At 56.7% G+C, this 57,671-nt stretch carries 48 protein-coding genes and 3 pseudogenes (2 of these 51 only partly in view); 21 read left to right on the forward strand and 30 right to left on the reverse strand.

The genetic code is table 11. From position 1 onward, the window contains the following. The 5 genes in view from ACQUTD_RS12320 to hemW are tightly spaced (at most 8 nt apart) and all read left to right on the forward strand, a layout consistent with a single transcriptional unit that may run on beyond the window. Window positions 1-18, forward strand: the 3' portion of a protein-coding gene (locus ACQUTD_RS12320; RefSeq protein ID WP_473276306.1) for a YggS family pyridoxal phosphate-dependent enzyme. The gene continues 696 nt to the left of window position 1, outside the view; 18 of the gene's 714 nt are visible here — the last part of the coding sequence; its start codon lies beyond the left edge, outside the window; its stop codon occupies window positions 16-18. A gap of 8 nt (window positions 19-26) precedes the next feature. Beyond that, window positions 27-593, forward strand: coding sequence for a YggT family protein (locus tag ACQUTD_RS12325; protein WP_072570523.1), 567 nt, complete (start codon window positions 27-29; stop codon window positions 591-593). Then, a complete protein-coding gene (yggU, locus tag ACQUTD_RS12330) occupies window positions 590-880 on the forward strand; it encodes a DUF167 family protein YggU (protein ID WP_072570521.1) in 291 nt (96 codons plus the stop codon). The genes ACQUTD_RS12325 and yggU overlap by 4 nt, the downstream gene beginning before the upstream one ends. A gap of 8 nt (window positions 881-888) precedes the next feature. Further along, on the forward strand, window positions 889-1,482 hold the full coding sequence (locus ACQUTD_RS12335; protein ID WP_072570519.1) for an XTP/dITP diphosphatase: 594 nt from the start codon (window positions 889-891) through the stop codon (window positions 1,480-1,482). Further along, window positions 1,475-2,611 carry a radical SAM family heme chaperone HemW gene (hemW, locus tag ACQUTD_RS12340; RefSeq protein WP_473276309.1) on the forward strand — a complete coding sequence of 379 codons (1,137 nt, stop codon included), beginning with the start codon at window positions 1,475-1,477 and terminating at the stop codon, window positions 2,609-2,611. The genes ACQUTD_RS12335 and hemW overlap by 8 nt, the downstream gene beginning before the upstream one ends. Window positions 2,612-2,652: 41 nt before the next feature. Here hemW and djlA read toward each other — a convergent pair whose 3' ends face one another. Next, a complete protein-coding gene (djlA, locus tag ACQUTD_RS12345; RefSeq protein ID WP_072570516.1) occupies window positions 2,653-3,465 on the reverse strand; it encodes a co-chaperone DjlA in 813 nt (270 codons plus the stop codon). Between the two features lie 197 nt (window positions 3,466-3,662). Here djlA and lptD point away from each other — a divergent pair, with 197 nt between their 5' ends. Genes lptD through apaH form a run of 6 tightly spaced genes read left to right on the forward strand, consistent with a single transcriptional unit; the run spans window position 3,663 to window position 10,389 of the window. After that, a complete protein-coding gene (gene lptD / locus ACQUTD_RS12350; RefSeq protein WP_473276312.1) occupies window positions 3,663-6,011 on the forward strand; it encodes an LPS assembly protein LptD in 2,349 nt (782 codons plus the stop codon). A gap of 53 nt (window positions 6,012-6,064) precedes the next feature. Then, window positions 6,065-7,351: a peptidylprolyl isomerase SurA gene (gene surA / locus ACQUTD_RS12355; protein ID WP_473276315.1), complete on the forward strand. Its 1,287-nt coding sequence runs from the start codon at window positions 6,065-6,067 to the stop codon at window positions 7,349-7,351. Next, a complete protein-coding gene (gene pdxA, locus ACQUTD_RS12360) occupies window positions 7,351-8,337 on the forward strand; it encodes a 4-hydroxythreonine-4-phosphate dehydrogenase PdxA (protein WP_473276318.1) in 987 nt (328 codons plus the stop codon). Before surA ends, pdxA begins: the two co-directional genes overlap by 1 nt. Then, window positions 8,334-9,155, forward strand: coding sequence for a 16S rRNA (adenine(1518)-N(6)/adenine(1519)-N(6))-dimethyltransferase RsmA (gene rsmA, locus ACQUTD_RS12365; protein ID WP_072570510.1), 822 nt, complete (start codon window positions 8,334-8,336; stop codon window positions 9,153-9,155). The genes pdxA and rsmA overlap by 4 nt, the downstream gene beginning before the upstream one ends. 3 nt (window positions 9,156-9,158) lie before the next feature. Further along, window positions 9,159-9,536: a Co2+/Mg2+ efflux protein ApaG gene (apaG, locus tag ACQUTD_RS12370; protein ID WP_072570508.1), complete on the forward strand. Its 378-nt coding sequence runs from the start codon at window positions 9,159-9,161 to the stop codon at window positions 9,534-9,536. A gap of 4 nt (window positions 9,537-9,540) precedes the next feature. Then, on the forward strand, window positions 9,541-10,389 hold the full coding sequence (gene apaH / locus ACQUTD_RS12375; RefSeq protein WP_473276321.1) for a bis(5'-nucleosyl)-tetraphosphatase (symmetrical) ApaH: 849 nt from the start codon (window positions 9,541-9,543) through the stop codon (window positions 10,387-10,389). A 43-nt stretch (window positions 10,390-10,432) separates the two neighbouring features. Here apaH and folA read toward each other — a convergent pair whose 3' ends face one another. From folA to ACQUTD_RS12395, 4 genes are all read right to left on the reverse strand, one after another. After that, on the reverse strand, window positions 10,433-10,912 hold the full coding sequence (folA, locus tag ACQUTD_RS12380; protein WP_072570504.1) for a type 3 dihydrofolate reductase: 480 nt from the start codon (window positions 10,910-10,912) through the stop codon (window positions 10,433-10,435). Window positions 10,913-11,003: 91 nt separating this feature from the next. Beyond that, window positions 11,004-12,869, reverse strand: coding sequence for a glutathione-regulated potassium-efflux system protein KefC (kefC, locus tag ACQUTD_RS12385; RefSeq protein ID WP_318363831.1), 1,866 nt, complete (start codon window positions 12,867-12,869; stop codon window positions 11,004-11,006). Further along, the gene (kefF, locus tag ACQUTD_RS12390) at window positions 12,862-13,392 is read right to left on the reverse strand and encodes a glutathione-regulated potassium-efflux system oxidoreductase KefF (protein WP_473276323.1); all 531 of its coding nucleotides are present in this window, start codon (window positions 13,390-13,392) and stop codon (window positions 12,862-12,864) included. The genes kefC and kefF overlap by 8 nt, the downstream gene beginning before the upstream one ends. Before the next feature lie 144 nt (window positions 13,393-13,536). Beyond that, a complete protein-coding gene (locus tag ACQUTD_RS12395) occupies window positions 13,537-13,770 on the reverse strand; it encodes a YgdI/YgdR family lipoprotein (RefSeq protein WP_072570501.1) in 234 nt (77 codons plus the stop codon). A gap of 445 nt (window positions 13,771-14,215) precedes the next feature. Here ACQUTD_RS12395 and symE point away from each other — a divergent pair, with 445 nt between their 5' ends. After that, the gene (gene symE, locus ACQUTD_RS12400) at window positions 14,216-14,602 is read left to right on the forward strand and encodes an endoribonuclease SymE (protein WP_473276325.1); all 387 of its coding nucleotides are present in this window, start codon (window positions 14,216-14,218) and stop codon (window positions 14,600-14,602) included. A 49-nt stretch (window positions 14,603-14,651) separates the two neighbouring features. On the opposite strand, the gene ACQUTD_RS12405 is transcribed toward symE, so the two are convergent. The 11 genes and pseudogenes from ACQUTD_RS12405 to ACQUTD_RS12455 form a co-directional block, all read right to left on the reverse strand. Further along, the gene (locus ACQUTD_RS12405) at window positions 14,652-14,903 is read right to left on the reverse strand and encodes a hypothetical protein (protein WP_473276327.1); all 252 of its coding nucleotides are present in this window, start codon (window positions 14,901-14,903) and stop codon (window positions 14,652-14,654) included. Continuing rightward, window positions 14,900-15,424, reverse strand: coding sequence for an adhesin (locus ACQUTD_RS12410; RefSeq protein WP_473276330.1), 525 nt, complete (start codon window positions 15,422-15,424; stop codon window positions 14,900-14,902). Before ACQUTD_RS12410 ends, ACQUTD_RS12405 begins: the two co-directional genes overlap by 4 nt. Before the next feature lie 31 nt (window positions 15,425-15,455). Further along, window positions 15,456-15,652, reverse strand: a pseudogene (locus ACQUTD_RS12415) (VENN motif pre-toxin domain-containing protein); the annotation flags it as partial. A gap of 8 nt (window positions 15,653-15,660) precedes the next feature. Continuing rightward, complete coding sequence (locus ACQUTD_RS12420) at window positions 15,661-15,906, reverse strand: hypothetical protein (RefSeq protein ID WP_473276332.1); 246 nt, start codon at window positions 15,904-15,906, stop codon at window positions 15,661-15,663. Window positions 15,907-16,393: 487 nt separating this feature from the next. Then, entirely contained in the window at window positions 16,394-16,594 is a 201-nt protein-coding gene (locus ACQUTD_RS12425; protein ID WP_473276335.1) for a hypothetical protein, read from the reverse strand. A 1-nt stretch (window position 16,595) separates the two neighbouring features. After that, window positions 16,596-25,160, reverse strand: a complete 8,565-nt coding sequence (locus tag ACQUTD_RS12430) for a hemagglutinin repeat-containing protein (RefSeq protein WP_473276524.1) — start codon at window positions 25,158-25,160, stop codon at window positions 16,596-16,598. Between the two features lie 12 nt (window positions 25,161-25,172). Further along, window positions 25,173-26,831 (reverse strand): annotated as a pseudogene (locus tag ACQUTD_RS12435) (ShlB/FhaC/HecB family hemolysin secretion/activation protein). A gap of 225 nt (window positions 26,832-27,056) precedes the next feature. Then, the gene (carB, locus tag ACQUTD_RS12440) at window positions 27,057-30,281 is read right to left on the reverse strand and encodes a carbamoyl-phosphate synthase large subunit (RefSeq protein WP_473276337.1); all 3,225 of its coding nucleotides are present in this window, start codon (window positions 30,279-30,281) and stop codon (window positions 27,057-27,059) included. An 18-nt stretch (window positions 30,282-30,299) separates the two neighbouring features. Continuing rightward, complete coding sequence (carA, locus tag ACQUTD_RS12445; RefSeq protein ID WP_072570498.1) at window positions 30,300-31,448, reverse strand: glutamine-hydrolyzing carbamoyl-phosphate synthase small subunit; 1,149 nt, start codon at window positions 31,446-31,448, stop codon at window positions 30,300-30,302. A gap of 454 nt (window positions 31,449-31,902) precedes the next feature. Next, window positions 31,903-32,724, reverse strand: a complete 822-nt coding sequence (dapB, locus tag ACQUTD_RS12450) for a 4-hydroxy-tetrahydrodipicolinate reductase (protein WP_473276339.1) — start codon at window positions 32,722-32,724, stop codon at window positions 31,903-31,905. A 136-nt stretch (window positions 32,725-32,860) separates the two neighbouring features. Then, window positions 32,861-33,868: a Mal regulon transcriptional regulator MalI gene (locus ACQUTD_RS12455; RefSeq protein ID WP_473276341.1), complete on the reverse strand. Its 1,008-nt coding sequence runs from the start codon at window positions 33,866-33,868 to the stop codon at window positions 32,861-32,863. 213 nt (window positions 33,869-34,081) lie between these two features. On the opposite strand from ACQUTD_RS12455, the gene ACQUTD_RS12460 reads away from it, so the two are divergent. From ACQUTD_RS12460 to ACQUTD_RS12490, 7 genes are read left to right on the forward strand one after another with little or no spacing between them, the layout of a single operon-like run. Beyond that, window positions 34,082-36,046, forward strand: a complete 1,965-nt coding sequence (locus ACQUTD_RS12460; RefSeq protein ID WP_473276343.1) for a fructose-specific PTS transporter subunit EIIC — start codon at window positions 34,082-34,084, stop codon at window positions 36,044-36,046. A 4-nt stretch (window positions 36,047-36,050) separates the two neighbouring features. Further along, entirely contained in the window at window positions 36,051-38,702 is a 2,652-nt protein-coding gene (locus ACQUTD_RS12465; protein WP_473276345.1) for a glycoside hydrolase family 38 N-terminal domain-containing protein, read from the forward strand. Further along, complete coding sequence (locus tag ACQUTD_RS12470; protein ID WP_473276347.1) at window positions 38,699-40,441, forward strand: class I mannose-6-phosphate isomerase; 1,743 nt, start codon at window positions 38,699-38,701, stop codon at window positions 40,439-40,441. The genes ACQUTD_RS12465 and ACQUTD_RS12470 overlap by 4 nt, the downstream gene beginning before the upstream one ends. 2 nt (window positions 40,442-40,443) lie before the next feature. Then, entirely contained in the window at window positions 40,444-40,872 is a 429-nt protein-coding gene (locus tag ACQUTD_RS12475) for a PTS sugar transporter subunit IIA domain-containing protein (protein ID WP_473276349.1), read from the forward strand. An 11-nt stretch (window positions 40,873-40,883) separates the two neighbouring features. Further along, the gene (locus tag ACQUTD_RS12480) at window positions 40,884-41,378 is read left to right on the forward strand and encodes a PTS sugar transporter subunit IIB (RefSeq protein WP_318364108.1); all 495 of its coding nucleotides are present in this window, start codon (window positions 40,884-40,886) and stop codon (window positions 41,376-41,378) included. A 9-nt stretch (window positions 41,379-41,387) separates the two neighbouring features. Beyond that, window positions 41,388-42,182: a PTS mannose/fructose/sorbose/N-acetylgalactosamine transporter subunit IIC gene (locus ACQUTD_RS12485; protein WP_318364107.1), complete on the forward strand. Its 795-nt coding sequence runs from the start codon at window positions 41,388-41,390 to the stop codon at window positions 42,180-42,182. Next, entirely contained in the window at window positions 42,182-43,000 is an 819-nt protein-coding gene (locus ACQUTD_RS12490; RefSeq protein ID WP_473276352.1) for a PTS system mannose/fructose/sorbose family transporter subunit IID, read from the forward strand. The genes ACQUTD_RS12485 and ACQUTD_RS12490 overlap by 1 nt, the downstream gene beginning before the upstream one ends. Window positions 43,001-43,021: 21 nt before the next feature. Here ACQUTD_RS12490 and ACQUTD_RS12495 read toward each other — a convergent pair whose 3' ends face one another. From ACQUTD_RS12495 to ACQUTD_RS12540, 10 genes and pseudogenes are all read right to left on the reverse strand, one after another. Next, the gene (locus ACQUTD_RS12495; protein ID WP_318364105.1) at window positions 43,022-43,492 is read right to left on the reverse strand and encodes a type II toxin-antitoxin system YhaV family toxin; all 471 of its coding nucleotides are present in this window, start codon (window positions 43,490-43,492) and stop codon (window positions 43,022-43,024) included. 5 nt (window positions 43,493-43,497) lie between these two features. Continuing rightward, window positions 43,498-43,836, reverse strand: coding sequence for a type II toxin-antitoxin system PrlF family antitoxin (locus tag ACQUTD_RS12500; RefSeq protein WP_318364104.1), 339 nt, complete (start codon window positions 43,834-43,836; stop codon window positions 43,498-43,500). A 97-nt stretch (window positions 43,837-43,933) separates the two neighbouring features. Beyond that, window positions 43,934-44,716, reverse strand: a complete 783-nt coding sequence (locus ACQUTD_RS12505; protein ID WP_473276355.1) for a glucose-6-phosphate isomerase family protein — start codon at window positions 44,714-44,716, stop codon at window positions 43,934-43,936. Next, on the reverse strand, window positions 44,697-45,254 hold the full coding sequence (locus ACQUTD_RS12510; protein WP_473276357.1) for a glucose-6-phosphate isomerase family protein: 558 nt from the start codon (window positions 45,252-45,254) through the stop codon (window positions 44,697-44,699). The genes ACQUTD_RS12505 and ACQUTD_RS12510 overlap by 20 nt, the downstream gene beginning before the upstream one ends. A 164-nt stretch (window positions 45,255-45,418) precedes the next feature. After that, a complete protein-coding gene (ispH, locus tag ACQUTD_RS12515) occupies window positions 45,419-46,369 on the reverse strand; it encodes a 4-hydroxy-3-methylbut-2-enyl diphosphate reductase (RefSeq protein ID WP_072570482.1) in 951 nt (316 codons plus the stop codon). Between the two features lies 1 nt (window position 46,370). Beyond that, window positions 46,371-46,820, reverse strand: a complete 450-nt coding sequence (gene fkpB, locus ACQUTD_RS12520; RefSeq protein WP_088220739.1) for an FKBP-type peptidyl-prolyl cis-trans isomerase — start codon at window positions 46,818-46,820, stop codon at window positions 46,371-46,373. A 100-nt stretch (window positions 46,821-46,920) separates the two neighbouring features. Then, the gene (lspA, locus tag ACQUTD_RS12525; protein ID WP_072570480.1) at window positions 46,921-47,418 is read right to left on the reverse strand and encodes a signal peptidase II; all 498 of its coding nucleotides are present in this window, start codon (window positions 47,416-47,418) and stop codon (window positions 46,921-46,923) included. Then, window positions 47,418-50,234 (reverse strand): isoleucine--tRNA ligase, encoded by a 2,817-nt coding sequence (ileS, locus tag ACQUTD_RS12530; protein WP_473276360.1) that lies wholly within the window; start codon window positions 50,232-50,234, stop codon window positions 47,418-47,420. Before ileS ends, lspA begins: the two co-directional genes overlap by 1 nt. A gap of 37 nt (window positions 50,235-50,271) precedes the next feature. After that, a complete protein-coding gene (ribF, locus tag ACQUTD_RS12535) occupies window positions 50,272-51,210 on the reverse strand; it encodes a bifunctional riboflavin kinase/FAD synthetase (RefSeq protein ID WP_072570478.1) in 939 nt (312 codons plus the stop codon). A 7-nt stretch (window positions 51,211-51,217) separates the two neighbouring features. After that, window positions 51,218-51,430: pseudogene (locus ACQUTD_RS12540) on the reverse strand (DUF2575 domain-containing protein); the annotation flags it as partial. 107 nt (window positions 51,431-51,537) lie between these two features. Here ACQUTD_RS12540 and rpsT point away from each other — a divergent pair. Next, window positions 51,538-51,801 (forward strand): 30S ribosomal protein S20, encoded by a 264-nt coding sequence (gene rpsT / locus ACQUTD_RS12545; protein ID WP_002887965.1) that lies wholly within the window; start codon window positions 51,538-51,540, stop codon window positions 51,799-51,801. 49 nt (window positions 51,802-51,850) lie between these two features. Here the strand turns inward: rpsT and nhaR are convergent, their stop codons facing one another. From nhaR to dnaK, 4 genes are all read right to left on the reverse strand, one after another. Continuing rightward, the gene (gene nhaR / locus ACQUTD_RS12550) at window positions 51,851-52,750 is read right to left on the reverse strand and encodes a transcriptional activator NhaR (RefSeq protein ID WP_473276366.1); all 900 of its coding nucleotides are present in this window, start codon (window positions 52,748-52,750) and stop codon (window positions 51,851-51,853) included. A 55-nt stretch (window positions 52,751-52,805) separates the two neighbouring features. After that, window positions 52,806-53,969: a Na+/H+ antiporter NhaA gene (nhaA, locus tag ACQUTD_RS12555; RefSeq protein ID WP_473276369.1), complete on the reverse strand. Its 1,164-nt coding sequence runs from the start codon at window positions 53,967-53,969 to the stop codon at window positions 52,806-52,808. Between the two features lie 174 nt (window positions 53,970-54,143). Continuing rightward, complete coding sequence (gene dnaJ, locus ACQUTD_RS12560; protein WP_072570475.1) at window positions 54,144-55,280, reverse strand: molecular chaperone DnaJ; 1,137 nt, start codon at window positions 55,278-55,280, stop codon at window positions 54,144-54,146. 84 nt (window positions 55,281-55,364) lie between these two features. Next, the gene (gene dnaK / locus ACQUTD_RS12565; RefSeq protein WP_072570474.1) at window positions 55,365-57,281 is read right to left on the reverse strand and encodes a molecular chaperone DnaK; all 1,917 of its coding nucleotides are present in this window, start codon (window positions 57,279-57,281) and stop codon (window positions 55,365-55,367) included. A 299-nt stretch (window positions 57,282-57,580) separates the two neighbouring features. Between dnaK and satP the strand changes: the two genes are divergently transcribed. Beyond that, window positions 57,581-57,671 carry the 5' portion of an acetate uptake transporter gene (gene satP, locus ACQUTD_RS12570; protein ID WP_072570473.1) on the forward strand. 476 nt of this gene lie beyond the right edge of the window, so 91 of the gene's 567 nt are visible here — the first part of the coding sequence; its start codon is at window positions 57,581-57,583; its stop codon lies beyond the right edge, outside the window.

The raw sequence follows: 57,671 nt of genomic DNA on the forward strand, positions 1-57,671 counted from the left end.
AAAAATAAGGAAAACTGAGGAACGCCATGAAGACGTTGACTTTCCTGCTCTCGACGGTCATTGAACTCTATACGATGATCCTGTTGCTGCGCATCTGGATGCAGTGTGCCCGCGTGGATTTTTACAATCCACTGTCGCAGTTTATCGTTAAAGTGACCCAGCCGGTGGTGGGGCCGCTGCGTCGGGTGATCCCGGCGATGGGGCCGATTGACAGCGCCTCGCTGCTGGTTGCGTTTCTGCTGTGCGTGCTGAAAGCCATCGTGCTGTTTATGGTGGTGACCTTCCAGCCGATTATCTGGATCGCCGCCGTACTGATCCTGCTTAAAACCATTGGCCTGCTGATTTTCTGGGTGCTGCTGGCGATGGCGATCATGAGCTGGGTAAGCCAGGGCCGCAGCCCGGTGGAGTTCGTGCTGATGCAGCTGACCGATCCGCTGTTACGGCCAATCCGCCGCCTGCTGCCGTCAATGGGCGGTATTGATTTCTCGCCGATGATCCTCGTGCTGCTGCTGTACGTGCTCAATATGGGTATCGCAGAGCTGTTGCAGTCGACCGGCGATATGCTGCTGCCAGGGCTGTGGATGGCGCTGTGAGTGCAGTCTGCGCCTGTGAAGACGGGCTGGTTTTACGGCTGTATATTCAGCCGAAAGCCAGCCGGGATGCGATTGTCGGGCTGCATGGCGACGAAGTGAAAGTCGCCATCACCGCCCCGCCGGTGGACGGCCAGGCCAATGCGCATTTGGTAAAATATCTCGCCAAACAGTTCCGCGTCGCCAAAAGCCAGGTGGTGATTGAAAAAGGCGAACTTGGCCGCCATAAGCAGGTTAAAATTATTCATCCGCAAACTATCCCGACTGACGTCGCGGCATTACTCAATTAGGATCCGCTATGCAAAAAGTTGTCCTCGCTACCGGTAACGCCGGTAAAGTGCGCGAGCTTGCCTCGCTGTTGAATGATTTCGGCCTCGACGTGGTGGCGCAAACAGAACTGGGCGTCGATTCCGTGGAAGAGACCGGCCTGACCTTTATCGAAAATGCGATCATCAAAGCGCGTCATGCGGCGAAAGTGACGGGTTTACCGGCGCTGGCCGACGACTCCGGCCTGGCGGTCGACGTGCTGGGCGGCGCGCCGGGGATCTACTCCGCGCGTTTCTCCGGCGTTGATGCTACCGATCAGCAAAATCTCGAAAAACTGCTCGAAGAATTACAGGACGTGCCGGACGATAAACGTCAGGCGCAGTTCCACTGTGTGCTGGTGTATATGCGCCACGCTGACGATCCGACGCCGCTGGTATGCCATGGCAGCTGGCAGGGGGTTATCACCCGCGAGCAGGCCGGAAACGGCGGCTTTGGCTACGATCCGATTTTCTTTGTCCCTTCGCTGGGCAAAACCGCTGCGGAACTGACCCGCGAAGAAAAGAGCGCTATTTCCCATCGTGGACAGGCGCTGAAACTGTTACTGGAAGCAATGCGTAATGGCTAATTTGCCACCCCTGAGTCTTTATATTCATATTCCCTGGTGCGTGCAGAAATGCCCGTACTGCGATTTCAACTCCCATGCGTTGAAGGGCGAAGTGCCCCATGACGACTATGTGGCGCATCTGCTGAGCGATCTGGACGCCGATGCCGCATATGCCCAGGGACGTGAAGTAAAGACTATTTTTATCGGTGGCGGTACGCCGAGCCTGCTTTCCGGCCCGGCGATGCAAACCCTGCTCGACGGCGTGCGGGCGCGTCTTAACCTCGCCGCTGACGCTGAAATTACCATGGAAGCCAACCCCGGCACGGTGGAAGCGGATCGCTTCGTTGAGTATCAGCGGGCAGGCGTTAACCGTATCTCTATTGGCGTGCAAAGCTTCAGCGATAAGAAGCTGCGCCGTCTGGGGCGTATTCACGGGCCGGACGAAGCAAAACGGGCGGCGCATCTCGCTGCCGGTCTGGGGCTGCGCAGTTTTAACCTCGATCTGATGCACGGTCTGCCGGATCAGTCTCTGGACGAAGCGCTGGATGATTTGCGCCAGGCGATTGCCCTGAACCCGCCGCATCTTTCCTGGTATCAGCTGACCATTGAGCCGGGCACGCTGTTTGGCTCGCGTCCGCCGGTGCTGCCGGATGATGATTCGCTGTGGGATATTTTTGAGCAGGGCGACAAGCTGCTGACCGCCGCAGGCTATGTGCAGTATGAAACTTCAGCCTATGCGAAGCCAGGCTATCAGTGCCAGCATAACCTTAACTACTGGCGCTTCGGCGATTATCTGGGCATTGGCTGCGGCGCGCACGGCAAAGTCACCTTCCCGGACGGGCGGATTTTGCGTACCGCCAAAACGCGCCATCCGCGCGGCTATATGCAGGGGACATACCTTGATAAGCAGCATGATGTCGCGGCAGAGGACAAACCTTTCGAGTTCTTTATGAACCGCTTCCGCCTGCTGGAAGCGGCGCCGCGCGCGGAGTTTACGCGCTACACCGGGCTTGATGAAGCGGTGATCCGCCCGCAAATCGATAAGGCCATTGCCCTTGGCTATCTTACCGAGTCGGCAACCTGCTGGCAGATCACCGAACAGGGTAAGCTGTTCCTCAATTCGCTGCTGGAGCTGTTTCTGGCTGAATAGCCCCTCTCCCCCGGGAGAGGGAGAAGGGAAAGACTGCCTGCTTATTTAAATCCTTTTGCTTCTTTAATCAGCTCGTAGGCTTTCTGGATCTCCTGCGCTTTTTGCTTCGCCATCTCCATCATTTCCGGCGGCAGCCCTTTGGCGACCAGCTTGTCCGGATGGTGCTCGCTCATCAGCTTACGGTAAGCGCGCTTGACGGTGGTGGCGTCGGCGTCAGGTTTCACCCCCAGCACATTGCAGGCGTCTTCCAGCGTCGGTCCGCGCTGCGCCTGTTGCCATTCGCCGCCGGACTGCTGCTGATAGCCATCGCCGAAGTGCGCCCCGCCCTGCATCATGCGTAAGAACTGGTCGAACTGCATACGGGAGATGCCCAGCTCTTCGGCGATCACATACAGCACTTCACGCTCGTTGGGATGCAGCGAGCCGTCGGCAAAAGCGGCCTGGATCTGAATTTCCAGAAACATCCGTATCAGATCGAAGCGTCCAAAACAGATGCTGCGGAACTGACGCATTTTTTCGCGCAGCGGATAGTTATCCGCCTTGCCGACGCGAAACGCCTGCTGCGCGGCGGCACGCGAGTCGCCATGCAGATTCATACGATCCATAAACAGGGTTGCCACCTGAATATCGGCCTGCGTCACATGGCCTTTGGATTTGGTTAAATGGCCCATCACCTCAAAGGTGGTGGCGAAAAAGAGCGACTGACGTTCACGCTGATTAGCAAACCACGCCATTTTACGGCTGCGCGCTTTGTCAAACATATGCCCGATCAATAGCCCGAGGAGCACGCCCCAGAAGCCCCCGCCCATCATTAAGGCGATGGCGACACCAATCACTTTTCCCCAATACTGCATATACTCCCCAAATCGTCATGCCGTCGGCTAAAATTTGCATTATCATACCCGTCATTCTATGCCGTGCACAGGCACAGCCTTCTTTAGCAGGCTCGATCACGGGCAGGATTAACACTAGCGCTGCGAAGGTGAGTAAGTTAGTCTCTGACTGTTTGCAAGCCGTAAAGCCACTGATGACGGAACAACAAATACAACGTATGAATAAACGTATTCCCACCCTTCTGGCCACCATGATTGCCTCTGCTCTGTACAGCCAGTACGGACAGGCGGCCGATCTTGCCTCGCAGTGTATGCTGGGCGTACCAAGCTATAACCGCCCTCTGGTGACAGGGGATACTAACAATCTGCCCGTCACCATTAACGCGGACCATGCGAAAGGCAATTACCCGGACGATGCCGTGTTTACCGGCAAGGTTGATGTCCAGCAGGGTAACAGCCGTTTGCAGGCCGACGAGATGCAGCTGCATCAGCAGGTGGCGGAAGGCCAGGCCGATCCAGTGCGCACCGTCGACGCACTGGGTAACGTACATTACGACGATAACCAGGTCATTCTGAAAGGTCCGAAAGCCTGGGCGAATCTGAATACCAAAGATACTAACGTCTGGGAAGGCGATTATCAGATGGTGGGACGTCAGGGTCGTGGTACTGCCGACCTGATGAAACAGCGCGGTGAAAACCGCTATACCATTCTGGATAACGGTACCTTCACCTCCTGTCTGCCGGGTTCAAATACCTGGAGCGTAGTGGGTTCGGAAGTGATCCATGATCGCGAAGAGCAGGTAGCGGAAATCTGGAACGCGCGCTTTAAGCTCGGCCCGGTGCCGGTGTTCTACAGCCCCTATTTGCAGTTGCCGATTGGCGACAAACGCCGCTCAGGTTTCCTGATCCCGAACGCCAAATACAGCACCACGAACTATTTTGAGTTCTACCTGCCGTACTACTGGAACATCGCGCCGAACTTCGATGCCACCATTACCCCGCACTATATTCACAAGCGCGGCAATATTCAGTGGGAAAATGAGTTCCGTTATCTGACCCAGGCGGGTACCGGGTTGATAGAGTTTGATTACCTGCCGTCTGATAAAGTCTATCAGGATGAAAACCCAACCGAGAGCGATCGTCATCGCTGGCTGTTCTACTGGCAGCATGCTGGCGTGCTGGATCAGGTGTGGCGTTTTAACGCCGACTATACCAAAGTCAGCGATCCGACCTATTTTAACGACTTTGATTCTAAATACGGTTCCAGCACCGACGGCTACGCGACGCAAAAATTCAGCGTCGGCTATGGCGTCGAGAACTTCAACGCCACGCTGTCGACCAAGCAGTTCCAGGTCTTTGATACTCAGACCCGTAGCTCTTATTCTGCCGAACCACAGCTGGATGTGAACTACTATCAGAACGACGTCGGGCCCTTCGATACCCGCGTTTACGCTCAGGCAGTACATTTTGTAAACACCACGGATTACATGCCCGAAGCGACGCGTGTGCACCTTGAGCCAACGATTAATCTGCCATTGTCGAACGAATGGGGAAGCCTGAATACCGAAGCAAAGGTCATGGCGACCCATTACCAGCAAAGTAATATTGATACCTTTAACAACGCGCGGAATGCTCATCTCGAAAGCTCGGTAAGCCGTGTGCTGCCGCAATTTAAAGTTGATGGCAAAATGGTCTTCGAGCGCGATATGAACTGGGCGGAAAACTTTACCCAGACGCTGGAGCCGCGCGCGCAGTATCTTTATGTGCCGTATCGCGATCAGAGCAATATCAACAACTACGACTCGTCATTGCTGCAATCTGACTACAGTGGTCTGTTCCGGGATCGCACTTACGGCGGTCTTGACCGTATTGCTTCCGCCAACCAGATCACCACAGGCGTGACGTCGCGCATTTATGATGACGAATCAGTTGAACGTTTTAACGTTTCTGTTGGTCAAATCTACTATTTCTCAGAGTCCCGTACCGGGGATGACAATATTAACTGGGAGAAAGATAACAATACCGGTTCTCTGGTCTGGGCGAGCGATACTTACTGGCGCATGTCTGACCGCTGGGGTCTGCGCGGCGGGGTGCAGTACGATACGCGCCTTGATAACGTAGCCACCGGCAGTGCGACAGTGGAATACCGTCGTGACGAGGATCGTCTAGTACAGCTGAGCTACCGCTATGCAAGCCCGGAGTATATCCAGGCAACGCTGCCAAACTTTGCGACGTCTGAACAATATAATGAGGGCATTTCGCAGGTAGGCGGTGCGGCAAGCTGGCCGATCGTCGACCGCTGGTCGGTTGTCGGCGCGTACTATTTTGATACCAACACCAGCAAACCGGCGGATCAGATGGTCGGTCTGCAATATAACTCCTGCTGCTACGCTATCCGCGTTGGGTATGAACGTAAGCTGAACGGCTGGGATCCACAAAGTAACCAGAGTAAGTACGATAAAGTTATCGGCTTTAACATCGAACTGCGCGGCCTGAGTTCTAACTACGGTCTGGGTACCCAGCAGATGCTGCGTTCGAACATTCTGCCTTATCGTTCTACTTTGTAATGTCGTTGATTTGCAACGTAATCCGCATTGCGGTTAATGGAAATGGAAAAAGTATGAAGAACTGGAAAACGCTGCTGCTTGGTCTCGCTATGGTTGCGAACACCGGTTTCGCTGCGCCGCAGGTTGTCGATAAAGTCGCTGCCGTCGTCAATAATGGCGTGGTGTTAGAAAGTGACGTTGATGGTTTGATGCAGTCCGTGAAACTCAACGCCGGTCAGGCGGGCCAGCAATTGCCGGATGACAACACGCTGCGTCACCAAATTCTTGAGCGGCTGATCATGGATCAGATCATCCTGCAGATGGGCACTAAAATGGGTGTCAAGGTCACTGACGAGCAGCTCGATCAGGCGATCGCCAACATCGCCAAACAGAACAACATGACGCTGGATCAGATGCGCAGCCGTCTGGCTTACGATGGCGTTAATTACAGCACCTACCGTAACCAGATCCGTAAAGAGATGCTGATCTCCGAAGTGCGCAACGGCGAAGTGCGCCGCCGCGTCACTATTCTGCCGCAAGAGGTGGAATCTCTGGCACAGCAGGTGGGCAATCAGAACGATGCCAGCACTGAGCTTAACCTGAGCCACATCCTCATTCCTCTGCCGGAAAACCCAACTTCCGATCAGGTGAACGAAGCGGAAAGCCAGGCGCGCTCTATTGTTGAGCAGGCGCGTGCCGGTGATGACTTCGGTAAGCTGGCGATCACTTACTCTGCCGACCAGCAGGCGCTGAAAGGCGGCGAAATGGGCTGGGGCCGTATTCAGGAGCTGCCGTCTATCTTTGCCCAGGCGCTGAGCACGGCGAAAAAAGGCGACGTGATCGGTCCGGTACGTTCCGGCGTGGGCTTCCATATTCTGAAAGTGAACGATCTGCGTGGTCAGAGCCAGAGCATTTCCGTGACCGAAGTACACGCACGTCACATCCTGCTTAAGCCGTCGCCGATCATGACCGACGACCAGGCCCGTGTGAAGATCGAGCAGATCGCAGCCGACATTAAGAGTGGCAAAACCACCTTTGCTAATGCGGCGAAAGAGTTCTCTCAGGATCCGGGCTCCGCGAACCAGGGCGGCGATCTGGGCTGGGCTGCGCCAGACATTTTCGATCCGGCGTTCCGCGATGCGCTGACTAAGCTCAACAAAGGCCAGATGAGCGGACCGGTTCACTCCTCATTCGGCTGGCACCTGATTGAACTGCTGGACACCCGTAACGTCGACAAGACCGATGCGGCGCAGAAAGATCGCGCGTACCGCATGCTGATGAACCGTAAAATGTCAGAAGAAGGCGCAGCCTGGATGCAGGAACAACGCGCCAGCGCTTACGTGAAAATCCTGAGCAACTAATGAACGTTCAGCGTGTCGTTATCACTCCCGGCGAACCCGCCGGGATTGGCCCCGACCTCGTCGTCCAGCTCGCCCAGCGCGACTGGCCGATGGAACTGGTGGTCTGCGCCGACGCAGCACTTCTCACAGACCGGGCCGCCCAGCTCGGTCTGTCGCTTTCGCTGCTTCCCTGGCAACCTGAAACTCCCCCGCAGGCGCAACGCGCCGGTACCTTAACGCTGTTGCCCGTGGCGCTGCGCGAACCCGTAGTACCAGGACAGCTGTCGGTGGCGAACGGCGCCTATGTGGTGGAAACCCTGGCGCGCGCCTGCGACGGCTGCCTGAACGGTGAATTTGCCGCGCTGGTGACCGGGCCGGTACACAAGGGCGTGATTAACGACGCCGGCGTGCCGTTCACCGGCCATACCGAATTCTTTGAAGAACGCGCGCAGGCCAGCAAAGTGGTGATGATGCTGGCGACGGAAGAATTACGCGTGGCGCTGGCGACAACGCATCTGCCTATTAAAGCCGTGGCAGACGCGATTACCCCGGCCCTGCTGCGCGATGTGATCACCATCCTGCATCACGATCTGCGTACTAAATTTGGCATCAGTGAACCGCACGTGCTGGTCTGTGGCCTGAACCCGCACGCCGGTGAAGGCGGACATATGGGAACGGAAGAGATCGACACCATTATTCCGATGCTTAATGAACTGCGCGCGCAGGGGATGAATCTCAGCGGTCCGTTACCCGCCGACACGCTGTTCCAGCCTAAATATCTCGATCACGCCGATGCGGTGCTGGCGATGTACCACGATCAGGGCCTGCCTGTGCTAAAATACCAGGGCTTTGGCCGCGGGGTAAATATTACGCTCGGCCTGCCCTTTATTCGCACCTCGGTTGACCACGGTACTGCCCTTGAACTGGCGGGCCACGGGAAAGCCGATGTCGGCAGTTTTATTACGGCGCTTAATCTCGCCATCAAAATGATTATTAATACTCAATGAATACGAGAGTCCATCAGGGCCATCTTGCCCGCAAACGCTTCGGGCAAAACTTCCTCAACGATCAGTTTGTGATCGACAGTATCGTTTCGGCGATCAACCCTAAACCCGGTCAGGCGATGGTCGAAATCGGCCCGGGCCTTGGCGCGCTGACCGAGCCGGTTGGCGAGCGCATGGATAAAATGACCGTGATCGAGCTGGATCGCGATCTGGCGGCCCGCCTGCAAACGCATCCGTTTTTGGCCCCTAAGCTGACGATTTATCAGCAGGATGCCATGACAATGAATTTCGAAGAGCTGTCCACGACCCTCGGCCAGCCTTTGCGCGTGTTTGGCAACCTGCCGTATAACATCTCCACGCCGTTAATGTTCCACCTGTTTAGCTATACTGGTGCCATTGCCGACATGCATTTTATGCTGCAAAAAGAGGTGGTGAATCGCCTGGTTGCAGGACCAAACAGTAAAGCGTATGGTCGTTTAAGCGTGATGGCGCAATATTATTGCCAGGTGATCCCTGTGCTTGAAGTGCCGCCGACGGCCTTTACGCCAGCGCCAAAAGTGGATTCCGCGGTCGTCAGACTGGTACCGCACGCCACGCCGCCGTATCCGGTAAAAGAGGTTCGCGTACTGAGTCGTATCACGACCGAAGCATTCAACCAGCGTCGTAAAACGATTCGTAACAGCCTCGGTAATTTGTTCAGCGTCGAGGTTCTCGCCTCGCTGGGTATTGATCCTGGCGCCCGCGCAGAGAACATCTCTGTGGCGCAATACTGCCAGCTGGCGAATTACCTTATTGATAATACGCCGCCGAAGGAGAGTTAAGTCATGAGCAATTCGCCCCGCGTATGTGTTCAGGTACAGAGCGTTTATATTGAGTCTCAGTCAGCACCGGAGCTTGAACGTTACGTCTTTGCTTACACCGTAACCATACGAAATCTGGGGCGGACGCCTGTGCAGGTGCTCGGGCGCTACTGGCTTATCACCAACGGCAACGGCCGTGAAACCGAAGTTCAGGGCGAAGGTATCGTCGGCGTGCAGCCGCATATCGACGCCGGCGACGAATATCAGTATACCAGCGGCGCAGTGCTTGAAACGCCGCTGGGCACCATGCAGGGTCATTATGAAATGATCGATGCCCAGGGGAATGCTTTCCGCATTGCCATTCCGGTTTTCCGACTCGCCGTCCCTACACTTATCCATTAATCACATGTCTACATATCTGATTGGCGACGTTCATGGTTGCTACGATGAACTGATCGCATTATTAAAGCAGGTGCAGTTTGATCCGCAGACGGACACGCTGTGGCTGACGGGCGACCTGGTGGCGCGCGGTCCGGCATCGCTGGAGGTGCTGCGCTTTGTGAAATCGCTGGGCGACAGCGTGCGCATGGTGCTGGGCAATCACGATCTGCATCTGCTGGGCGTGTATGCGGGCATCAGCCGTAACAAGCCGAAAGATCGTATTACGCCGCTGCTGGAAGCGCCGGACGCCGACGAGCTGATCAACTGGCTGCGCCGTCAGCCGCTGTTGCAGGTGGATGAAGAGAAAAAGCTGGTGATGGCCCACGCAGGTATTACGCCGCAGTGGGATCTGGAAACCGCCATCGCCTGCGCCAGAGACGTCGAATCCGTGCTGGCCAGCGACACTTACCCGTTATTCCTCGACGCCATGTATGGCGATATGCCAAACAACTGGTCGCCGGAGCTGGCCGGGCTGGCGCGTTTACGCTTTATCAGCAACGCCTTTACCCGCATGCGCTTCTGCTTCCCGAACGGGCAGCTGGATATGTACTGTAAAGACGTGCCGGAGAATGCCCCTGCCCCGCTGAAGCCGTGGTTTGCGATTCCGGGGCCGGTGGCGGAAGAGTACAGCATCGCCTTTGGTCACTGGGCGTCGCTGGAAGGAAAAGGCACGCCGGAAGGCATTTATGCGCTGGATACCGGCTGCTGCTGGGGCGGCGTGCTGACCTGTCTGCGCTGGGAAGATAAAACCTGGTTTGCGCAGCATTCGAATCGCCAGCTGGATCTGGGCGAAAACGAAGCGGCGTCATTCTGAGGGATGTCCGCCCACACCGGACAGGCGTGGGCGGAACAGAGCATTACCGGCGGTCTAAAATCTCAAAACAGTAGCTGTGCGAATTCTGCGCGTCGGCGTCGTGAAACTCGCTGAACACCGACTCCCAGTCATCCGGCTCGTAGTCCGGGAAATGGGTATCCCCTTCCACTTCTGCATCAATATGGGTCAGATACAGGCGCTGCGCTTTCGGCAGGAACTGCTCGTAAACCCGACCGCCGCCGATCACCATGATTTCTTCCGCGTCGCCGCAGGCGGCAATCGCCTCATCCACAGAAGAGACCCACTGCACGCGATCGTCAGTCCCCGGATTGCTGCTGATGACGATATTTTTACGTCCCGGCAGCGGACGTCCGATGGACTCCCAGGTCAGGCGGCCCATCACCACAGGTTTATTTAAGGTATTGCGTTTAAACCAGGCGAGATCGGCAGGCAAGTTCCACGGCATGGCGTTTTCCATGCCGATAACGCGATCTACCGCTAACGCCGCAATCAGACTGATCATTGAATGTATCCCGGTGCAAAAAATTGTCGCCACTATACGTAAAGCGCATTCTCACGTCGACTGGCGACAGGGTAAAGAATGATAAAATTTTTCATTCTGCTGACGGCTTCACTGCCGGTTCATCCCGCGGATCGCCGGTGTGTTTGCCCTCTTCCGTGCCCTGCCAGCCGTGGCGCTGAATAAGCGACAGGTGCGCGCGATCTTCGCTGATGATCTCGCTCAGCATCGCGCTGGTACGTTTGTACACCGCCGCACGGGACTGGGTGTCATTATCCACCTGCGCCATTTCTTCCACCATCTGCGCATTATAACGACGGAACAGATCGGCACGCTCACGCGCCTCGTACTGACCCAGCCCCAGCCCTTCCAGCGCCATACGTCCAAGTCTGAGCGCTCCTTCGAAGGTTTCACGCTCAGGCCTTTCGACACCAGCCTGGCGAAGACGAATAAAGTGATCAACGTCGCGGGCGCGGGCGATAATTGTCAGGTGTGGGAAATGCTCTTTCACCAGCTCCGTCAGTTGCAGGTTGGTTTTCGGATCGTCGATGGCGTTGATAAAGACTTCCGCCTTCGCCGCGCCAGCGGACTCCAGCAGATCCACCCGCGTGGCATCGCCGTAAAATACCTTCATGCCAAACTTGCGCAGCGTTTCGATATGGTCGGGATCGTGATCCAGTACCACCATTTTTACGCCGCTGGAAAGCAACAGACGACCGGCGATCTGCCCGAAGCGTCCAAAACCGGCGACGATCACCCGCGGCTGTTCTTCATCAATTTCATCCGCCTCGCGCGGCTGGCCGACAGCGGCATTTTCCAGACGCGTCAGCAGCACCAGCAGGATCGGCGTGGCGGCCATCGACAGCGCCACCGCCAGGGTCAGCGCCTTCGCCCACTCGGGATCCAGCACGTTCGCCGTCTGCGCCGCGCCAAAGATCACAAAGGCAAATTCACTCCCCTGCCCCAGCAGCACGGCGAACCAGCGGCGCTGTTTTCCCGGCACCTTCAGCGGGCGGGCAATCAGCCACAACACCAGGGTTTTAATCACCAGGAAACCCAGCAGCAGCACGGCGATGCGCAGCGGATGCGTCACCAGCGTACCAAAATCGATGGACATGCCGACGCCGATGAAAAACAGCCCTAACAGCAGTCCCTTGAAAGGTTCGATGTCGCTTTCCAGCGCATGACGATACTCGGAGCTTGCCAGCAATACCCCGGCTAAAAACGCGCCCATCGCCATCGACAAACCGGCTTCTTCCAGCAGCAGACCAAAGCCAAATACCAGGAACAGCGCCACGGCGCTGAACACTTCCCGCAGGCCGGATCGCGCCACAAAACGCAGCGCCGGTCGCGCCACATAACGGCCAATCAATACCACCAGCGCCAGCGCGCCCACCACTTTCAGCGCCGAGAGTGAAAAGGTGCTGAGCGTCATGGCTTCACCGCTGGCGGCCATCAGCGGGATCATCGCCACCAGCGGAATGGCGGCAATATCCTGGAACAGCAGTACGGCAAAGGCGCTGCGGCCCATTTGCGAGACCATCAGGTTGCGCTCATTCATTGCCTGCATGGCAATGGCAGTGGAAGACAGCCCCAGCGTCAGGCCGATCAGCACCGCCACCTGCCAGCGCAGGCCCAGCGCCATACAAAACGCGCCGAGCAGCAGTCCGCAGGCCAGCATTTGCAGCGCGCCGCCGCCAAATACCGAAGCGCGCAGCTTCCACAGCCGCTGCGGATCCAGCTCAAGGCCGATGACGAACAGCATCAGCACCACGCCGATTTCGGCGAAATGTAAAATCGACTGCGCATCCGTCACCAGCCGTAATCCCCACGGGCCGATGATGCAGCCCGCAATCAGATAACCCAGCACGGATCCGAGGCCGAGACGCACGGCAACCGGCACGATAAGCGCGGCGGATCCCAGATAGATCAGCGCCTGAATGAGCGTATGGCTATCCATGATGTGTCTCCTGCCAGTCAGTCAGACGTTGTTTATAGTGGCGCGCCTGCGCCTGAAGAGTTTCGTCATCTTCAACGAAGGTATTGTGCATGGCAAAAGGCGGCAGCCATTGCAGGCCACAATAGATCGCCGTGGACTGCAACGGCTGCGAGAGCACATCGAAGCCCGGATGGGCACCGAGTTCGAAATGGTGTTTGCCGCCGCCGGTGGTCACTGCCCACAGCAGCTGTTTACCGTGCAGCGCGTGACCGCCCTCGCCGTAGGCCCAGCCGTGGGAGAGCACTTTGTCCATCCACAGTTTCAGCAGCGGCGGTACGCTGTACCACTGCATCGGATGCTGCCAGACGATGAGATCGGCGCGTTCCACCGCCGCCTGTTCGGCAGAGATATCGATATTAAAGTCGGGGTAAAGTTCGTATAAAGAGCGGATTTCCACGCCGTCGAGCGTTTCTGCCTGCTCGATCATCCGTTTATTCGCATGGGAATGCCGCGGATAAGGATGAGCATAAATAATAAGGATCATGAGTAACCTGTCTGCACCGTGCTTATATTTGCCCTGAGTGTAGACAGTTAATCGTTGCGCTTACAGCGAAAACTTACAAGTCGTTTACAAAACAACGCCCCGTTACCGGCAGGTAACAGGGCGTCTTTATCAGGCTGGTGCAGATTAGTTATCCAGCTCGCTCATGCCTTTCAGCTGGTCACGGTTAATCTGCTCGGTCTGACCGGTTTTGGCGTTTTTATAGGAGACCATGCCGGTGTCATTATCGACTTCCGGTTTACCGTCGGTGACGATGGTGCTGCCGTCGGTGGTTTTTACTTCCTGATTTGATGAGCAACCGGCAACGGTCATCATGGTCGTCGCTGCAAAAAGTGAAGCCAGTAAAAGTTTATGTCGCATGGTGTTCTCCCCGCGTTTTCAGTGAATTTTTGTTCCAGATGATTTAACTGTAGATGAAACAACTGCGGGCGGGAGAAAACACAGAACACTCTGAATGGGATGCCAAAATCGTGCCCGGCAATGAAGCCGGCTACGGTAAGCGAAACGCCACCCGGCAATAAATCCTTCATTTCCCTTTTTATCTTCCCTGAATTCATTGATGGCATTTATTCAAAATGAAGCGTTACATGATGTTGTATTATTTTTTCCGAGCCGCCTCGCATTTATTCACTTTGCAAAAAACCGGCATACTGTGTTTTTTTCAGGGTGGTATAATAGCCTTATTAAAATCCAGTGATGCGGGTTTTACGATTGATGTCTTACCGAGTGTAAATGAATAGCGCGGTATAAAGGTGTTGACGCACCGATATACCGCTAACCACAAGCAACTAAAGAGGTAGTTACTATGGCTGAGCAGGATTCTAAGTCAGAAGTTGTCACAACAGAAGTCCCCGAGTTAAAAAATCGCCGTTATACCGTGGGTTATATCCGGGACTGGCAGACCCATAAGCCTGCACCTGCCATTACCCTGAAGGGTTACTGGCTCGCAGACGCCGGTTTTGCCACCGGCACGCCGCTGAAGGTTCGGGCGATGCCCGGTTGTCTGGTGCTGACCGCGCAGGAGCCACCGCCGGAAGAGCCGGAAATTATGCAGGCGCTGAAGAAGGTCTGTAAGCTTTCCAGTCGCAAGCAGCAACAGATTGTGGAGTTTATTACGCTGATTGCCACACCGAAGAAACGGCCACTACCGCCGGGCACCGTGGTGTGGGAGGATCTGCCGTTAAGAAGATAGCGTGCTGGTTATAAAGTAAAATCCCGGCGCTATGGCCGGAATTTCTGCACTATCTATTTCTGTTTTTTCTGTAATTTTTGTAATAAATCCACCAACAGCCGATCGCTACCGTTATCCCAGCAAATGTTGCAGCCTTGCTATATTTAATTAAATCATCCACGGGAATTTCAAATGGCACATCAAACATAACCCAGAAAAATAATCTTATACCGCAGAGTAATGACACAACAAAAACATTCAGTCCCAAAGTACATGATGCAATAAGGTAAACAAAGACTAATAGCCATTTTTTGAAGGTCATTGTCCATTCCCCTTCAATTTGTTGATATCTACTTTACCAGCTTGAGCATTTATGACTTCAGTAGCTAAGCTAGCGCCTCCAGTACCTAATGCGCCGGGCAACGGGTTTAACGGCATCGGTTTTGATATACCCATACCAATATCAACCCACTCCCAGTTCTTCCATTTCGGATTCAGAACGTTATCCAACGGCCCCCGGATCAGCTTGCCAGCCCCATAGCCAAATCCCGATGCCGCACCATTGATTGCGCCACCTTTTAAGAGATCATCGCCTTTCAGCCAGCTCGAAGTCGCACCGCCTGCCGCGTTCCAGCCCATAGTTCCCCACAAACCTGTATTTGCTGTAAACGCACCGACATAGCTTGCGATGAGCACATCTGTTGAGTTAACCACTCCGTTAATAGCATACTGGATACCTGCATTCGCGCTCCCGCCTATCCCGGCAGTTATTTGCATCCCGCCCGGCAAATAAATCAGTCCTGCCGACGCCATTGCAAAACCCACCGCATCCCTTTCATTCATTGCCTTCTGACAACTTGCAGACGCCGGGGAGATTATTCTCAACCGCATTCCTGCCGCCCTGCGCCCCGCAGCTGCTGACGCTCCGCTGTCTCCCGCCAGACCGCCTGCCATCCCTGCTGACACCGTCGCCAGCATGCTGACCGTCTGTTTCTGTGTTTCGCTCAGTGCTGACAGGTCCGTCACGTCCGAGTACAGCAGCCCGGCGATGGCTCTGCCAGCCAGTGCGCCAATTCGTGTCATTTCTTTTGGAGATTGTAGTGTCGATAGTAGATAAACCAGCTTCCAGAACCACATATAGGGCCTGCAAATATACTGATACGCCCAGCTCTTTTTATATCCTCAAATGAGAAAAGAAAATCGCCTCCGATAGAAAAGCAAACAAATATTCGAAGCGTAAGGAAAACAATTACAGCCATAAAGAAAATCATTACAATCCATATAATATTGAACATAATAAAAGATAGGGCATTCTTTAAAGCCATTATTTGTCCTCCTGAAGGTTTTTTATTTGATCATTAATGATGGCACCCATTCCTTCTGTCGTAATAGCCGCTCCCATATTACCACTTGTGCCAGGGATAGCGCTTGATGGTAGCGGTTTCGAGATCCCCATCTCCATAGAAACCCACTCGTAATTTTTCCATGTGGGATTAAATATGTCATCCAGGTGTCCCTGCGCATACTTACCTATTCCATAACCCAGACCTGAAACTGCACCACTTATTACTCCGCCTTTAAACGGATCACTTCCACTCAGATAGCTTGAAGTCGCGCCACCGGTCGCATTCCCGTCACTTGTACCAATATTTCAGGTACATGCTGTTAAACTACCAACGTAAGCGGCTACCAGCACATTCGTGGGGTTCACTTTAATCAGGTTCTGAGTTGGCATAAGGTCTGATTAAAAGCTCCCGGTCCGGTGGCCGGGAGCTTCAGTTTACTTCCGGTGATGTAATTTAAAGCGATATATTAGCCAAACACCAAAACCAGCAATAACCCCCCCCCTGCACCAGCCCGAATGAATAAGAAAATATTATCTAAATCAATATTTAACATTCCTGTATAAAAATACACACAACCAATAAAAAGCCCTTGTAACATTAGTGCGCACAGAGCCATCCCGAGTGTGTGGAGACCTATAATTAAGGTAAACATTTTTAACTCATTCATCTTATCTTTTCTCCAAAATATCAATAACCTTCGGCCCTAACTGACCTCCAGTCTCGGTGCCCAACGCAGCCCCAGTGTTACCAGATATTTTAGGTATTAGGCTTGGTGGTAATGGCCTACTTATCCCCATACCTATATCAACCCATTCATAGTTCTTCCAGAATGGATTCAGTATTTTATTCATTGGAACTTCAATAAGATATTTACCTAACCCATAACCAAATGCCGAACCCGCAGCGCTCCAGCCTGCCCCCGCCAGCGCATCATCCCCTTTCAGGTAATTCGAGGTCGCGCCGCCAGCAGCATTCCAGCCTACAGTTCCAATAATTCCGGCATTTGCTGTTAACCCACCAACGTAAGCTGCAATCAGCACATCCGTCGGATTCACTTCACTATTAATCAGGTACTGAATACCTGCATTCGCGCTCCCGCCTATCCCGGCAGTTATTTGCATCCCTCCCGGCAAATAAATCAGCCCCGCCGACGCCATTGCAAAACCCACCGCATCCCTTTCATTCATTGCCTTCTGACAGCCCGCAGACGCCGGGGCTGTTTCACAACTCGCCATATCCAGTCCATGCTGACGGATAAATTCAGCCTGACCTTCCTCTGTCCCGCCGCCGAGAAGATTATTCTCCACCGCATTCCTGCCACTCTGCGCCCCTGCGGCTGCCGATGCCGTGCTGCCTCCCGCAAGTCCCCCTGCCATCCCTGCTGACACCGTCGCCAGCATGCTGACCGTCTGCTTCTCCGTCTCACTCAGGTCACTGACTGCTTTTCCCGGATACAGCGCGGTCATTATCGCTTTCGCCGCCAGTTCACCCGATACCGCACCCGCAGCACCCGCCGCCGCGCTGTTGCCCTGCAGGGCCGCCGCCGCGCCGCCGAGAATCGCATGTGCCACCAGGGACGCATCCTCACTCAGCCCCGACTGATGTCCGATGATATTTGCCAGCTCAGGAGCCGAAGCGCTCGCCAGCGCGCCCGTGATATCACCCCCTGCCAGTCCCTGCAGTGCCGCCGTCGCCGCCTGAATTCCACGCTGCAGGTCGCTGCCGGTGCCGTATTTCTGCATTTCGGCCTGATAAACATCGGTCTGGCGCAGCTCGTCAGCCGTCATGTCCGGATGGGCTTTTTTCGCCTCAGTCAGCCCGTTAATATCCCCCTGGGTGCGCGCGATATCTGCCGCCTGACTGCCGATATCCCCGATAAGCCCCACTTCCTGAAGCCGCTTCTGCTCCTTCTCTTTGTCGAATATCGGGCTGATGCTGTCGTTTGCCTGCGCTGTGTCGCGGCTTAAGGTCGCCACCTCCTGCAGCTGGCCCGCCGTGTCACGGACGGTAATACTTCCCTCCGCCACCGCCGCCTGCGTGGTGCCTTGCGCATGTCCGCTGCTGCCCCCGGCTGTTATCATGCCGCCCGGCATACTGCCGCTGAAATCGCCTCCGGGCGTGCTGCCGCCGCTCAGGCTGATACCGCTGTGGCGGGTCTGATAATCCGCCTCGTTGTTAATATCCCTGAAGCCCAGCGTTCCCGTATCCAGACGGTTTTTATCCACCGTTGCCTGCGAGGCAATGACCGCCCCGTCCAACTGCGTGTGACGACCCACCGTCACATCAAAACCACCCTCACCGGCGTACAGTCCTGTCTGCTCCTGCACCGAGTCATAAGCGCTGTTGATGTTGTCCTGTGACGCGCTGATATAACCCGAGCCGGTCATGCTGCCGAAGGTGAAGCTGCCCCCTGCCGCCACACTGTTCTGCTTCGCGTGGTAATCATTACTGTCCTGCTGGCTGCTTATCCACAGGTCACGTCCGATGTCCGCCACGATGCGGTCGCCGCTGACCTGCGCTCCGCTGAGGGTGGTGTCACGCCCTGCACTCATCGTCACCGTGCCGCCACTGTCCAGCGTCGTCTCCGTCCACGCCGTGCCGTTGCCCTTCTCGTTGCCGTTTGCGGCATTCACGTTCGCAAACACGCTGATGCCGTAACCGTTGGTGCCGCCTCCGACGCTGACGCCCACGCCACCGCCGCTGCTGCTGTTTTTCCCGCTCATCTGCTGCGTGTTTGCCGCCCCGCCCAGCGCAATATCGTTCGCCGCCGCCAGCACCGTGTCGCCCCCGGCTTTCATCTGGCTGCCGCTGATACGGATGTCGCCGCTGCTCTCGCCCCCGCCGTTGCCGGTGGCGATGATAGCGAGGTTATCTCCCGCGTTCAGCGTGCTGCCCGCCACCGTGTCGCTCTGCATATGCTGTTCAGATTTTGCTTTCTGTGACGAGAGCGAAACACTGATGCCGATACCATTATCTGGCTCGCCGCTGACCTGTGCCAGGGCCAGAGCCTGTCCGACCTGCACTCCAGAGAGCGCCGCTTTCGCCGTCTGCAGCGCGGCCAGACGGCTGTCACTTTCGCTCTGCGCCGCCTGTGTTGTCTCCACGGCGTTGTTGATGGCGCTGCCTGCCGCGCCTGATAATGCCAGCGTCAGTCCACTGCTGCGCTGTTCAAACGTCTCATCGCGGGTGCGTCTGTCGTGGCCCGGTTCGATCATCACGCTGTCGCCACTGAGGGTCAGATTTTTCTGCGCGATAATATCTGCGCCGCTGATATGCGTCTGTTGACCCGCCTGGATAATGACGTTGCCGCCCGTGGATCCCACCGTGCTGAAGCTGCCGCTCTGCGTCGTACCCTTCTCACGCATATCGTGCGTTGTTTTGCTGCTGCCGATGGTGAAGCCGATGCCGCCAGTGCCCATCAGACCGGACTTTTTCTCTTCCTTAAAGCGCCAGGAGGTATCCGTGTTGGTGGCGGCGATAATATCCACATTATTACCCGCCGCCAGCGCGACATTCCCGTCACCCACCACGAAGGAGCCTTCCACCAGCAGGTTATTGCCTGCCGAGACGGTCACGTTATCACCGCTCAGCAGTGTGCCTTTTTCACGCGTCGCACTGTCTTCCGAGATGGTGTGGGTGGTTTTTTTACTGAGGAAACCGCTGCTGCTCCGGGTTTCCTCACGATAGCGGTAGTCACTTTCCGTGGCTGTGGTCAGGTTGATATCCCGCCCCGCCGCCACACCAATATCGCCCTGTGACGTCACATCCGCCGCTTCTGCGTTCATGTCGCGCCCGGCGATAATCACTGTGTTACCGCCGCTGGCGATTTCCGTTCCCTGCTGACGCACAGACTCATCAATGCTGGTTTTTTTCTTTGATTTGCTGGCAGAGGCGTGTGATGTGGCTTCCGCCAGCAAATTAACGTCACGCCCGGCCTGAATGCCAACATCCCCTTCCGCAGCAATGCCCGCCGCACGGGCAGTAATGTCATTGCCCGCCAGTAACGTGAGATCGTCTCCCGCAGTCAGCATGCTGCTCTGCTGGCTAACCGATGACGTGCTGGTCGTCCCCCTGTCGTGTCCGGTATAACCCTGCGCGATCTCATTAGCGCTGATGTTAATGTCATTCCCTGCCGCCAGCGCCATACTGCCCCCCGCAGCCACGTTTGCACCGGTAACGTTGAGATCTTGTCCGGCCCACATCGCCAGCGCATCCGTAGCGGTGACAGATGCCGTACTGCCTGCCGTCGTACCATGGATACTGACATCGCTGTGATAGCCTGTGGCAGTAAGGTTCCATTGCTGCGTCTGAGTAAGGTTATTAATGCTGCCCGTAACACTTTCCAGCGCGACGGTTTTACCGCTGATGACAGAGCCGATATTGTTAATATCGCCGAGGGCGCTGAGGCTGAGGTTGCCACCTGCGTTTATCAGCCCGGCATTAAGATTGTTGAAGCTGTTGCTGGCGTCGAGCATGAGCTGATCCCGCGCCGCTATTGTGCCGCTACTGTTAGTGATACTGCCGCCCGCCAGTTGCACGTTGTTGCCGCTGATCACGCTACCGTGCTGTACGGTGACATCTTTCGGCGACAGGTAGACTTTCGGGATCATCACCGTCTGGCCGTTGAGGGTTGCTGACTCCCACCACAACATGCTCTGGTCAAGCGCCGCCACCTGCTCTGCGGTTAGCGCGACGCCGAATTGCAGCCCCAGTGCCTGCTGCTGCGTGGCAGCGCTGTCCATCAGATAGCGCATTTGCTCCAGATCGGATCCGAGACCGTTGATATAGCGGCTACCCGTCTGGTTCAGCAGATAATTACTGACATAACGGGTATCAAAGGCGGCATCGCCAAGAAAGCGGTAATCACGATCCGGATCAAGGTTGATCTTGTCGAGGAAATACGCCGATCTAAGGAACTGAGTCTCATCGGTGTAAGCTGCGTTGGTTTCGCGTGGTGCATCGCCCGGTTTCATGCCCAGCAGGGCATACAGATCACCGTACAGGCTCTGGTCTAGCTGGCCCAGCCCGTCCAGCTTCGGGTTGACGGTGATCAGATACGGGCTGTCCGGATCCGTTGACGGCACAAAATAGCCGTTGATGCCCGCTGGCAGCGGGTACGCGCTGGTATCTGCACCGCTGTGGTTATCAAGATCGCTCTCCTGCAATGCCTCTGTGATGGCGTCATGCCACTGGGGGATATTCACGCTGATCGTTTCTGTCTCCGTCAGCGACTGTGCCTGGATGCTGTCAGCAATACCCTGCGTGGTGAGCGTATCCAGCGATGGCGCATTCAGACTGCCGGCAACCTCCGCTGCGCTGGCCCCGCCGTTAAGGGTGGTGTTGCTGATATCCGTAGAGAATTTCGCCTCCACATTGCCACCCGCGCTGATGACCGCCCGGTACAGTTTTCCGTCCGGTAAGGAGGCATTCTGTGCTGAAAGCCGATACCCGGCGCACTCATACTGTCCCCAGACATAACGCTGACTTTCATCAAGCGTCCAGACGGTTTCCGTTACCGAGGTGCCTTCCTGCCAGCCCTGATTGCTGAGCGTGTCTCCGCTTAGCGTCATATCTTTACCGGCAAGCATAAAGGCCGCGTCATTCTCCAGACGGGCGGCGTTAACTGTCATATCCGCGCCACTCATAATACGTCCGGCGCTGCCGCTGGCTGTGATAGCCACAACCTCCTTATCTCCGATCTGTATCCGATATTCCGGAACAGGAGCCACGCCAACATACCTTTTAACGATCAGGTAAGGCCCTTTATCATCCGTCTTGATCTCCCACCAGTTACCTCCTGGTGTAGGGCTGGGCGTGCCGCCTGAATTACCCGGAATAACATCATGTGACACTGACAGTGAATCCCAGGTGTTCCAAAGATGGGCAGTATTAATCTCAATATCACCGCGCAGCGTTTCGATGTTGCCTGAACGGTTGATGACTTCACGGTTCGCCGCGCCTGCCGCATTCTTTTGCACCCACAGACTGTTACCCGCAAAAATATCGCCATGCAGATTATGAATACGATCGGCAAACAGCTGCATAGTATTCGCGGCATAAATCAGCGCAGAGTTCAGCAGCGTACCTGCGGCATTCATCGTCAGGTTACCTGCGGTACCGGTAAAGCCGTTTACCGTGATATCGCTGAGGCTGGAAAGCTGTACATCCCCGCCCGCCTGCAACGAACCCGACGCATTGAGTAAAATACGCTGCGCCGTAAATGTGCTGTTACCGTAACCAGTAGTCAGTTGCCCGCTATTAGTGAATGCCCCTCCCGCATTAAGGGCGAGGCTATTCCCCTGCATCACGCCGTTATTGCTGATGGCATGGTGTGAGGAAAGGGTAAGCGCCTGACCTGCGGCCAGCGTGCCGTTATGGGTAAGTTCATTGACCAGATTCAGGGTGATATCACCCAGCGCTACCACCTGACCGGCACCGATCAGATCCTGACTGTTTATCCGCAGATCGTCAGCGCTGAACAGTTTGCCGTTCGCTGTATTGCCGACGACGTCGCTGTCTATAGCAAGCAAACCAAGCCCCAGCGTTGTACCCGCGTTAGTGAAATCCTGGTAGTGCACCAGCAGATCTGCAGCCTGAAGCGTGCCGCTGTTGTTAAGCGTGGTGCCGCGCAACCGGGCATCTTCAACTGCCAGTATCCGCCCATTGTTTACCGCATTCACCACGTTCAGCAGTAGCGTGACGGCCTGTATAAGTCCTCCGCTGGCGTTGCCGAGATCTGCGGTGCTCAACGTAAGTGTATCGCCGGAAACAAGCGTGCCGTCATTTTGCGCGCGGAGGGTGGCCTGAATGGCGGTGCTACCGCCGCCCTGGACAATACCGTTATTCAGCAGCACAGGCGCGGTGATGTTCAGCGCATTCTGGCTCAAGAATATGCCGTCTTTGGCGTTAGTCAGTTCGCTGGCGGCGTTTACCGTCAGGGTTTCGCCCTGTATGCGCCCGCGGTTCAGTAGTGTATCGGTCGCCAGACGGGTTGCTTTACCCTGGATCTGTCCGGCACTGGTGACAGTCGCCGCATTAAGTTGTAAATCACCAGCGCTCAATAACTTACCGTGCGGCTGATTATCCAGCGAGTGACGCAGCGTGGCGGTCAGCCCATCAACACCCGTCACCTCGCCGTTGTTAATCAGGGTATCCGCCTGCAGGGTGAGATTTTTCGCGATCCACTGCCCCGCGTTATTCATCGTGAGAGCGGAAAGCGCAAGCTCGCCATTCGAGGTGATTTTATTGTCAGCCGAGCCCTGAAGCGTACCGCTGAGGGTAATCGTCAGCCGATCCTCTGCGTGGAGTGCGCCACGGTTCGTCAGATCTCGCGCCTTCACCAGCACATGCTTACCCTGCCACTGTCCGGCGTTATGAATATCGTCGGCGGTAAGGGTAAGATCGCCCGCGGTGAGCAGCGATCCGCGGTTCACCAGACCATTGCTGGTAAGACTGAGATCGCCTGCGGAGAGCAGGTTGCCCTGATTATTCATGCTCGACGTAATCAGCGTAGCCTTGCCCTGGCTCATGATGTCGCCGTTATTAGTTAACCTCTGTGTGGTATCGACAGCAAGATCGCCCGTGGCCAGCACGCTGCCGCGGTTCTGCCAGTCCTGTGCGTTCAGGCTTACCGTCTGTCCCTGGAGGTGACCGGCAGACATGAACGTCGTGCCCGTGAGCGACAGTGCCCCTCCCGTCAACGTGCTGGATCCTGAAAGCAGATCCAGCATCATGGCGACCAGAGTTAAGGTTTTCTCTCCCTGGATCAGGCCGTGATTCACCATTTTCTCTGCACTTACGCGACTGGTTACCGCGTTCAGCACACCGCGGTTATTCAGCGTCTGCGCCCTGAGCGTGAGATCGCTACCGCTGACGATGGCCGATTTTTCCGCCGTATCAAGGGTGGTGGCGGTGACCGTGACTCCCGTCGCACCGAGGATCGTACCGCTGTTTGTGAGTTGTCCGGCATTGACCGTAGCCTGTGTGCCTGCAACCAGCGCCCCCCTGTTGGTCAGCGCGCCCACGCGAAGGTCGAGTGTTTTTCCGGCGGTCAGTTTGCCCTGCAACTGCGCCCTGTCAGTGCTTCGCAGTGTAATGTTTCCGGCGGCATCCACTTGTGCCGTCTGCTGCTGGTTCATCTGTTTCGCGCGAAGCGTCAGGTTCTGTCCGGCGGTTAGCGTGCCGCCGTTTTGCGCCAGTAGGCCGTCTGCGCTGAGATGCAGGTTTTGATCGCTCAGCAACGTCGCCTGGTTAAGCGCGATATCACCCTGACTGCTGATGGCCAGATCGTCGCCCGCTTTGTGATTGCCGATAAGCGTTACGTGTTGCCCCTTCGCCGTTAACGCACCGCTGGCGAGGCTATTGTTGACAACGAGCTTACCACTGGCATCAAGCGTAATATCTCCCTGGCGGGCGTTGAGGTTGCCAAGGTTCACGCCCAGCCCCTTCTCGCCAGACACCAGCCGGATGCGATTGGCGTACATTCCTCCCAGCGCACCGGTATCAACCGCAATTTTGGGAACCTCGCCTTCGCCGTTAAGCGCATGGATTTTTCCATCTGCCCCAACGCGGTTGGCCCCGGCAATCACCTTCACCTCTTTCGCGTACAGCGCTGCGTTAATCGCCGTGGCCCGGGAAATAATCGCTACCGCATCGCTCTGATTGCCGTCCAGGCCTGCTCCTTCAATGATGATGCTGCCTTTAGTCACGTCCAGAGACTGTAAATTGCCCTGCACGTCCAGCACGGGCTTGCCTGTGGTCAGGGTGGTATTAGGCGTATTGATAAATCCACAACCATTACAGGTGATGCCATAAGGGTTAGCGACAATAACATTTGCCGCCTTACCGGCTACTTCGGTATAGCCCTGCAACTGCGAACGGTTCGCGCCGGTCACTTCGTTGATGATGCCTTTCGCTTCCTGCCCGGGTTTAAGATTGGGGTTGTTCTGAATAAGGCCGCCCAGTTGCGTGGCATTAAGCTGACCCGTGGCGTTGTTCAGGATCAACCCCTCTTTGCCGACGTTATAGTCGTTATATTTGTTATGGGAAATACCGGATTGACTGGGCGTGGCGATATTTACCACCGGTACACCGTTGGCCGCCTTGTCCACCTGAGTATTCCCCTGCGGGGTAAGTGTCGCCGCCACTGCTGGCAGCATGGGTTGCGTGGTTAACGCCACACTCAATACGCCGCTTAACAGTCGCTGCGAGAAATGCACCTGATCCTTTTTCATCATCCTTGTCCTTTAAAATGCGACTGCTACACGGTAATACACAGTGAGGTGATCCGGGGCCAGCCAGGCCGGATAGTCCACCGGCATCCCGACGGTAAACTGGCTTGAGAACCAGCGCCCTGTGCTGGTAACACCGAGCGCTGCGCCCCATAACGTGCCGGACGCATACCTGTCCACATCGTCCTTTTTCAGCCAGCCACCATCGAGCGCTGCCATTGTGCCGATTTGCCCTAATACGGGCAGCGTCACCAACGCGCCGTTGATTTCGTTACGCCAGTAACCGCCGTTGTCACCGGAGATATATTGCTCTTTGTAACCGCGCACCGATGCCTCACCGCCCAGGGTTACACGCTCGCTGCCGTACAGGCGATCTGCAGACCATTGAAAATAGACGCTGGTAAGCCACCAGATATTCTCTGCCAGCGGGCGCTGAAAGCTGCCGTTGACGCTCCACTTGCGAAATTCCGCGCGGGGGACATCACCTTGTTTGTTGTGGTCGTCTTCTGCGCCAAACCATGGCGTGCCCTGAGTGAAGGTGGGATTCAGGGTTGCCACGCCTGAAGCTATTTTCTGTGTATGGCTGATACCCAGCGAGGCGCTGGACAGCTTCCGACTGCTGGTTTCCAGCAGTACATCGTCCAGATAGTTATGGTTGATACGATGAGTAACACCCAGCGAAGCGCCGGTTTTACTCTCGCCATTACGAAACAGTACCCACGAGGCACCCAGACGGTGTGTTTCACTGTCGCCCGTGGACTGCCAGATCCAGCCATTGTTATCCACGCCGCTGTGGTAATTACTTCAGCTATAGCTGTAATCAAGCAGCCCATAGCCATAAGGAACGCTCAATCCTGCCGCCAGATTCTGCGCATCATGACTGGCAGAAAAGTCGCTGCTACGCCCACCGCTGATAAACCATTTATCGGCGAGGCCAAGAACATTATTTGCCGACAATGCCCCGCTAAGCTGTCCGGTACCGGTGCTCTTTTGTCCACTGTTATCAAAACTGACTGAACCGCTAAGTGGAAATTCCGGCGAGGCGGTCAGATTGACCAACGAATAGCCCGGTTGATCGCCTGGCAGAATTTCGATTTCAACCGGCATCTGACGAATACGGTTGAGTTGTTCCATGCCCTGCTCAATATCGCGCAAGTTCAGAATCTGTCCTTCCAGGCCCGGGAAGGTCATGTAGAGCGTGCGCGACGGCACGCCTTCAAGGCGAATTTGCTGGAGTTTCCCTTCAAGAACGGCGATGTGCAGCTTGCCCGCGGAAAGATCCTGCTCCGTTAAAAATGCGCGACTGGTAATGTAGCCGCGGCTGATGTACCAGTCAGAAATGACCCCGGTCAGCTCGGTCAGATGACGCATGTCCAGACACTGACCCACCCAGGGCGCGGTAAGTCTGGCTGCAGTGGTAGGGGATAATTTTGTCGCACCATCAACCGCTATGGTCGAGATAACAAAACAGGGAGACGAATTTTCGGGACGCCCTTTTGCAATCGACGGGGCGGTAATGGCTGGCAATATGTTGCTGCGCTCCAGCTCTTCACGCTGGCGCTGGCTGTCATCCAGCAACTGCTGCTGTTGCTGCTGAATGGCATTGCGATCGGCAGGAGAAAGTGGAACAGCGTGAACGGTAAAAGCCGTGCTGGATAAGACCATTAACAGCATGGACGCACAAAACGTCGGGCCGCAAAGCAGTGCCTCTGAAATCCTTTTCATAGCTCATCCTTAAGCTAAATTTTACTTAAGTCGCTATTGTAATTGCAGAAATGAATTTATGTAAATAACCACAACAAAAATGTAAGTTTATTAAAAAACTTATCTCCCCCTGCAGCTGAGCCAATAAAAAAGCCCGGTGGGCGTACACTCACCGGGCTTCTCAGGGCAGAGATATTACTTACCGATCTGCGCGTGCATTTCCTGCACTGAAATCACTTTCTCGGTGGCATCGGCATTCAGCGCCATCGCGGTGGCGAAGCCGCCGTTCAGGGTGGTGTCGTAATGCACTTTATATTGCAGCGCGCTGCGGCGGATGAGTTTGGAATCTTCAATCGCCTGACGGCCTGCGGTGGTGTTGATGATGTAGGTGTATTCGCCATTCTTGATACGATCCTGAATGTGCGGACGGCCTTCATGCACCTTGTTCACCAGACGCGGGTTGATTCCGGCTTCACCCAGCACAATCGCGGTGCCGTGGGTGGCATCCAGCTCGAAGCCCTGCTTGAGCAGTTTGGCCGCCAGATCCACCACGCGCTCTTTATCGCCTTCACGCACCGACAGCAGTGCGCGACCGGTTTTCTTCATGGTCGAGTTGCTGCCCAGCTGCGCTTTGGCAAAGGCTTCCGCAAAGGTCCGCCCCACGCCCATCACTTCACCGGTAGAGCGCATTTCCGGCCCTAACAGCGGGTCAACGCCCGGGAACTTGTTGAACGGCAGCACCACTTCTTTCACCGAGTAGTACGGCGGGATGATCTCTTTGGTCACGCCCTGCTCGGCCAGCGATTTACCTGCCATCACGCGCGCTGCCACTTTCGCCAGCGGCACGCCGGTGGCTTTGGAGACGAACGGCACGGTACGCGCCGCACGCGGGTTCACTTCAATCAGGTAGACTTCGTTGTCTTTCACCGCAAACTGCACGTTCATCAGGCCGCGCACCTGCAACTCGAAGGCCAGCTTCTGCACCTGCTGGCGCATCACGTCCTGGATCTCCTGGCTCAGCGTGTAGGCTGGCAGAGAGCAGGCGGAGTCGCCGGAGTGCACGCCAGCCTGTTCGATGTGCTCCATGATGCCGCCAATCAGCACCATTTCGCCGTCGCAGATGGCGTCAACGTCCACTTCCACTGCATCGTCCAGGAAGCGGTCCAGCAGCACCGGCGCATCGTTGGAGACGCTGACGGCGGTCATAAAGTAGCGACGCAGATCCACTTCGTCATAAACGATTTCCATCGCGCGGCCGCCGAGCACGTAGGACGGGCGCACCACCAGCGGGTAGCCAATCTCTTTCGCTTTCTCGACCGCCATTTCGATGGCCGTCACGGTCGCATTCGCCGGTTGCTTCAGCTTCAGACGATCCACCGCCTGCTGGAAACGTTCGCGGTCTTCGGCGCGGTCGATGGCATCCGGGCTGGTGCCGATAACCGGTACACCGGCGGCTTCAAGCGCACGCGCCAGTTTCAGCGGGGTCTGGCCGCCGTACTGCACAATCACGCCTTTCGGCTTCTCGATACGCACGATTTCCAGCACGTCTTCCAGCGTTACCGGCTCAAAGTACAGACGGTCGGAGGTGTCGTAATCGGTGGAGACGGTTTCCGGGTTACAGTTCACCATAATGGTTTCATAACCATCTTCGCGCAGCGCCAGCGAGGCATGTACGCAGCAGTAGTCAAACTCAATGCCCTGACCGATACGGTTCGGCCCGCCGCCCAGCACCATGATTTTTTCGCGATCCGGATTCGGGTTCGATTCGCACTCTTCTTCATAGGTGGAGTACATGTACGCGGTGTCGGTGGAGAACTCCGCCGCACAGGTATCCACGCGCTTGTAAACCGGGTGCAGGTTGTACTGCTCACGCAGCTTACGCACTTCGGCTTCGCGCACGCCCGCCAGGGTTGCCAGACGCGCATCGGCAAAGCCTTTACGCTTCAGGGTACGCAGGAAATCCGCGTCGAGGCCGTTAATGCCCACTTCCGCGACTTTCTCCTCCAGACGCACCAGCTCTTCAATCTGCACCAGGAACCAGCGGTCGATGTTGGTCAGGTTGAACACGCCGTCGACGGACAGCCCGGCGCGGAAGGCGTCGGCGATATACCAGATACGCTCGGCGCCTGCGTCTTTCAGTTCACGGCGGATTTTGGTCAGCGCTTCCGGATCGTCAAGGCTCACTTTCGGGTCAAAGCCAGTCGCGCCCACTTCCAGACCGCGCAGCGCTTTTTGCAGCGACTCCTGCTGGGTGCGGCCAATCGCCATCACTTCGCCGACGGATTTCATCTGCGTGGTCAGGCGGTCGTTAGCGCCGACGAATTTTTCGAAGTTAAAGCGTGGGATCTTGGTGACAACATAGTCGATGGACGGCTCGAACGAGGCCGGAGTACGGCCACCGGTGATGTCGTTCATCAGTTCGTCCAGCGTGTAACCTACCGCCAGTTTCGCCGCCACTTTAGCAATCGGGAAGCCGGTGGCTTTCGAGGCCAGCGCCGAGGAGCGGGAAACGCGCGGGTTCATTTCGATAACAATCAGGCGACCGTTTTTCGGGTTCACCGAGAACTGGACGTTAGAGCCGCCGGTTTCGACGCCGATTTCACGCAGCACCGCCATCGAGGCGTTACGCATGATCTGATACTCTTTGTCGGTCAGGGTCTGCGCTGGCGCAACGGTGATGGAGTCGCCGGTGTGGATGCCCATGGCATCGAAGTTTTCGATGGAGCAGACGATGATGCAGTTGTCGTTCTTATCACGCACCACTTCCATTTCGTACTCTTTCCAGCCAATCAGCGATTCATCGATCAGCAGCTCTTTGGTCGGCGAGAGGTCGAGGCCGCGGGAGCAGATTTCTTCAAACTCTTCGCGGTTGTAAGCGATACCGCCGCCGGTGCCGCCCATGGTAAAGGACGGACGAATAATGCACGGATAACCCACGTCAGCGGCAACCGCCAGCGCTTCTTCCATATTGTGCGCAATGCCGGAGCGGGCGGTATCGAGGCCGATTTTCTTCATGGCGATGTCGAAACGGCGGCGGTCTTCGGCTTTATCAATGGCGTCGGCGGTCGCGCCAATCATGGTCACGCCGAATTCTTCCAGTACGCCCTGACGTTCCAGCTCCAGCGCGCAGTTCAGCGCCGTCTGGCCGCCCATGGTTGGCAGCACCGCGTCCGGACGCTCTTTTTCGATGATTTTGCGCACCACTTCCCAGTGGATAGGCTCAATATAGGTGGCATCGGCCATTTCCGGGTCGGTCATGATGGTGGCCGGGTTAGAGTTCACCAGAATAACGCGGTAACCCTCTTCACGCAGCGCTTTACACGCCTGCGCGCCGGAATAGTCGAACTCACAGGCCTGGCCGATAACAATCGGGCCAGCGCCAAGGATCAGGATGCTTTTTATGTCTGTACGTTTTGGCATGGCTTTTATGGCTCCTGATTATTTGGCGACAGAACGGTAAGTCTTGATCAGTTCAATAAAGTGGTCGAACAGCGGCGCGGCATCGTGCGGGCCGGGGCTGGCTTCCGGGTGGCCCTGGAAGCTGAACGCCGGTTTATCGTTACGATGGATGCCCTGTAGCGTGCCGTCGAACAGCGACTTGTGGGTCACGCGCAGGGTTGACGGCATGGTGGACTCGTCCACCGCAAAACCGTGGTTCTGGGCGGTGATCATCACCACGTTGTTTTCCACGTCTTTCACCGGGTGGTTACCGCCGTGGTGACCGAATTTCATCTTCACGGTTTTGGCACCGCTGGCCAGCGCCAGCAGCTGATGGCCGAGGCAGATACCGAACACCGGAATATCGGTGTCGAGAAACGTTTTAATCGCCTCAATGGCGTAATCGCACGGTGCCGGGTCGCCGGGACCGTTGGAGAGGAAGATGCCGTCCGGGTTCATTTTCAGCACCTCTTCCGCCGGGGTTTGCGCCGGGACAACCGTCAGACGGCAGCCGCGATCCACCAGCATGCGCAGAATGTTGCGCTTCGCGCCGTAGTCGTAGGCCACCACGTGGAACGGCAGCTCGCTTTCGGCGCGGGCTTCGGGCAGCTCGCCTTCAAGCGTCCAGCTCCCCTGCGTCCAGCTGTAGCTCTCCTGGGTGGACACGACTTTCGCCAAATCCATACCGTTAAGACCCGGGAAGGCTTTCGCTTTTTCCAGCGCCAGCGCTGCGTCCGGATTATCACCGGCGATAATGCAGCCGTTTTGCGCCCCTTTCTCACGCAGCAGACGCGTCAGCTTACGGGTATCGATATCGGCAATCGCCACGATGTTATGGCGTTTCAGATAAGAGGAGAGATCTTCCTGATTGCGGTAGTTGCTGGCAATCAGCGGCAGGTCACGGATGACGAGGCCTTGCGCATGTACCTGAGAGGATTCTTCGTCAGCAGCATTGGTGCCGACATTACCGATATGAGGATAAGTAAGAGTAACGATTTGGCGGGAGTAGGAAGGATCAGTGAGGATTTCTTGATAACCGGTCATTGAAGTATTGAAAACGACTTCCCCAACCGCCGAACCTGTTGCCCCTATGGCCCGACCGTAAAACTGGGTTCCGTCTTCCAGAACCAATAGCGCTGACTTAATCAAAACACCCTCCAGAGAATATTCACTCACTTTATTTGCATATTAATTCATAATGAGCCCGTGAATCAATGCAAATCTGCTTACCCGCGAATTTTCGGCAAACGGCGGCATTCTAGAGACAGGTGAGACAAAAGTCTACCCGATTGACCATTTTTATTTATGTTTTTGCGCCTCTGACAAACCACAGAAGGCAAAGGCAGTGAAAAGATCAGCTATATCAGGCAGGAAAACGCTTGCGCGGTTAGAAAACTGGAAATATTTGTCTGGCACCCTGCAAAACCGGACCAGATGGTCAAAATTTACATTACAGAAACAAATAAACCGAAGAAGATTGCAACTTTTAGAGGTTTAATAGAAAAATATCAATGAAGAGCAAAAATAAAGGGGCAATAAAATATTGCCCCATGTAATCAATTAATTATGATTACCACAACCACATCACGAGAGGTAATAATAGCTATAAATTGTTGAGATCCAGCACATCACGCATATCAAAAAGACCGTTTTGCTTAGATTTTAGCCACAATGCCGAGCGAACCGCACCATTGGCAAAGGTCATCCGGCTGGAGGCTTTGTGCGTAATTTCAATGCGCTCGCCGATATCGGCGAACATCGCCGTATGTTCACCCACGATGTCGCCTGCGCGCACGGTGGCAAAACCGATGCTGCCCGGCACGCGTTCACCGGTGTACCCTTCACGGCTGTACACCGCGCACGCCTTCAGATCTTTATCCATCGCCTGAGCAATGGCTTCGCCCATTGCCAGTGCCGTGCCTGATGGCGCATCCACTTTGTGGCGATGATGCGCTTCGATAATTTCGATGTCGGTGTAATCGCCCATCACTTTGGCGGCCTTCTCCAGCAGCTTAAGCATCACGTTCACGCCGACGCTGAAGTTCGCCGCAAAGACGATAGCGATGTCCCGTGCGGCCTCGCTGATGGCCGCTTTGCCCGCGTCGTCAAAGCCGGTGGTGCCAATCACCATGCCCTTGCCGTGCTCGCGGCAGAAGGCCAGATGCGCCAGCGTGCCTTCCGGGCGGGTAAAATCGATAAAGACATCAAAATCGTCTTTCACGGCCTCAAGATCGCTCTGCACGGTAACGCCGGTTTTGCCCGCGCCCGCCAGTTCACCCGCATCGCTGCCGAGCAGCGACGATCCGTCGCGCTCAAGGGCCGCGCCGAGCGCCACGCCTTCCATTGCCAGTGCCGCCTGGATCAGCTGGCGACCCATACGGCCACCGGCTCCCGCGATGGCCACGCGGATGTTTGCCTCTTGCATAGTTGTACTCTTTTGTTAATGAAATGCTGAAAAAACGTTTTCAGAGTAACCAGCCCCGCGCGGGGCGACCAGCCAAAAACGTCGATATTAGAATTTAATGATATACGCCGAAAAATATCAGTAAAAGGCATGATGATCAGCGAAAGCCGCAGGACTCCCTGACCACCAGCGCGGGCGGTAAAATAATGCGCTGGGGCGGCTCATCATTGCCCTGAATGCGACTGTACAGCAGCTCCCCGGCTTTACGGCCAATCTCTTTCGCCGCCACCGATACGGTGGTGAGCGCAGGCTGCACCAGCGCGGCTTCAGTAATATCGTCAAAGCCCACCAGCGCAAAGTCACGCCCCACTTCGCGGCCCATTTTTCGCAGCGCCTGCATCACGCCGAGGGCCACAATATCCTGATAGCAGACCGCTGCGGTGATCTGCGGGTACTGCGTCAGCAGCGCCTGCGCCACGCGCGCCCCATCGCTCTGGCTGGCCTGCGAGGTCACCAGCCAGGCCGGTTCCGGCGAAATGCCCTTCTCAAGCAACGTGCTGGTAAAGCCGCCGATGCGCTGCGCCCGGGTACCGGAGCTGGCGCTGCCGCCGATAAAGGCGATATGACGGTGCCCGAGGCCGAGCAGGTGACGGGTCGCCATTTGCGTGCCAAGAAAATTATCGGTGCCGACAAAATCAAACTGCGGATCGCTTGCCGGTCGCACCACCATGATCGCCGGAATGTTACGGCGCTTAAGGGCGTCAAAGAATGACGACGGCGTTTCCCGTGCGGCGCACAGCACCATGCCGCAGGCGTTATTGCGCATCAGGGAATCGACAAATTTTTGCTGCCGCTCGCCGGACTCCTCGCTGTTCGCCAGAAACAGCAGCAGATCGTGGCGCTCCATTTCGTGACTTAAGCCTGCGGTCATTTCGCCATAAAAGGGATTGGTGATGTCGTGCAGCAGCAGTCCGACCTGATTACTGCTGCGGTTACGCAGGTTGGCCGCCGTCTGGTTATAGACATAGCCGGACTCATCCAGCGCTTTCAGCACCCGCTGCCGCGTGGACGGGGAAATACGCCCGCGGTTACGCAGCACCATTGACACGGTCGCCGTTGATACCCCTGCCCTTGCCGCCACCTGCGCCAGCGTGATCGTCGCCATTGCCTGCTCCTCATCCTGTGAAGGTTAATCGAATAACCATAGCAGAGGCTTTTGTCCGGTGATAGTCCTCACATTCCTGGCGGTAACCGGTGTCTTAATGTGGATTCTGCCGGGTTAATCGCGTTAACCAGCCTTCATTTTTAAAGTTAATCGATTAACCTGATTAAAAACCACCCGCGCAGCAGGCACGGATGTCATTTATGGGGAGGGGTTATGTCACTACGCAGCATCACATCTGAACGCTTGATCCTGCTGGATCAGCCGTGGCGCGATCGCGCGACCATTCTGGATCAGCTTTGCCAGCGCCTGTATGACGAAGGCAAAGTCAGCGATAAGGCGGCGTTTCTGGAGGCGGTCTGGCAGCGGGAGAAGCTGTCGGAAACCGGCTTTGAACAGGGCGTTGCCATTCCTCACGGCAAATCTGCCGTGGTCGCCCGCCCCGCCTTTGCGGTGGCGCGCGTTACGCAGCCGGTGCGCGACTGGCCCACCATGGACGGTGAAGATCAGGTGGAGCTGATCTTTTTGCTGGCGGTGCCCTTCGGCGATGACGCCGGACATCTGCGCCTGCTCTCCACCCTCAGCCTGTCGCTGATGGATGAGCAGCGGGTGACGGCGCTGAAAGCAGCGGCGACGGTGGAGGATTTTCTTACGCTGCTGGATGACACCAACGCTCCCCGCGCCAGCACGCCGGTGACTGCCGGCGGCCAAAGCTTGATTGTTATCACCTCCTGCCCGGCGGGCATCGCGCATACCTATATGGCGGCGGAAGCACTGGAAAAAGCGGGCGCGGCGCGGGGCATTCAGGTATGGAGCGAAAAACAGGGGGCCAACGGCACCGAAGATGAAGTTACCGACGCGCAAATTGCCGCCGCCGTGGGGGTGATTTTCGCCGCCACCCTGCCGCCAAAAGGCAAAGCGCGTTTTAACGGCAAGCCCTATATCGCCACCTCGGTGTCAGAACCTTTAAAAGACGCAGACGGCCTGATCGACCGCCTGCTGCGCCAGCCGGACGGCATTGTCAGCGCTGACGGCGGCAACAGCGAGTCGCGCACGCGGGAGAAATCCTTTCTCGCCCGCCTGTATCAGGGTGTATCCAGCGGTATCTCGTACATGATCCCGGTGATCGTCGCCGCAGGGCTGATGATCGGCGTCGGCCAGTTAACCGCCAGCCTGCTCGGGGTGACGGATATCGGCAGCGCCAGCTATGCAAAGAGCGATAGCACCGCGCTGGTGCTCTGCCACTTTCTGACGCAGTACGGCAACATGATCATGAAGTTTATGTATCCGGTCTTCGCCGCTTACATGGCCTACAGCATTGCCGACCGCCCCGGCCTGGTGCCGGGCCTTATCGGCGGCGCCTTCGCCGGTGGCCTGCATTACACCTTCTGGTCGGTAAGCGGCGGCATTCCGTCGGGTTTTCTCGGCGCGCTGATCCTCGGCATGATCGCCGGTTTCCTTGCGGACTATCTGAATACCCATATCCGCCTGCACAAACATTTACAGGCGATGAAGCCGATGCTGATCGTGCCCGGCCTCTCTGCGCTGGCGATTTTCTTTATCAACTACAGCTTTGTCGATCCGGTATTTGGCGGCATTAACCAGTGGTTGCAGCAGATGATCGTGGCGCACGGCAGCGGCAGCACATTGATGCTGGCGGCGCTCATCGCCTCCCTCACCGCCTTTGATCTTGGCGGGCCGGTCAACAAATCCGCCGGAGCGATCGCCATCGGCCTTGCCGCCGACCATATCTATCCCCTTACCGCCCGCGTGCTGGGGATCGTGATCCCGCCCATCGGCATCGGGCTGGCGACGCTGATTGACCGCATGATCGTTCGCCAGCGCGTGTTTGATGAAAACCAGCGCATCACCGGCACCACCTCATTGATCCTGGGTTTTCTCGCCATCGGCGAAGGGGCGATCCCCTTCATGCTGAAAAATCCGCTGATTACCATTTCCATCAATATCACCGGCGCGGTGATCGGCGCGCTGACGGCCATCACCCTGGGATCGGTGCAGTGGTATCCGCTGCCCGCCATCTGGGGCTGGCCGCTGGTGCAGAACCTGCCCGCCTACCTGTGCGGCATGGCGGCGGGCATTAGCTTTATCGCCCTGACCAACGTCTTCGTGCGCTACGCGCTGATCCGCGCCGGCAAAATGCATATTGAACAGCTGAGATAAAACGATGAAAAAAGAGGTTTATGTGGTGGCGCACTGCCACTGGGATGCGGAGTGGTATTTCACCTGCGAGGACTCCCATATTCTGCTGACAGAGAATATGGATTATCTGATCCACCTGCTGGAGCGCGATCCAACATTCCCCTCCTTCACCTTTGACGGGCTGGCAGTGGTGCTGGACGAGTATTTACAGGTGCGCCCGGAAAACGGCCCGCGGCTGGAGGCGCTCATCAGTCAGCGGCGGCTGTTCGTCGGGCCGTGGTATACGCAGTGCGATTCCCTGCTGATCCGCACCGAATCCCTGATCCGCAATCTGCAGTACGGCATCGCCACGGCGCAGCGCTTTGGTCACAGTATGAACGTCGGCTATCTGCCGGATATTTTCGGCCAGCATGCGTATTTACCGGCGATTTTCGGCGATCTGGGGATCGACTACGCGGTATTGCAGCGCGGCGTGTATACCGACCAGCTTAAGGGCGATCTGAATTTCCTGTGGCGCGCGCCAAATCAAAAAACGCTGCCTGCCTGTTGTCTGTATTTCGGCTACGGGCCGGGGAAATTTTTATCCACCGAGGCGGATTATGTGGAGCACCGGCTGCTGCCGATCCTCGACCGTTTAACCGATCTTAACCGCAGCACCGACAAACTGCTGCTGCCTGCCGGTGGCGATCAGGTGCTGGCGAACGCGCAGTTTCCACAGACGGTGAAGGCGCTGAATGAACTGGACACGCCCTATCACTTTCATATGACCGATTACGAAAGTTATCTGCGTGACGCCTGGGCAGACGCGCCCTTCAGCAACGTCATTGACGGCGAGCTGGTGGCCTGTCAGAAATCGCGTATCCACCGCACCTGCCACTCCACGCGCTACGACATCAAACGCCAGACCTGGCAGACGGAGCATCTGCTGCTCGATCAACTGGAGCCGCTGATGGCGGTTGCCTCGCACCTCGGCGTGACCTACCCGCAGCCGGTTATCGACAGCATGTGGAAAACGCTGTTCGCCGCCCATGCGCATAATGGCATTGAGGCCACCAACGCCGATGCGGTGAATCAGAACATTAAAAACCGGCTGATCAGCGTCGAGCGCTCGGCGCTGAGCCTGCTTAACGTGCTGAAAAAGAAAATCAGCTATCAGATCGCCCGCCAGCTGGCGGATGAACGTCTGCTGGTGGTATTCAACTGTGACATCAGCCCGCTGCAACAGCTTGTCCGCGCGGTGATCTTTACCCAACAACCCGATTTTATCCTGACGCAGAACGGCGTGGCGGTGGAGAGCACCCTGCTGCAACAGCAAAAACTCTCCGGCGGCCAGGTGGTGATCGTCACCGCCGCGGGCGAAAAACTCGAACCGGTGGCCGACTACTACCGTAGCGAGATCCTCTTTCGCCCGCCGTCGCTGCCGGGCCTCGGCTATCAGACGTTACGGGTGGAGGAGCAGCAATCCTGCGCCCGGCTGGCGCGGCGCGACCTGCCGGTAATTGAAAACGCCCGCTACCGCATCAGCCTCGCCTCCGGCGTGCTGACGCTGGAGAACAAACAGACCGGCCAGCGCGTGGAAGATTTTTTAACCTTTGTCGATTGCGGTGATAACGGTGACGAGTTCGACTTCGCGCCGCTGGCGGACGAGCAGCCGCTCACCTGCCGGGAATTCCATGTTGTGACCTGTGAAAGCAGCGCGCAGGTATCGCGCCTGACGCTGCGATCCGCCCTCACCCTGACCGCGAATATGGCGGAGCGCCAGGCAGGGATCGCCCGGCAAAAAATGGCTATCGCCACTACGCTTGAGCTGCGCGACGGCGAAGGTTTTGTGCGCGTGCATCATCAGTTGATCAACGCCGCCACGGAGCACCGTTTGCGGGTGCACCTGAAAACGCCGGTGGAGCAGCCCAACTATTCCTTTGCCGATCAGGGCTTCAGTATTATTCGCCGCGAAACGGTGAACCCTTACGTTGCACAGTGGCGCGAGCTGGGCTTTGTGGAAAAACCGATGCCCATCTACACCCTGGAAAACATGGTTTATCTGCAGGATGAACAGCACTGTTTCGGCGTGATAACCAAAGGCATCAAAGAGTACGAGGTGCTGCCGGAGAGCGATACCCTGGCGCTGACGCTGTTTCGCAGCGTCGGCCTGCTCGGGAAAGACGATACCCTGTGGCGGCCTGGCCGGGCCTCCGGCATCAATAACAAAGTCGTTGAAACGCCGGACGCGCAGATGCTGCAGGAGATGGAATTCGACTATGCGCTGCTGCTGGATGGCCCGCAGGATGAGGCGGCCATATTCAGCGCCTGCCGGGATTACCGCGAGCACTACCTCACCTACCAGGTACAAAAACTCAATACCTTTGAGGAGCGCCTGGAGCGCTTTACCCTGCCGATTGCGCCCCACGGTCTGCCGCCAGAGGCACAACTGATCGCCTGCGGCAATCCACGCCTGTTCCTCAGCATGTGCCGCCCCGGCGCGCGCGACGGTGAAACCCTGGTGCGGCTGTTTAACCCCACGCCGCAGCCGGAAATCTGCTCGCTGACCGTTCCGCCGGGCAGCCGGATCTATCAGCTGTCGTTAAACGAAACCCGGCGCACGCCACTGCGCGATGACGCGCTAATCGCCCCCGTCGATTACCTGACGCTGGCGATAGTGACAGGAGAAGCACAATGACCCGCTCAATCTATGACAAGTTCCCGGAAGTACGCGTGCACGGCTATGACCATCAGGCGTGGGCGGGCTGGAACGCCATCGGCGAGGTATTGCAGGCGCGCGCGCTGGCGGGCGGCGTACTGGTGATCGACTGCTATCCAGGCGTGCGATTGCGCGAGCTGGAAGAAACCCTGCTGCCCGCGCTCGGGGCCGCACGGGTGATTAACGTGGAAAGCGCCCGCCGGGATGCGCAGGAACTGCATCATCTGCTGGCGCGTCATCTTACGGACGACCGGGTGTTTGGCGTGCTCTCCTGCCACCAGCTTGTGGAATTCTTTGATAACGAAAAACTCCAGGCGCTGCGCCAGCAGGTGAGCGAGGGCCATGACGGCCTGACGGTGATCTATGGCCCCGGCGCGGCGCTGGTGCACCCCGGCGATGTGCTGGTTTACGCCGATCTGCCGCGCTGGGAAATTCAGCAGCGGATGCGCAGCGGCGAGCTGGGCAACTGGGGCTTTGATAACGCCGATGAGGATATTCTGCGTCGCTACAAGCGCGCTTTTTTTATTGAGTGGCGGGTGTTCGATCGCCACAAAACGCCGCTGCTTAAACGTGCCGATTTTCTGCTGGATACCACCGTTTGTGATGCCCCTGCGCTGGTCAGCGGCGAGGCGTTTCGCGGCGGGCTGGCGCAGACCGTACAGCAACCATTTCGCGTAATGCCCTTTTTCGACCCTGGCGTGTGGGGCGGCCAGTGGATGAAACAGCAATTCGATCTCGATCCCACAAAACCAAACTATGCCTGGTGTTTTGACTGCGTGCCCGAGGAAAACAGCCTGTTGCTACGGTTTGGCGCTGTGCGGATCGAGATCCCCGCTCAGGATCTGGTGCTGCTACAACCCCGCGCGCTGCTGGGTGAAAAAGTCCACGCCCGTTTTGGCGCGGAGTTCCCGATCCGTTTTGATTTTCTCGATACCATCGGCGGCCAGCATCTGAGTCTGCAGGTGCATCCGCTGACGGAATACATTCAGCAGCAGTTTGGTATGCATTACACCCAGGATGAGAGTTACTACATTCTGGACGCGACGCCGGAGGCGGTGGTCTATCTCGGCACGAAAACCGGCATCGATCCGCAGGCAATGCTGGACGATCTGCACGCCGCCAGCCGGGGAGAAAAGCGCTTCGACGACGCCCGCTTTGTAAATCCGATCCCGGCGCGCAAACACGATCACTTCCTGATCCCGGCGGGCACGGTGCACTGCTCCGGCGCGGGCACCATGGTGCTGGAAGTCAGCGCCACGCCCTATATTTTCACCTTCAAGCTGTGGGACTGGGATCGCGTGGGGATGGACGGCCTGCCGCGCCCGGTGCATCTGCAGCACGGCGCGCAGGTGATCGACTGGCAGCGTGATACCGCCTGGGTGCATAAGCATCTGGTCAACCGTATCGAACCGGTAGATGAAGGCGACGGCTGGCGCGAGGAGCGCACCGGGCTGCATGAACGGGAATTCATCGAAACCCGCCGCCACTGGTTTACCGCGCCGGTTACGCATCATACAGAGGGCGGCGTTAACGTGCTCAACCTGGTGGAGGGCGCAGAAGCGCTCGTCGACAGCCCGGACGGGGCCTTTGCGCCTTTTGTGGTGCATTACGCCGAAACGTTCATTATTCCCGCCGCCGTTGGCGAGTACCGCATTTCGCCCGGCGGCGACAGCGACGGGCAGCCGCTCGCCACCCTCAAAGCATGGGTCAGGGGGTAAAGATGATAAACGTGATCATTGCCACCCATGGCCCGCTGGCGGAGGCGCTGCTGAGCAGCAGCCGTATGGTGTACGGCGAGCTGCCGCAGGTTTCCAGCGTTACGCTCAGCGAGCAGGCGGGTATCGACGGTTTTAAGCGCGATTTCGCCCGCGAGCTGGCCCGCGCAAGCGAGCACGCCGACGGTGTGCTGGTGCTGTGCGATCTGCAAAGCGGCACGCCGTGGAACGTCGCCTGCCAGTACGCCTTTTCCCCGCACACTACGCCGCCGGTCGCGGTGCTGGCGGGGGTGAGCTTTCCCATGCTGCTGCAAAGCGAGGAGATCAATCATTTTACTGACGTCCATATTGCGGCGGATCGGCTGCTGGCGCTGGCGCTGCCGACGCTCGTCAAAGCCGTCCCTGTCATTTCTGATCCATCCGATGATTTTTGAAGGAGCCTGCTATGAGTCTTTCTTTTGTGCGTATTGACGATCGCGTCATTCACGGGCAGCTCGTCACGCGCTGGGCCAAAGAGCTGCCCTGCGATGGCATTATCGCCATTGATGATGCCGTCGCGGCCGATCCGCTGCTTTCCTCGGTGATGAAAGGGGCGGTTCAGGACATCAAAGTGTGGCTGTTCGATACCGCCACGGCGATTGAAAAACTGCCGAAGGTCATCGCCAGTGAGAAGCATTACTTCGTGATCGGCAAATCACCGGTCACGCTGCAACGCCTGGCGCAGGCCGGGATCAACCTGCAAAACGCCAACGGCAAAATCAACGTCGGGCCGATGAGCGCCCGCGCGGATACCACCACCATCGGTCCGAATCAGTCGGTGAACGCCGATGAGATCGCCGCCTTTGACTGGCTGGCCGCGCACGGGCATCTGATTGAGTTTCGCCTGGTGCCGGATGCCAACAGCTACCGCTGGCAGGACGCCCGCCAGAAACTGAAATAAGGGGGCAGTATGTTTATCGAGGCGATACTGATTGGCCTGCTGTGTTATCTGGGCGCGCTGAGCAGCCCCTGGCTGCTGGGCTTAACCGGCGGCTGGTATCTGATCACCCGTCCGCTGGTATCCGGGATGCTGGTGGGGCTGATCCTGGGGGATATGCAAACCGGCATTATCATCGGCGTGGCGGTGCAGGCGGTGTATATCGCCATGGTAACGCCGGGCGGCTCGATGCCCGCCGATCTGAATTTTGTGGCTTATCCGGCGATTGCGCTGGGTATACTTTCCGGCCAGGGACCGGAAGTGGCGGTAGCGCTGGCGGCGACCATCGGCATCGCCGGAACCATTTTGTTTAACGCCATGATGGTGCTGAATTCATTCTGGAATCACCGCGCGGATGTGGCGCTGGAGCGCGGTGACGAGCGCGGCCTGTGGCTCAACAGCGCCCTCTGGCCGCAGGCGACGAACTTTGTTTTACGCTTCGTGCCGACATTTATTGCCGTCTACTTCGGCGCGCAGTACATCAGCGCCTTTATGGACAGCCTGCCGAAAGTGGTGCTTTCCAGCATGAACGTGCTGGGCGGCATTCTGCCTGCGGTGGGGATTGCCATTCTGCTTAAGCAGATCATCAAAAATTACAGCATGCTGATCTACTTTCTGGTCGGCTTCGTCTGCATCGTCTTTTTAAAACTCAATATGGTCGCGCTGGTGATCGTCGGCGCGCTGCTGGCGCTGATCCACTACAACTACAAACCGGAACCCGCGCAGCCTGTGGCGACCGCGCCGGTCGATGATGAGGATGAATTCTGATGGAAAACCGCACCCTTACCCGAACCGATCTGCGCCGCTGCTGGCGGGCGTGGATGATGCACAATCTGTCATCCATGAGTTTTGAGCGTCTGGAATCCTTCGGCTTCTGCCTGAGTATGCTGCCGGTGGCGAAAAAGCTTTATCCGGATGCCGCCGAACGCCAGGAAATGCTGCGCCGTCATGCGTCTTTTTATAACACCGAGCCGCAGCTAGGAGCCATTGTGAACGGCATGGTGCTGGGGCTGGAGGAGAAAAAAGCTAACGGCGAACCCATTGACGGCGACATGATCAACACGCTGAAGGTGGGTCTGATGGGGCCGGTGGCGGGCATCGGCGATTCGATGATCCCCGGTATGCTGATCCCGATCCTGCTCAGTATCGGCATGGCGCTGGCGGCGGGCGGCAGCGCCATCGGGCCGCTGTTTTATGCCGTCGCCTGGCTGGCGATCATCATTCCCGGTTCATGGTTCCTGTTTTTGAAAGGCTACAAAATGGGATCCGGCTCGGTGGAGATGCTGGTGAGCAGTAAATCCACCCGCCTGCGGGAAGCGCTGTCGCTGCTCGGCGTATTTGTGATGGGCGGCGTGGCGGCAAGCTACGTTAAGCTCGGCACCGGGCTTGAGTTTATCACTAAGGACGGGGTGAATATTCATGTGCAGCAGATGCTGGACGGTATTTTCCCGCAGCTCTTACCGCTCATCGTGGTGCTCGGCACCTGGTACCTGATGGCGAAACGCGGCGTGTCGCCGGTAAAAGCGATGCTGCTGTTGCTGGCGCTGGCTGCCGCAGGCGTCGTGAGCGGAGTATTCGCGGGATAAGGTTTGCCGGGTGACGCCAGCTCACCCGGCCGGGGTTTCGCGAAAGGCGACAGACTCCTTGATGAGCACGTCCCAGTCGGTCGGCGGACGCTTTTTTCTGAGCATTTTGCGGAAGACTTCATAAGCATCCGTTTTGCTGTGGTAAGCGCGTAGCGTGGTTTCGTCGTTCATCCAGCCCAGCACGATCACTTTCTGGCTGAGGCTGTAGCGGAAAAACAGGCGATAGCGGGCGGCACCAAATTTGGCGCGGGACCATTTAAGGTATTTGTCGCCCAGCGTGCGCCCCTGGGCGTAAGCCGGATTGGCGGGATTGACGGTAATTCCCTGTTCAATAACCTGATGCACCACCGCCAGCAGTTTAGTGGCTTTTTTCTGCTGATATGTATCTGGAAAACGCCTTTTCAGTTCGGTGACTTCCGCCACCAGCGCATCGTAAACGTCCTGAAAGCACGGGTGTGCGTATACTGTCCATCCATTGATGATTGCAACCATTCCTGTTACTCGTCGTCAGTGATGTCGTCATCGATATTCACGGTCATACCCGCAACCAGGCTGCGGCCCTGTTCAAAGGTGGTCATATTCAGTGGCTGTAAGCGGGACGGATTTTCTTCCATATCCTTTGCGAGAAACGCCAGAAAAGCATTCATGATGGGATCCTCCTCGTCTTCTGCCAGTCGGCTCATCACCACTTTGCCGCCCGGCAGGATTTCATAGTGAATGCGGTCTTTCCCCGGCGTTAGCTGGAGCGCTTCACGTACAGGCGCCGGGATGGTGGTCTGGCTACGGGCGGTAAGTTTAGAATCCACCTCCAGCGCAGCCTCAGCAAACGTGTACATAGTGTCACCTGTGTTTCATAGCGATGGTGTTTAATTATCAGCCAATTTTAGTCTGGCAAGCCGGGTAATGCAATTGCATTATCGGATTGCCAGTCTGTTACGGATGGAAATCCAGCCACCGATCTGCGGCTTTATCGGGGCGGGAGATAAACTGGAAGCGCGCCGGATCGTCAATAAACTGCTGATAGAGCGGCGCGGCAGTAATGCCGAATTCGCTGTAGCGCCGGGGGGTGATCGCCTGTAAGCGTCCCGGCGCGTAGTGCGGGTTATGCTGCCAGATAATCTGTTTTTCCTGTAACAGCGGATACCACGCCAGCCCCTTATGCGCCCGCACGGCATCGTACTCGAAGCCGTATTCGCGATCGCACCAGGCACCGAAAGTTAAGGGTTCATCCGGGCTGGCGGAAATGGTGGCATGTCCCCAGCCTGGGGGAACCAGCACTTTCTCGCCAGGACCGGCGATCACCGCAAAGCAGCGGCCCGGATCGTCCGCCACATACTCCTGCATATAGATAATCGCCCTGCCCTGCCAGATCTCGTACAGCTCCGGCGGCGACCAGCCGCTGTGCTGGCTGATACGGTGTACGTGCCCCTGGCTGCGTACCGGCTCGTCGCCCAGTTGCCCGGCGGCGTAGGTCACCACACCGAACAGCAGCATGCGTTTTTTCAGCTCGTCGCGATCCTGAATGCGCGCCACATCCATCGCGATGGCGTACACCTCATTCGGGCCGCGGCAGTGCGGATCGCGCAGCGAAGCGCGGATCTGATCGAGCGTGCGGATCTCCGCCAGCGGGCCGATGACCTCTCCGCCATAGCTGAACCCCAGCGGCTGACGATAGACAGTCATATCCAGACCGCAATCAAACGGCTGTTCTGCCATGGCATACCTCGCTTTCATCGGTGATGCGCAGCGCAAAACCGCTGCTGAGCGCGGCGTAATCGTGCCCGGCGCTGCACGGCCAGACTGCCAGCGCCGAGAGGGTTTCTGTGCCGGTATTGATCAGACGATGGGCGGTAAAACCGGGAATGATGTGTACGGATCCGGGCATGACCCTCTCCAGCCGCGCCTCCCCCTGCTCATTTTGCAGCAACAGCACGCCGCTGCCGCGCAGCCCGAAATAGACTTCGCCCTGTTCGCGGCGCTGGTGAAAATGACCCCGCGTCATAAAGTATTCATCGCCTACTTTGCCGGGGTAGAGGTGAGTGACGCCAACGTACAGCGCCCCGTCGGCGGTCGGGGAGTCAAACATCTCCACGACATAGACGCACTGGTGCGGATCGCATTGATGGAAGGCGAGCGTATCGGCGAATACGCCCTCCAGCTGGTGAAGGCAGGTCGATTTACGGATGCGCGAGCCATTGGCTAATGCGCCGCTGGCCCATGCCACCTGCGGCGGCAGAGGTAAAGAAGGTTTCATGGTTATCTCCGGCCCGAGGAGAACAACCCAATAACAGTAGCAGGTTAATCGATTAACTTAATGTGAAGGCTGCGCATTTTGATGCAGGGATCACAGGGGCGTTAAATAAAAATGCCAGCGGGTTTTCACCGGCTGGCATTGGCGTTTTATGCGTAACCTGTGCGTTAGTGAACTTCTTTCACGTCGACACGCAGTTCTTTCGGCACTTCAAAAACGATATTCTCTTCGCGGCCTTCCAGCGGAATAGCTTCGCCGCCGCCCAGCGCCTGTAAGCGCTTGATGACGTTCTGCACCAGAATATCCGGCGCGGAAGCGCCTGCGGTGACGCCCACACAGGCAGCGCTGGCGACCCAGGCTTCCTGAATGTCGTCGGCATCGTCAATGAGGTACGCCGCTTTACCCATGCGCTGCGCCAGCTCTGCCAGACGGTTGGAGTTGGAGGAGTTTTTCGACCCCACCACCAGCACCACGTCCGCCTGCTCCGCCAGGGCGCGCACCGCTTCCTGCCGGTTAGTGGTGGCGTAACAGATATCGTCTTTGCGCGGCCCGACGATTTTCGGGAAACGCACGCGCAGGGCGTCGATCACTTCAGAGGTATCGTCCACCGACAGCGTGGTCTGGGTCATAAACGACAGCTTACTTTCGTCTTTGACGTTCAGCGTGAAGACGTCGTCCGGGGATTCCACCAGATACATGCCGCCTTTCGGGTTGCTGTACTGCCCCATGGTGCCTTCCACTTCCGGATGACCGGCGTGACCAATCAGAATGGACTCTTCGCCGCGGCGGCTGGCGCGCGCCACTTCCATATGCACTTTAGTGACCAGCGGACAGGTGGCGTCAAAGACGGTTAAATCGCGGCTTTTCGCTTCGTTACGTACCGCCTGCGAAACGCCATGCGCCGAGAAAATCAGGATCGCGCCGTCCGGCACTTCGCTGATCTGCTCGATAAAAATCGCCCCGCGCTCGCGCAGGCTGTCCACCACGTAGCGGTTATGCACCACTTCATGACGCACATAAATCGGCGCGCCGTAAATCGCCAGCGCGTTTTCAACAATGCTGATAGCGCGGTCTACGCCAGCGCAGAAACCGCGCGGGTTAGCCAACAGGATCTGCATGTTATGCCTCCAGTACCGGATCGACTTCCAGCACTTCAATATCAAAATGGACGGTCTGGTTCGCCAGCGGATGGTTGAAATCAACGGTAATGGAATCGCCGTTAATTTCGCGGATCACGCCGGGCATTTCGCTGCCATCCATTGCGGTAAATAACATGATTGCGCCGATTTCCGGCTCGCCCGCGTCCATAAACTCACGACGGGAGAAATACTGGATCAGATCGGGGCTGACGACCCCGAAAGCCGCATCCGGCTCCAGCGAGAAGGCTTTTTTATCGCCCGCTTTCAGCCCCAGCAGATGCTGTTCCAGCCCTTCGGAGAGCGACCCGTCGCCCAGACGAAACAGCGCGGGTTTGCCGTTGTTACGGGTGGATTCCGCAGTGGAGCCATCTTCAAGTTTTAAGGTGAAGTGCACCAGTACTGCGCTGTTGCTCTGTATCGATTCAGACATGCAGGTTGCTCTATTTAAATTTTGTTGCCCGGTGGCGCTTCGCTTACCGGGCCTACAGGGATCGTAGGCCGGTGCAAGCGTAGCGCCGCCCGGCGATTGGTTATGCGAGTTTTTTCGCGCGGGAAGGCAAAAATCCTTCCAGCACGATCAGCGCCGCGCCAATGCAAATGGCCGTATCGGCCAGATTAAAGGTCGCGAAATGCCAGTTGCCGACGTAGAAATCGATCATGTCGACCACAAAACCGTGCCACAAACGGTCGAACAGATTACCCAGCGCACCGCCAATGATCAGCGCATAGGCAATGTTGTTCAGCTTCTGTGACGCCTTTGCGCGATACATCATGACCATGAGGATCACGCAAATGCCAAGGGCGATACCGGCAAAGAACCAGCGCTGCCAGCCGCCGCTGTCGGCGAGGAAACTGAACGCCGCGCCATAGTTACGCGCATAATGCAGATTAAGCGACGGGAACAGCGATACCGTATCCCCCAGAGCAAAGTTCTGGAGGATCAGGAATTTACTGCCCAGATCGATAATCAGCACGACCACTACCAGCCACAACCAGCGCAGCCCTGTTGAAAAGATCGGTTTACTCATCAGGCGAACTTACGTTTTTCACCGTCACCGGCGATGTTGCTGACACAGCGTCCGCAGATATCTGCGTGTTCCGCCACCTTGCCGACGTCGGTCGTGTAATGCCAGCAGCGCGGGCATTTTTCGCCTTCGGCTTTGCTGAGCGACACTTTCAGTCCCTTGAGCAGTTCGCTCTGTTGGGCGTCGTCGGACGCGGTTGCATAATCGGCAACCGCGGCCCCGGAGGTCAACAGGACAAATCGTAATTCATCACCCAGCGCCGTCAGTTTAGACGCCAGTTCAGGTTCTGCGTACAGGGTGACTGCCGCTTCCAGCGAACCGCCGACTTTTTTATCAGCACGCGCCTGCTCGATCACCTTGTTCACTTCGCCGCGCACTTTCAGCAGCTCGCTCCAGAACGCGTCGTTCATGGCTTCAGTTTCCGCCAGACCAAACAGGCCCTGGTACCATTCGCCGGTGAAGACGTATTTTTCGCGATCGCCTGGCAGGTAGCCCCAGATTTCATCGGCGGTGAAGGACATGATCGGCGCCATCCAGCGCACCAGCGCTTCGGCAATGTGGTACAGCGCGGTCTGACAGCTGCGGCGGGCCACGCTGTCTGCTTTCGCGGTGTACTGGCGATCTTTGATGATGTCGAGGTAGAACGAGCCCATTTCAACAGAGCAGAAGCGCATCAGGCGCTGTACCACTTCGTGGAAATCGTAAGACTCATACGCCTTCAGAATATCGTCCTGCGCCGCCTGCGCGCAGCCTACCGCCCAGCGATCCAGCACCACCATCTCTTCCGGTTTCACCATGTCGGTTGCCGGGTTGAACCCGTTCAGGTTCGCCAGCAGGAAGCGCGCGGTGTTACGGATACGGCGATAGCTGTCGGCAGCGCGTTTGAGGATCTCGTCAGACACCGCCATTTCGCCGGTGTAATCGGTAGAGGCCACCCACAGACGCAGAATATCCGCGCCGAGTTTGTTCATCACATCCTGCGGCGACACGGTGTTGCCGATAGATTTGGACATCTTGCGGCCCTGGCCATCAACGGTGAAACCGTGGGTCAGTACCTGGCGATACGGCGCTTTACCTTTCATGGCGGTGGAGATCATCAGGGAGGACATGAACCAGCCGCGGTGCTGGTCGGAGCCTTCCAGATACATATCCGCCGCGTGACCGGCAAATTCCGGACGCACATCCACAACGGAGGAGTGCGTGGATCCGGAATCGAACCAGACGTCCAGCGTATCCGGCACTTTCACGTAGTTGTCGGCGTCATCGCCCATGATCTCTTTCGCATCGAGATCCCACCAGGCCTGGATACCGTCAACTTCAACACGTTTCGCCACTTCTTCCATCAGTTCCAGGGTGCGCGGGTGCAGCTCTTCGGTGTCTTTATGCACGAACAGCGACATCGGCACGCCCCAGGTACGCTGACGGGAGATACACCAGTCAGGACGGTTAGCGACCATGGATTCGATACGCGCCTGGCCCCAGTCCGGGATCCACTGCACGCCTTTGATCTCAGACAGCGACTGCGCGCGCAGGCCTTTCTGATCCATGCTGATAAACCACTGCGGGGTGGCACGGAAGATGATCGGCGTTTTGTGACGCCAGCAGCACGGATAGCTGTGCTGCATTTTTTCGACGTGCAGCAGCGCGCCTTTTTCACGCAGCAGCTCAACGATGGTGTCGTTGGCTTTGAAAACGTTCAGACCGTCCAGCGTCGGGTAAGTGCCCGCCAGATAGGTACCGTCCGGGCCAACCGGGTTGGCGATTTCCAGACCGTATTTCTGGCTGATGGTGTAGTCGTCAGGGCCATGGCCGCCAGCGGTATGTACCGCGCCGGTACCGGCGTCGAGGGTTACGTGATCGCCAAGGATGGCCGGTACGTCAAAGCCCATAAACGGATGCGCAAAACGCATCAGCTCAAGTTCTGCGCCGTTCACGGTGCCCAGCACGCTGTAATCGGTCACGCCGATGCGTTTCATTACGCTCTCGACCAGATCTTTGGCGAGGATCAGCGCCTGGCCGTCAATCTGCACCAGCGCGTAATCGAATTCCGGCGACAGGGAGATCGCGCGGTTAGCAGGCAGCGTCCACGGGGTGGTGGTCCAGATCACCAGCGAGATCGGGCCAGCTACGCCCGGCAGGCCGAATTTGGCTTTGACCGCGTCCTGATCGACAGCCTGGAAGGCGACGTCAATGGATGGAGAGGTTTTGTCGTAATACTCCACTTCCGCTTCTGCCAGCGCAGAGCGGCAGTCAACGCACCAGTGTACCGGCTTCGCGCCTTTCAGCAGGTGACCGTTGCCGATGATTTTACCCAGCGCGCGGATGATATTGGCTTCGGTTTTGAAGTCCATGGTCAGGTACGGGTGCGACCAGTCGCCCAGCACGCCCAGACGGATAAAGTCTTCACGCTGACCGTTAACCTGGCTTGCGGCGTATTCGCGGCACTTGGCGCGGAATTCTGCGGCGGTGAACTTCTCGCCCGGCTTACCGAATTCCTGCTCCACTTTCAGCTCGATCGGCAGACCGTGGCAGTCCCAGCCCGGAACATAAGGCGAATCATAGCCCGCGAGTCCTTTGGACTTCACGATAATGTCTTTCAGAATCTTGTTAACCGAGTGACCAATATGAATGCTGCCATTCGCATAGGGAGGGCCATCATGCAGAATGAAGGTTTTTTTGCCTTTTTTCGCCGCACGGATGATGCCGTACAGATCATCATCGGTCCAGCGCGCCAGCATTCCCGGCTCGCGTTTGGCGAGATCGCCACGCATCGGGAACCCTGTTTCCGGCAAATTCAGGGTAGATTTATAGTCACTCATCAGATTCTCGGTTCCGTATTTAAAACATATGTTGGCGTTACGCCGGGTTTTGTAGCCCTAAAAACTCGCGGGCGGTTAATTCATCTCGCGCAATTTGCGCTTTGAGTTCATCCAGCGAGGCAAATCGCTGCTCACTGCGGATTTTTTTTCGCAGTATGACATCTATATGGCGTCCGTAGAGGTCCATTACAACGTCTAACAGATGCACTTCCAGCTGCTGGCGCACGCCTGCCACCGTGGGTCGCGTACCGATATTGGCCACGCCCGGCAGGGGTTTATCGCCCAGCCCCGTTACTTCAACGGCATAGACCCCTTTAACCGGGGAGACCTGGCGGCGCAGCGGGATATTCGCCGTCGGGAAGCCGATGGTGCGGCCCAGCGCATCGCCATGCACCACGCGCCCGGAAATTGTAAAAGGATGGCCTAACAGGCTTTCCGCCAGCGCGATGTCGTCGTTCGCCAGCGCCTGACGCACCGCCGTGCTGCTGACGCGTACGCCATCCTGACAGAAGGTTTGCGTGCTGGTGACGTCAAAACCATACTCCAGCCCGGCCTTCTGTAATAACAAGAAATCGCCCTGACGACCAGCGCCATAGCGGAAATCATCCCCCACAGCGAGGAACTGCACGCCGAGGCGGTCAACCAGCAAATCGCTGACGAAGTTTTGCGCCGTCAGCGCGGCAAAGCGCCTGTCGAAGCGCACGCACAGCACGTAATCCACGCCGCATTCGGCCAGATAACGCAGCTTGTCACGCAGGCGCGTCAGGCGGGCGGGCGCTTTATCGCCCGCGAACAGCTCCAGCGGCTGCGGCTCAAAAATCATCACCACAACCGGTAAACCACGTGCGCGGCCTTCTTCACGCAGCCCCTCGATCAGGGCCTGATGACCACGATGCACGCCGTCGAAATTACCAATAGTCAGCACACACCCGCGCGGGGCCTGGCTGAGATTATGTATGCCGCGTATCAGCTTCATGTCTGGCTCAAAAACGGGGAAATCGGCAGAGTATACCTTGTACAGCGTTCAAGGTTAACCGGCGATTGGCCTTCGTAAACAGAAAGCTGTGTTGATTTCATTGTGCTTATGTCAGGCATGCGAAAAAACTGCCCCTTGCCTGTGATTTTTATGGCGGAAAAGCTGTATCTACGCGCGGCTTGCTGGTAGAATCCTGCGCCATCACACGTAACGAGTGTCGCTACGCAGCGGCGCTTATTTGCACAAATCCATTGACAAAAGAAGGCTAAGAGGGCATATTCCTCGGCCTTTGAATTGTCCACATAGATCATATTTGGGAGTTGGACCTTGGCTAATATCAAATCAGCTAAGAAGCGCGCCGTTCAGTCTGAAAAGGCACGCAAGCACAACGCAAGCCGTCGCTCTATGATGCGTACTTTCATCAAGAAAGTATACGCAGCGATTGAAGCTGGCGACAAAGCAGCTGCGCAGAAAGCATTTAACGAAATGCAACCGATCGTGGATCGTCAGGCCGCTAAAGGTCTGATCCACAAAAACAAAGCAGCGCGTCATAAGGCTAACCTGACCGCGCAGATCAACAAACTGGCTTAATCGCCCGCTTGTTGTACTTTGTTGAAGAAACCCGCTCAGGCGGGTTTTTTTACGTCTGCGGTAAAGTAAAGAGCGTCGAGTAGTCCCGGTTACAGATACGCTGCACGGCGGGATGCTGGATCATGCGTTCGGCAAAAATCGCGTGATACTCCTCCATGATGTTCTCCACCCGTCCTATCTCAATCATGTGCTCGTCGGCATAGAAGTCCTGGGCGTAAAGCGTCGGGGCGACAAAAATAGCGTTATGCGCCGCGCCAAAGGCTTTCATCAGCGCCGCATCATCAAACTCCCCCAGAATTTCCACCTCCAGCCCCTGCGAACTAAACCAGTTGAGCAGCTTACGCCCGAGCATCGAGCGACGGCCGGGAATTAATAACCGGCGTTCTTCAAGGCAGCCTGGAAAAGGCCTGGCAGGCGGCGGGTTAAGACACCAGAAGCTGACGCCGCACTCGCCAATCTTCACCGAGAACAGCCCCTCTTCCTGCGTGGAATCGATCGGGCAGTCCGAGATGATCATATCCAGCTTGTGCTGGCTGAGCTGCTCCAGCAGCATTTCATGGGTGGATTCAAAACAGCGCAGATGAATTTGCTCATTTTCCACCACCGCCGCGTCCAGCACGCCGCTGACCAGCCGTTTCGACAGGGCATCCGCCACGCCCACATCAAACAGCAGGTTAGACTCTTTACGGTAGTTAACGATATCGAGCATTTCCTGGCTGAGGGTGAACATCTTATCGGCGTAGCGGAAAACCAGTTCCCCCAGCTCGCTGGGTTCAAGGCCACGGCCTTTACGCTTAAACAGCTTGCCCTGTAAACGATCTTCCAGCGCCTTGATCTGGCCGGTGATGGTCTGCGGTGTCAGGTGCAGCACCTCGGCCGCCCCGACCACCGAACCCTGCTGATAGACCTGCCAGAAGTAGTACAGATGGTTGTAGTTAATATGCGCCATAACCTTCTCCTGCCCGTGACAGCGCAGGCTGCTCAGGGCAGCCTGCATTTGTCGGTTATACGGGCTTTAACCGCGAGCGCAGCAGGACGTAGCCCACCACGGCGGAGACCAACGACCCGAGCAGGATCCCCAGCTTCGCCAGGTCCACCAGCTCCGGCTCCAGCTCGGCAAAGGCGAGCGTGGTGATAAAGATAGACATGGTGAAGCCAATCCCGCACAGCACGCCCACGGCCATAATCTGGTTGAACGCCGTGCCGTGCGGCAGTTTCGCCAGCTTCAGGCGCAGCGCAAGCCAGGTAAAGAGGGTAATACCGAGCGGCTTGCCGATAAACAGACCGGCAATAATACCCAGCGGCAGCATGGAGGCCAGGCTGGTCGGCGTCACGCCCGCAAGCGAAACGCCCGCATTGGCAAAGGCAAACAGCGGCAGGATCAGCCAGCTCACCCAGGGGCTCAGCACGTGCTCCAGATTTTTTGCCGGTGAGACGCCGTCTTTTTCCTTCAGCGGGATAAAGAAGCCGATGATCACCCCGGCGATAGTCGCGTGCACGCCGGACTTCAGCACCGCCGTCCACAGCACCAGTCCCACGAGAATATAAATCCCCGTCCGCCGCACGTTCAGGGCATTGAGCAGCGCCAGCACCACTATCGCCGCGGCCGCCACGCCCAGCGACAGCATCGACAGCTGGCTGGTGTAGAACAGTGCGATGATCAGGATCGCGCCCAGGTCATCGATAATCGCCAGCGCCATCAGGAAAATCTTCAGCGCCACCGGAATGCGGTTCCCCAGTAACGCCAGCACGCCCAGGGCAAAAGCAATATCGGTGGCGGTAGGGATCGCCCAGCCGTGACGGGCAATGGGATCGTGAACGTTAAACAGCAGGTAGATAAGCGCAGGCAGTACCATACCGCCTAAAGCGGCGATGACCGGAAAAGCGGCCTGCTGGCGCGTCGCCAGCGATCCCTGCACCAGTTCGCTTTTCACTTCCAGGCCAATGGCCAGGAAGAAGACGGCCATCAGGGCGTCGTTGATCCACAGCAGCATATCTTTATGAATCTCAAGGGATCCAACGGTTAACTCCACCGGGATGCTGAGAAAATCACGATACAGGCCGCTGGTCGCGTCGAGGTTTGCCATGATCATCGCCAGCAGGGCAGCAACGATCAGCGTAACGCCACCAGAGGCGTCGCTGTTAATAAAACGATGTAAGACCTTCATTATTCTTTTCTCTCCGACAACGAAGCACATGTGGGGCCATCTTAAAGAGAATGAAGGTTCGATAAAAGCAGATTATCACTGACCAATAACTCAGTTTTCCCGAGTATTGAAGCAATAAAAAAACCGATACCCGGTAAAAGGTATCGGTTTTGTGCAAAGACAGCCGTCTTCGGATTAACGGGTCAAATCGTCAAAGAACTTTTTCACGCCGTCGAAGAAGCTTTTGGAGCGCGGGCTGTTGTGTTCGCCCGTCGGCCCACCAAAGCTGTCCTGCAGATCTTTCAGCAGCTGTTTCTGCTTCTCGTTCAGGCCCACCGGGGTTTCCACCACCACGCGGCATAACAGATCGCCCTGCGCGCCGCCGCGCACGGATTTCACGCCCTTGCCGCGCATACGGAACAGTTTACCGGTCTGCGTTTCATGGGGCACTTTCAGCTTCACGCGGCCATCCAGCGTCGGCACTTCGATTTCGCCGCCAAGCGCAGCCATCGCAAAGTTGATCGGCACTTCACAGTACAGGTTATTGCCTTCACGTTCGAAGATCGGGTGCTGTTTCACCTGCACCTGAACGTACAGATCGCCTGCCGGTGCGCCGTGCTCACCTGCTTCACCTTCGCCGGACAGACGAATGCGATCGCCGGTATCGACACCCGCCGGGATTTTAACCGACAGGGTTTTGCTCTTCTCTACGCGGCCATGACCGTGGCATTTGTTGCACGGATCTTTAATGATCGAACCGCGGCCCTGACAGTGCGGACACGCCTGCTGCACCGCAAAGAAGCCCTGGCGCATCTGCACCTGACCGGAACCATGACAGGTCGGACAGGTCTGCGGTTGCGTCCCCACTTTCGCGCCGCTGCCGTGGCAAACGTCACACTCTTCCAGCGTCGGAATGCGGATCTCTTTGGTAACGCCACGAACGGCTTCTTCGAGCGTCAGCTCCATGTTGTAACGTAAATCAGCCCCACGCGACGCCCGTTGACGCCCGCGACCACCACCGAAAATATCGCCAAACACGTCGCCGAAAATATCGCTGAAGTCGGCTCCGCCGCCGCCAAAACCACCGCCGCCACCCATGCCGCCCTGTTCAAACGCAGCATGGCCGTACTGGTCGTAAGCGGCACGTTTCTGGGCATCAGTGAGGACTTCGTAGGCTTCTTTAATTTCTTTGAATTTGGCTTCGGCCTCTTTATCGCCCTGGTTGCGGTCCGGGTGAAATTTCATGGCCAGGCGTTTGTACGCCTTTTTGATTTCACGCTCTTCCGCTGATTTGGAAACGCCTAAAATCTCGTAATAATCTTGCTTTGCCATCTTTTTTTTCTGCCCCTCACATGCGTGCACGGGCGGAGAGGAAACCTCTTCGCCCGTGCCAGTATTTACCCGTTCAAAGGGCGATTATTTTTTGTCTTTAACTTCTTCGAACTCAGCGTCGACAACGTCGTCATCTTTGCCATGGTTCGCAGAAGCGTCAGCACCGCCCGCCTGCTGCTGTGCATGCTGCTGCTGAGCGATTTCCATCAGCTTCTGAGAAGCCTGGGCCAGCGCCTGCATTTTCGCTTCGATGTCGGCTTTATCTTCGCCTTTCAGAGAAGTTTCCAGCGCGCTCAGCGCAGACTCGATAGCGGTTTTGTCGTCAGCCGGCAGCTGATCGCCTGCTTCTTCAACCTGCTTACGGGTGCTGTGCAGCAGATGGTCGCCCTGGTTGCGGGTCTGTACCAGCTCTTCGAACTTACGGTCAGATTCCGCGTTCGCTTCAGCATCGCGCACCATTTTCTGGATTTCTTCTTCGTTCAGACCAGAAGATGCCTTGATGGTGATTTTCTGCTCTTTGCCGCTGTTTTTGTCTTTCGCGGAAACGTGCAGGATACCGTCGGCATCGATGTCGAAGGTCACTTCGATCTGCGGCATACCGCGCGGCGCCGGGTTGATACCGTCGAGGTTGAACTGACCCAGTGATTTGTTATCGGAAGCGCGTTTACGCTCACCCTGAATCACGTGGATAGTTACCGCAGACTGGTTATCTTCCGCCGTCGAGAACACCTGGCTGTGCTTGGTCGGGATAGTGGTGTTCTTGCTGATCAGCGGAGTCATCACGCCGCCCATGGTTTCGATACCCAGCGACAGCGGGGTAACGTCCAGCAGCAGAACGTCTTTCACTTCACCGGTCAGCACGCCGCCCTGAACCGCAGCACCGATTGCCACTGCTTCGTCCGGGTTAACGTCTTTACGCGGCTCTTTGCCGAAGAACTCAGCCACTTTCTTCTGAACCATTGGCATACGAGTCTGACCACCGACCAGGATCACGTCGTTGATGTCAGAAACAGACAGGCCAGCGTCCTGCAGCGCCACTTTCAGCGGCTCGATGGAACGGTTCACCAGGTCTTCGACCAGGCTTTCCAGTTTCGCGCGAGTCACTTTGATGTTCATGTGTTTCGGACCGGTGGCGTCTGCGGTGATGTACGGCAGGTTCACGTCGGTCTGCTGTGCGGAAGACAGCTCGATTTTCGCTTTTTCTGCCGCTTCTTTCAGACGCTGCATGGCCAGCGGGTCGTTACGCAGGTCAATGCCCTGGTCTTTCTTAAATTCTTCAACGAGGTAGTTGATCATGCGGCTGTCGAAGTCTTCACCACCGAGGTGAGTATCACCGTTGGTTGCCAGAACTTCGAAGGTTTTTTCGCCGTCAACTTCGTCGATTTCGATAATGGAGATATCGAAAGTACCGCCGCCCAGGTCATAAACCGCGATAGTACGGTTGCCCACTTCTTTGTCGAGGCCGTAAGCCAGCGCCGCAGCGGTCGGTTCGTTGATGATACGTTTTACTTCCAGGCCCGCGATACGGCCGGCGTCTTTGGTCGCCTGACGCTGCGCATCGTTAAAGTAAGCCGGAACAGTGATAACCGCTTCAGTTACTGGTTCGCCCAGATAATCTTCCGCCGTTTTCTTCATTTTTTTCAGCACTTCAGCAGAGATCTGCGGCGGTGCGGTTTTGGTGCCTTTCACATCAAGCCAGGCATCGCCGTTATCGGCAGCAATGATTTTGTACGGCATGATGGACACGTCACGCTGAACTTCTTCGTCCTGGAAGCGGCGACCGATCAGGCGTTTAATCGCAAAAAGGGTATTTTGCGGGTTTGTCACGGCCTGACGTTTAGCCGGCTGACCAACGAGAGTTTCACCGTCCTGAGTATAAGCAATGATAGAAGGCGTGGTGCGATCGCCCTCGGCGTTCTCCAGCACACGTGCAGTGGTGCCGTCCATAATCGCTACACAAGAGTTGGTTGTACCCAGGTCGATACCAATAATTTTACCCATCTAAACGTCTCCACTAAAAATTCGTCATCATGTGGTTGTGGATCTGTAATAAGGGCAAATGAATGGCTTTCAACTGCCCCCTGAGTGTTTTTTTCAGATCCACTCACTTCGGTTGACTACAAGATGGGGTCGTAAAGGAAGGCATCAAGGGGGGCGGCTAAAAAATTTTTTAATTTCACCCTGTTCAGATCATAGACACCGTGACCGCCGCTCATTATGATGCCGCGCCCCGCCTCCTCTATCCCTGGCGTGGGCTTTTACTTTCACCATTTTAATGATGATTTTTTCCTTGAGGACTTATGGGCGACACTAAGTTGGCTAATCCGGCACCGCTGGGCTTAATGGGCTTCGGCATGACCACTATTCTGCTCAACCTGCACAATATTGGTA

It is taken from the genome of Enterobacter sp. K510, assembly GCF_055804875.1.

Coding starts and splice junctions, on each gene's coding strand:
- ACQUTD_RS12325 (WP_072570523.1), top strand. CDS start 27: ATGAAGACGTTGACTTTCCTGCTCTCGACGGTCATTGAACTCTATACG.
- ACQUTD_RS12335 (WP_072570519.1), top strand. CDS start 889: ATGCAAAAAGTTGTCCTCGCTACCGGTAACGCCGGTAAAGTGCGCGAG.
- hemW (WP_473276309.1), top strand. CDS start 1,475: ATGGCTAATTTGCCACCCCTGAGTCTTTATATTCATATTCCCTGGTGC.
- djlA (WP_072570516.1), bottom strand. CDS start 3,465: ATGCAGTATTGGGGAAAAGTGATTGGTGTCGCCATCGCCTTAATGATG.
- lptD (WP_473276312.1), top strand. CDS start 3,663: ATGAATAAACGTATTCCCACCCTTCTGGCCACCATGATTGCCTCTGCT.
- surA (WP_473276315.1), top strand. CDS start 6,065: ATGAAGAACTGGAAAACGCTGCTGCTTGGTCTCGCTATGGTTGCGAAC.
- pdxA (WP_473276318.1), top strand. CDS start 7,351: ATGAACGTTCAGCGTGTCGTTATCACTCCCGGCGAACCCGCCGGGATT.
- rsmA (WP_072570510.1), top strand. CDS start 8,334: ATGAATACGAGAGTCCATCAGGGCCATCTTGCCCGCAAACGCTTCGGG.
- apaG (WP_072570508.1), top strand. CDS start 9,159: ATGAGCAATTCGCCCCGCGTATGTGTTCAGGTACAGAGCGTTTATATT.
- apaH (WP_473276321.1), top strand. CDS start 9,541: ATGTCTACATATCTGATTGGCGACGTTCATGGTTGCTACGATGAACTG.
- folA (WP_072570504.1), bottom strand. CDS start 10,912: ATGATCAGTCTGATTGCGGCGTTAGCGGTAGATCGCGTTATCGGCATG.
- kefC (WP_318363831.1), bottom strand. CDS start 12,869: ATGGATAGCCATACGCTCATTCAGGCGCTGATCTATCTGGGATCCGCC.
- kefF (WP_473276323.1), bottom strand. CDS start 13,392: ATGATCCTTATTATTTATGCTCATCCTTATCCGCGGCATTCCCATGCG.
- ACQUTD_RS12395 (WP_072570501.1), bottom strand. CDS start 13,770: ATGCGACATAAACTTTTACTGGCTTCACTTTTTGCAGCGACGACCATG.
- symE (WP_473276325.1), top strand. CDS start 14,216: ATGGCTGAGCAGGATTCTAAGTCAGAAGTTGTCACAACAGAAGTCCCC.
- ACQUTD_RS12405 (WP_473276327.1), bottom strand. CDS start 14,903: ATGACCTTCAAAAAATGGCTATTAGTCTTTGTTTACCTTATTGCATCA.
- ACQUTD_RS12410 (WP_473276330.1), bottom strand. CDS start 15,424: ATGAATGAAAGGGATGCGGTGGGTTTTGCAATGGCGTCGGCAGGACTG.
- ACQUTD_RS12420 (WP_473276332.1), bottom strand. CDS start 15,906: ATGGCTTTAAAGAATGCCCTATCTTTTATTATGTTCAATATTATATGG.
- ACQUTD_RS12425 (WP_473276335.1), bottom strand. CDS start 16,594: ATGAATGAGTTAAAAATGTTTACCTTAATTATAGGTCTCCACACACTC.
- ACQUTD_RS12430 (WP_473276524.1), bottom strand. CDS start 25,160: ATGAAAAAGGATCAGGTGCATTTCTCGCAGCGACTGTTAAGCGGCGTA.
- carB (WP_473276337.1), bottom strand. CDS start 30,281: ATGCCAAAACGTACAGACATAAAAAGCATCCTGATCCTTGGCGCTGGC.
- dapB (WP_473276339.1), bottom strand. CDS start 32,724: ATGCAAGAGGCAAACATCCGCGTGGCCATCGCGGGAGCCGGTGGCCGT.
- ACQUTD_RS12455 (WP_473276341.1), bottom strand. CDS start 33,868: ATGGCGACGATCACGCTGGCGCAGGTGGCGGCAAGGGCAGGGGTATCA.
- ACQUTD_RS12460 (WP_473276343.1), top strand. CDS start 34,082: ATGTCACTACGCAGCATCACATCTGAACGCTTGATCCTGCTGGATCAG.
- ACQUTD_RS12465 (WP_473276345.1), top strand. CDS start 36,051: ATGAAAAAAGAGGTTTATGTGGTGGCGCACTGCCACTGGGATGCGGAG.
- ACQUTD_RS12470 (WP_473276347.1), top strand. CDS start 38,699: ATGACCCGCTCAATCTATGACAAGTTCCCGGAAGTACGCGTGCACGGC.
- ACQUTD_RS12475 (WP_473276349.1), top strand. CDS start 40,444: ATGATAAACGTGATCATTGCCACCCATGGCCCGCTGGCGGAGGCGCTG.
- ACQUTD_RS12480 (WP_318364108.1), top strand. CDS start 40,884: ATGAGTCTTTCTTTTGTGCGTATTGACGATCGCGTCATTCACGGGCAG.
- ACQUTD_RS12485 (WP_318364107.1), top strand. CDS start 41,388: ATGTTTATCGAGGCGATACTGATTGGCCTGCTGTGTTATCTGGGCGCG.
- ACQUTD_RS12490 (WP_473276352.1), top strand. CDS start 42,182: ATGGAAAACCGCACCCTTACCCGAACCGATCTGCGCCGCTGCTGGCGG.
- ACQUTD_RS12495 (WP_318364105.1), bottom strand. CDS start 43,492: ATGGTTGCAATCATCAATGGATGGACAGTATACGCACACCCGTGCTTT.
- ACQUTD_RS12500 (WP_318364104.1), bottom strand. CDS start 43,836: ATGTACACGTTTGCTGAGGCTGCGCTGGAGGTGGATTCTAAACTTACC.
- ACQUTD_RS12505 (WP_473276355.1), bottom strand. CDS start 44,716: ATGGCAGAACAGCCGTTTGATTGCGGTCTGGATATGACTGTCTATCGT.
- ACQUTD_RS12510 (WP_473276357.1), bottom strand. CDS start 45,254: ATGAAACCTTCTTTACCTCTGCCGCCGCAGGTGGCATGGGCCAGCGGC.
- ispH (WP_072570482.1), bottom strand. CDS start 46,369: ATGCAGATCCTGTTGGCTAACCCGCGCGGTTTCTGCGCTGGCGTAGAC.
- fkpB (WP_088220739.1), bottom strand. CDS start 46,820: ATGTCTGAATCGATACAGAGCAACAGCGCAGTACTGGTGCACTTCACC.
- lspA (WP_072570480.1), bottom strand. CDS start 47,418: ATGAGTAAACCGATCTTTTCAACAGGGCTGCGCTGGTTGTGGCTGGTA.
- ileS (WP_473276360.1), bottom strand. CDS start 50,234: ATGAGTGACTATAAATCTACCCTGAATTTGCCGGAAACAGGGTTCCCG.
- ribF (WP_072570478.1), bottom strand. CDS start 51,210: ATGAAGCTGATACGCGGCATACATAATCTCAGCCAGGCCCCGCGCGGG.
- nhaR (WP_473276366.1), bottom strand. CDS start 52,750: ATGGCGCATATTAACTACAACCATCTGTACTACTTCTGGCAGGTCTAT.
- nhaA (WP_473276369.1), bottom strand. CDS start 53,969: ATGAAGGTCTTACATCGTTTTATTAACAGCGACGCCTCTGGTGGCGTT.
- dnaJ (WP_072570475.1), bottom strand. CDS start 55,280: ATGGCAAAGCAAGATTATTACGAGATTTTAGGCGTTTCCAAATCAGCG.
- dnaK (WP_072570474.1), bottom strand. CDS start 57,281: ATGGGTAAAATTATTGGTATCGACCTGGGTACAACCAACTCTTGTGTA.